Source organism: Nonomuraea sp. NPDC003201, assembly GCF_053590415.1.
The window spans coordinates 1-51,071 of the sequence record NZ_JBSFTC010000053.1; the positions used below are offsets into that span (position 1 = coordinate 1).

Consider the following 51,071-nt stretch of genomic DNA (forward strand, 5'->3'; position numbering starts at 1 on the left):
GGCCCGACGCCGCCGCCGCGGCCGGCCCCGACCTGCCCGCGGAGTTCGCCGCCTACGCGCGGTCCCGCAGCGAGCCGCCGCCCAACTACCGCACCGACGCGGACGACTTCGCCGCCTGGCTGCGCGAGCGCGGCCGCATGGCCGATCCGCCGCCCAAACCCCGCTGGTGGTCGCGATTCCTGCCCTGAGCGTGGCCGCAACCGGCCAGGGTTGGATCAGGGATAGCCGGTTTAGCAGGCATTCGTCCGGAAACCGTCAGAGAATGGGGGGATTGCGTTGTGTCGACGGCTCTTATCTGACCGTCACGCCAGTGGCATGCAAGGACAGCATCGGCACGCCGTACGAGGTCACCCTCGAGCTGCGTCGCGACGGCACGCCGTACGGGAGCGTCGGGGAGCGGTGCGGCTGGCTGCTCGCGCGCCTGGCGCGCGGCGTGGACGAGGCCCGGCAGGGACGCGGAGCGGCCAAGCGGTGGACCGACCCTGACGACAGGTTCCCTGACGAGGACCCGGACAGCGAGCTGTTCTCCTTCCGCTACCGCACCAGAGCGGGCCTGGTGGGCGGCGGGGAGCTGCGCTGCCAGCTCAGGACCATCCCGGTGTGGCAGGCTGCCAAGGGCGAGTGGCGGCTGACCAGAAGGGCGTACGTGGAGGCGTGGGGCTCGACGGGCGTGGGCATGCGGGCGGTGCTGACGTCGTCGGAGCTGTCGGTGTTCGTCCGGAGCCTTGTGGATGAGGCGGAAGGATGTCTGGAAGGTAGAGATCTGGCGAGGAATCCGCTAGACGGAGCAGGCACGGGCGATTCGCGGTGATAATTGCCTGTTGGGTCATGCGACCGAAGGCAACCGCTGGGGAGGCACTCCGTGGGCCTGCGCGATCTGGTCTACCGGCTGTATGAGCACAGGCTGGAGTCCAAGCTGTCGAAGGACATCATCCCCCGGCACGTCGGGGTGATCATCGACGGCAACCGCCGCTGGGCACGCGCGATGGGCATGCGTGACGTCGCCAGCGGCCACCGCAAGGGCGCGGACAAGATCTCGGAGCTGCTCGGCTGGTGCCGTGAGACGGGCGTCGAGGTCGTCACCGTCTGGATGCTGTCCAACGACAACCTCAACCGGCCGAAGGAGGAGCTGGAGCCGCTGCTGCGCATCATCGAGGACGTGACGCAGGAGCTGGTGGACGAGGGCTGGCGGATCAGCCCGGTCGGCGCGCTGGATCTGCTGCCGGACCGCACGGCGAATGTCCTGAAAAACGCAAAGGAAGCATCATCACACCGTCCAGGCCTGATTGTGAACGTTGCAGTTGGGTATGGAGGAAGGCGTGAGATTGCCGATGCGGTGCGCTCACTGCTCCAGGAGCAAGCGAGCAAAGGGGCGAGCATCGAGGACCTCGTCGAGGTGCTCGATGTGGAGCACATCGCGGAGCATCTCTACACTCGCGGCCAACCCGACCCGGACCTTCTCATCCGGACCTCGGGCGAGCAGCGCCTGTCCGGCTTCATGCTCTGGCAGAGCGCTCACTCTGAGTTCTACTTCCACGAGGCCTACTGGCCTGACTTCCGCAGGGTGGATTTCCTGCGGGCGCTGCGCGACTACGCTGCGAGACATCGACGTTACGGTTCATGACGCGACAACGGGGCATTCAGAACGTAACGTAGTAAATGTCCGACCGCAGGCCGGACATTTCGGAGAGGGCCCGCCTTTGCACCAAGATCTGCCGAGGGGGCCGGTACCCGGCGCCGACGGCAGCTCACGGTCGGGGATGTGGGTCCGGTCCGATTCCCGCCTCGTCTGCAGGGCGCTCGCGCTTATGGGCGCCCGGGGGAGAACGTGTGGCAGTGTCCTCGAGCAACCCTACTCACCTGTCGGCCAAGCGCACGTATGTGCTGGACACGTCGGTCCTGCTGGCCGACCCGGCGGCAATGACACGCTTCGCCGAGCACGACGTGGTTCTTCCGATCGTGGTCATCACCGAGCTGGAGGGGAAGCGCCATCATCCCGAGCTCGGCTACTTCGCCAGGAAGGCCCTGCGCTACCTCGACGACCTGCGCATCCAGTACGGCAGGCTCGATGAGGCGATGCCCACGGGGGACGGCACGATCAGGGTTGAGCTCAATCACAGCGATCCGTCGATTCTGCCCGTCGGGTTCCGCCTGGGCGACAACGACACCCGCATCCTGACCGTGGCCCGCTCGCTGGCCGCCGAAGGCTGCGACGTGGTCCTGGTGTCCAAGGACCTGCCGCTGCGGGTCAAGGCGGCCTCGATCGGCCTGGCGGCCGAGGAATACCGCGCCGAGCTCGTACACGAGTCGGGCTGGACGGGGATGGCCGAGGTCCAGGTGACCGCGGAGGACGTCGAGGTGCTCTTCGACCAGGGCAGCGCCGACCTCGAGGAGGCCAGGGACCTGCCGGCGCACACCGGCCTGCGGCTGCTGTCGGCCAAGGGCTCGGCGCTCGGCAGGGTGCAGCCGGACAAGTCGGTGAAGCTCGTACGCGGCGACCGCGAGGTGTTCGGCCTGCACGGCCGCTCCGCCGAGCAGCGCATCGCGCTCGACCTGCTGATGGACCCGGAGATCGGCATCGTCTCGCTGGGCGGCCGGGCCGGCACCGGCAAGTCGGCGCTCGCGCTCTGCGCGGGCCTGGAGGCGGTCCTGGAGCGCCGCCAGCACCGCAAGGTGGTCGTCTTCCGCCCCCTGTACGCCGTGGGCGGCCAGGAGCTCGGCTACCTGCCGGGCACCGAGGGCGAGAAGATGGGCCCGTGGGCGCAGGCGGTCTACGACACGCTCGGCGCGATCACCTCGCCCGAGGTGATCGAGGAGGTGCTCGACAGGGGCATGCTGGAGGTGCTCCCGCTGACGCACATCCGGGGCCGGTCGCTGCACGACGCGTTCGTGATCGTGGACGAGGCTCAGTCGCTGGAGCGCGGGGTGCTGCTGACCGTGCTGAGCCGGATCGGCGCCAACTCCCGGGTCGTGCTCACCCACGACGTGGCCCAGCGTGACAACCTCCGCGTCGGCCGGCACGACGGCGTGGTCGCGGTGGTGGAGAAGCTGAAGGGCCACCCGCTCTTCGCGCACGTCACGCTGACCAGGTCGGAGCGCTCTCCGATCGCGGCGCTGGTGACGGAGATGCTCGAGGACATCACGATGTGATCACTTGAGCTCGCCGCAGGTGTGCTGCCCCTCCGACCGGGAGGGGCGGTTCACGTTCTCCCGGACGATCTTCACCATCTCGTACGCCGCGTCCTGCTGGGCCGTGCAGACGATCTGCGCCATGCCGAGCCTGGTGAGCGTGCCGTCGCCCCTGACGTAGACGGTCAGCGTCGAGGTGCGGGGCAGCTGGACCTCGTCGCGCTGCACGGGGTTCAGCGAGTCCTTGATCCCCAGGTACGTGAACCCGCGCAGCGCGGTGTCCCGGCCGCCGTCCAGAGGTTGCGAGGAGGCCGCGAAGAGCGCGCCGAGCAGGCTGGCGACGGTGTCGTTCTCGACGTCGGCCGCCTCCAGCGCGAGCTTGCCGTTCCTGATCAGGAAGATCGTCTTGGACGGCGGCGGGATCTTGATGGTGGGCGCGTTCCCCCGGTCCTGGACGTCCGTGGGCGAGATGCCGCAGGCGGTCAGGGCGAGCAGGAGGGCGAACGCGAGAGCGCGGAGAGCGGTCATGAGTGTGGGAGCCAGACCGTGAAGAGCGTGCCGGGATTCTGCAGGCGTACGGAGATCGTGCCGCCGTGGAGGTGGACGTTCGCCCTGGCGATCGCGAGGCCGAGGCCGCTGCCCTGGCTGCGGGCCCGGCCCGCGCCGGCCTTGAAGAAGCGGTCGAAGACGTGCGCCAGCGCCTCGCGCGGGATGCCCTTGCCGTGGTCGCGCACCTTCACCTCCAGGCCGTTCTCCGTGCCTCTGGCGCTCACCATGACGGGTCGCTGCCCGTGCTTGAGCGCGTTGCCGACCAGGTTGGCGACGATGACGTCGAACCTCCTCGGGTCGAGGTTCACCGTCAAGCCCTGGGACGCCTTCACCTCCACCTGATCGGTCCAGCCGCGCACCTCCAGGCAGTCCGCGATGGCGTCGGCCACGTTCACCGGCTCGACGTTGAGCGTGGCCGTGCCCGCGTCGAAGCGGCTGATCTCGATGAGGTGCTCGACCAGCTCGCGCAGGCGCTCGATCTCCCTGAGGACCAGCCGGACGGCCTCCGCCGGCGCATCCGGCAGCCGGCCCGCCTCCTCGGAGAGCATGTCGGCCACGGCGGTCATGGCGGTCAGGGGCGTGCGCAGCTCGTGCGAGACGTCCGCCACGAACCTGCGCGACATGGCCTCCAGCGAGCGCAGCTCGGACACGCTCAGCTCCAGCGCCGCGGCCGCGTCGTTGAACCTGGAGGTCAGCTCGGCCAGCTCGTCCTGCCCGTGGACGGGCAGGCGCGTGTCCAGCCTGCCCTGGCCGAGCGCCTGCGCGGCGGCGCTCAGCCGCCTGACCGGCAGCAGCACCTGCCTGGCCGACAGCAGCGCCACGACCAGCGCGATCAGCACGATGGCGGCACCGGCCTGGGCGAGCGTGGCCCTGAGCGTGTTGAGCTGGTTCTCGTCGCCCCGCATCGGGAAGAACGCGAACGCGCGCAGCCCGGTGGCCTGGGGAGCGCCGTCGACGTCGCGGTAGACCTCGGCGCCGACGATCAGCCAGAGCTGGTTGCGGATGACCTTGCGCTGGGTGACCACGCTCTGCTTGGCCCGGCCGTAGAGCTCGTTGGGCACGTCGCTCAGGGTCATGGGCCCCTCGGCGGAGACCAACGTGCCGTACTCGACGATCACGCTGCGGCCCGGCCCGCTCAGCGCGGCGGCGACCCGGTCCAGCTCCTTGATGGTCGGCGCGGCCTCGCCGGGCGCGAGCTTGCCGATGGGGAACGTGATGCTGCCCAGCTCTCTGATCACGAGGTCGAGAGAGGTGTTCTCCTCGCGGGTCACCAGGGCCGTCTTGGCCAGCTCGAAGCCGATGGTGGCGACCAGCAGCGAGGCGGTGACGGCGACGAGCGTGAACGTGATGACGAGTCGGGCGCGCAGTCCCGTGGGCAGGGGGATCACGGAGGGCTGAAGCGGTAGCCGAACCCGCGCACCGTGTGGATGAACACGGGCTCGGCCGGCCTCGGCTCGATCTTGGCCCGGATCCGCTGCACGCAGGCGTCCACCAGCCGCGAGTCGGCGATGTGCGTGTGGTCCCAGACCTCGCGCAGCAGGTAGCGGCGATTGAGCACCTGGCCCGGGTGCCGTACGAGCTCCAGCAGCAGCCGCAGCTCGGTCGGCGTCAGGTGGATCTCCTTGTTGGCCAGCATGACCTTGAGCGCGCCCCGGTCGATCACGAGGTCGCCGAAGGTGATGCGATCGGAGGCGGCGGACTCGGCCCTGCGCAGGATGGCGCGGATGCGCGCGTCCAGGACCCGGGGCTCGACCGGCTTGACCACGTAGTCGTCCGCGCCGGCCTCCAGCCCGACCACCACGTCCAGGTCGTCGCCGCGGGCCGTGAGCAGGATGACGGGGAGCTGGTCGAGCTTGCGTACGCGGCGGCACACCTCGATCCCGTCGATCCCGGGGAGCATCACGTCGAGGATCGCGATCTCCGGGCGGCGGGCCCTGATGTGGTCGAGTGCCTCCTCGCCGGTCGCGTACGAGGTGACGGAATGCCCCTGACGGGTCAGCGCCAGCTCGAGAGCCGTGCGCACCGAGGGGTCGTCTTCAACCAGGAGGATGCCTGCCACGCACAAATTATTATTCCATGTCCCGAATGCCCGAACTAAGTCACCAAACTGTGACGTGTCACAGATGGGACACGGAAGTGGCCGAGGCACCCTGGGAGCGGGCCCCCTTCGGTTTGCGGGCCTCCGAGAGCGAGCTGTCCTTTGTGTGAGCAATATCACACTATTTTGGAAACGCCACGGTTACCAGCAAGTTAGCCAACGGGGTCCCAAGCGATTCCCGCGTTTCGGTTGCGAACCACCCCCCAGTACAGGGCAAGCTCATGGTTCGTGAGCCCTGGTCCGCAGTTGAGTGAGCGCCCGCCGAAGGAAGACCTTCCCCCGGCGCGCCGGCCCAAGAAGCGCCTGAGCGTGAAAGCGGTGCTGATCACCACCGTCTCGCTGGTGGTCGTGGTCGGTGGTGGCGGTTTCGTCGCCTACCGCGCCATGGAGAACGCCAAGAGGCCGGCCGTCACGCCCTTCACGCCCGAGCAGCTGGGCGCCATCGCGAGCGGCAGCTTCTACACGCCCGACCCCCAGAACGACGCGCTCAAGAACGCCGCCGAGCAGGCGTACAAGGCGGACAAGCTCAAGGACGGCCGGGCCTCCGCGGGCAAGAACCCCGACATCGACTGGGTGGTGCCGAAGAAGGCGCCGGCCGGTGACGGGTTCCCCGCGATGAACTTCCCGCCGGGCAGCGACCCCTCGCCGGGCAGCAACAAGGCCACCGCCAAGACCATGCTCGCCTCCATGGGCTGGGGCGACGACCAGTGGGGCTGCCTGGAGCGGCTCTGGCAGAAGGAGAGCGGCTGGAACGAGCGGGCGATGAACCGCTACTCCGGCGCGTACGGCATCCCGCAGTCCCTGCCCGGCAGCAAGATGGCCAGCGCGGGCGCCGACTGGCAGACCAACGCCGCGACCCAGATCAAGTGGGGCCTCGGCTACATCAAGGGCCGCTACGGCACGCCCTGTGGCGCCTGGGGACACTCACAGTCGGTGGGTTGGTATTAGAGGGTCAACTTTCCCTCTTTAATCGGCAAGCCGCCGCGCCCGAACGTGCATGCGGGCCCACTCTGGCCGCATGGGTGTCAAGGTCAGCGTGATCGTCAATGTCCACAATCCGGGGGCCACCGCCGACGCGTGCATCCGCTCCGCCCTGGAGCAGACGATGCCCCCGGACGCGTACGAAGTGATCTTCGTGGACGACGGCTCCACGGACGGGATCGGCGAGCGCCTCGACACCATCGCCACGACCCGTGACAACGTGAGCGTCCTGCACCTGCCGCACACCGGGACGCCCATGCGCGGCCGCAACGTGGGCCTCGCGGCCGCCGCCGGCGACTACGTCTACTTCCTCGACCAGGGCGACCGCCTGGAGAAGGACGCGGTCGCCCGCATGCACGAGCGCGCCGTGGAGACCGACGCCGACGTGCTGGTCGGCCGCCTGATCCGCGACTTCGGGCCGCCGATGGCCGCCTTCGAGCGCGGCACGGCCCGCGCCGACATCCTGCGCGACCGCCTGCTCCAGCTGCTCGTGCCGCAGCAGCTCTACCGCCGCGCCTTCCTGGAGGAGCACGAGCTGGGGTTCACCGTGCCCGGCGGCAGGATGGCCGAGCAGGCGTTCGTGATGCGGGCCTACCTGCACGCCAAGGTCATCGCCGTGCTGGCCGAGCACGTCTGCTGCCACCTCGGCGACCGGCTCGGGGCCGAGGACGAGCCGCGGGCCATGGTCAAGGAGCTCGACGCGCTGCTCACCGACATCGAGACCTGCGTGGGGGAGGGCCGCCAGCGCGACCGCATGCAGGCCCACTGGTTCCGGTACGCCGTCCTGCGCCCGCTGCTGACCGCCCGCTTCGCCGACTCGTCGGTGGACCGGGGCCTGCACTTCCGGGTGGTGCAGGAGCTGGTCGAGGAGCGGTTCCCGGAGCGGCTCGACCGCTACCTGCCCGTCCAGCTGCGCGTGGTGGCCGCGTACGTGCGCATGGGGCGCCTGGACCAGATCGTGCTCCTGTCGAACTCCTCCAAGCGCGCCGGGCTCCGCGCCGACCTGACCGAGATGCGCTGGGACGCCCACGTGCTGGTGCTCGCGCTGACCGTGGAGGTCCTGGCGGGCGACGGCACGCCCGACAGGTACCGGGAGGACGGCGAGCGCCTGCACTGGATCCCGCCGCGCTCGCTGGAGACCAAGGCCCTGGACGAGAGCGTCACCGACGTCACCGAGGCGGTCGAGCGGGCCCGCGTCGAGCTGTACGTGCGCCACGCCGAGACGGGAGTGATCCACTTCCTGCCCCTGACCCAGCACGTGGAGCGCGTCCAGGACGGCCGCCGCCGGATGCGCGTGCAGATCAGGGGCGAGGCCCGGCTGGACGTGACCGCCGCCGCGGTCGGCGAGCCGCTCAGGCCGGGCCAGTGGGAGGTGCACGTACGCATGTTCGGCGGCGCCAACCAGGCCAGGAGCCGGGTCGGCAGCTCGGCGGGCCCGCTCAACTGCCTGGGCGTGCTGGCCCAGCGGCCCAGGACGCGCCTGGTGGTGCCGTGCTGGACCGACCACGGCGACCTGGGCCTGGCCGTCGAGCCGCGCTCGTTCTCCGAGTCGATCGCCCTGGTGTCGCGCGGGGTGGAGGTCAAACGGCTCGACGGGCACGCGTACGTCGTGCTGCCGGTGCCGTACGTGCCGCCGAGCGGGGGACCCCCGCTGGAGCTGGTGCTGCGCAGCACCGGGCGGCGCGGCCGCGAGGTGTGCGCGCCCGCCCTGGTCGAGGCCGGGGTGCCGGGCCGGCTCGCGGGACAGCTCGTGGCCAAGGTGCCGGTCAAGCGGATGATGCCGCCACCCGACCAGCTCGGCCCCGGCGCCTGGCTGACGTCGCTGCGCACGGCGGAGGAGGAGATCGGGCTCAGGTTCGCGCTGGAGGTGCGCGGGGGCAAGATCCTGGTACGGCCCGCCGCCGCGGTCGATCCGGGGCGGCGCTCGCCCATGGGCAGGGACACCGTCCTGCACCGCATCGGCAGGCGGCTGCCCGGCGCGCGTCACATGGTGCGCCTGGCGCGCGCGGGCAGGCATCGCTACCTCAAGGACTGACCCAGCCCTCCAGCTCCTCGAAGGCGCTCCTGAAGACCGGGAGCATGGGCTTCAGCTTGTCGGGATAGACGTCCACCAGGCTGTCCAGGTGGTTGCCGCCTTCGACGCGGTGGTAGCGGAACGGCCGGTGCGGGCCGACCATCTTCGCGTAGACGTCGGAGTCGCGGGAGATCGGCAGCAGCGTGTCGAGCGTCCCGTGGATCGTGATCAGCGGCTTGGTGATCCGGCCGGTCAGCGCGATCTTCGCCACGGCCGCGTACGGCTTGCGCCGGTCGTAGTCGTAGTCCGCCGCCGCGCCCTGGTAGGACGGGTCCAGCTCCTTCTGGTAGAGCTGCTGGGTGAGCTCCCAGTAGTACTGCCGGTGGAACGGCCACAGGAACTCCGAGCCCGCCGCGAACCCGGCCGCCCGCACCCCGGCCTCGTCCGGGTACGCCTTCAGCGCGGGCGGCAGGAAGTTCAGCAGGTTGTCGCCCTTGACCCGCCAGAGCGTGCCCTCCCAGTCCACGCCGCCGTCGTAGAGCCAGCCGCGGTTCTCCAGCTGCCATCTGACCAGGTAGCCGCCGTTGGAGATGCCCGCCACGAACGTGCGCTGGGGCTTCCTGCCGTACCGCTGCCTGACGACGGCCTTGGCGGCCACCGTGAGCTGGGTGACCCGGTGGTTCCACTCGGCGATGGCGTCGCCGGGATCGCGGCCGTCCTCGTGGAAGTTCACGCCGACGTTGCCCTTGTCGGTGGCGGCGAACGCGTAGCCCTTGGCCAGCACCCAGTCGGAGATCGTGTAGTCGTTGGCGTACTGCTCCCTGTTGCCAGGGGTGCCGCTGACGACCAGCCCGCCGTTCCAGTGCTCGGGGAGCCTGATCACGAACTGGGAGTCGTGGTTCCAGCCGTGCGTGGCGTTGGTGGTTGAGGTGTCAGGGAAGTAGCCGTCGATCTGGATGCCGGGCACGCCCGTCGGGTTGACCGTGGCGGCCGAGTGCAGCCCGGCCCAGTCGGCCGGGTCGGTGTGGCCGGTCTTCGCGGTGCCCGCCGTGGTCAGGTCGTCCAGCGTGGCCACCACGGCCTGCTCCGCGCCCGGCACCGTGAGCTGCGGGGCCGGGGTGAGCAGGCTCGCGACCAAGGTGAGCGCGACGAACATCACGCCTCCCCGAGGTGGGCGGTCAGCAGGCGCCGGAACTCTTCGGGGTGCTCCAGGTGCGGGCTGTGGCCGCAGTCGTCGATGACGGCCTCCCGGTACGGGCCGTAGCGCTCCAGCACGGCCCTGGTCTGGGCCACCATGGGCTGGGCCGGAGTGCCGGGGGAGCCGGGCACGACGCCGAGCGCGCCCAGGTGGGCCAGGTCGAAGAACGACGTGTCGGAGACGATCACGTCGTCGGCGCCCCTGATCCACAGGACGGGCGGCTTGGGGTCGATCTCGTGGAGGTCGTCCAGGCGGAAGTGGGTGGGGGCGATGGCGTTGAGGATGCCGAGCTTGCCGGGGGCCACGCCGGGCCACTGCTCCGAGGCGGCGGCGTCGCCCGGGTAGTTGGCCTCGCCCACGCGGGTGGTGAGCATCGAGCGTACGTAGAAGTCCTCGTCGGCGACCTCGGGGTGCTTGACGTACGAGGAGCGGAGGACGCTGCGCGGCGACGTGGGGGACTCGTCCGACATGTCGCCCGCCTTGAGCCGGGCCACGAAGTCGGGGTTGGCGGCGCCGGCGCCCGCTCCCGTGCCGTCGGGGTGCGTGAGGCGGCCGTCCGGGCCCTCCGTGCCGCCGAAGCCGTACGGGGAGATCGGGTTGACCAGGGTGACGCTCCTGACGGCGGCCGGCCGGTCGCGCAGGACCTGCAGCACGATGCCGCCGCCCAGGCTCCAGCCGACCAGGTGCACCCCGTCCAGGTCCAGCGCCTCGACCAGCTCGATCAGGTCGTCGGACCAGTCGCGCAGGCCCCTCGTGGCATCCACGGGCGCGGGGTCGCTGTCACCGAACCCGCGCAGGTCGACCGCGAGCGGCCGGTAGCCGCCGGGCAGCGCCGCCATGCTGTCGCGCCAGAAGGCGGCCGAGGAGACGTTCCCGTGCACGAACAGCACCGGCTCGCCGGTGTCCCTGCCCTCGACGGTCAGGACGTTCTGGGTGAGTCGGGGCGTGGTGACCTTCATCGCGCGTGGATCCTTTCGGCCAGGTCGCTGCCCTGGGTCTCGCGGGCGGCGTAGACCGCGCCCAGCGTGAGCAGCGCCGCCAGACCAAGGTAGACCGAGATGGGCAGGCTGCTCGAGTACGACTTCAGCAGCGCGACCGCGATGATCGGGGCCAGCGCGCCGGCCACGATCGCCGACAGCTGCGCGCCGATGGAGACGCCGGTGTAGCGCATCCTCGTGCCGAAGAGCTCGGAGAAGAAGGCCGCCTGCGGGCCGTACATCATGCCGTGGAAGAGCAGGCCGACGGTGATGGCGAGGGTGATCACCAGGAAGTTGCCGGTGTCCACGAGCGGGAAGAACGCGAAGATCCACACTCCGATGCCGGCGGCGCCCGCCAGGTAGATCGGGCGGCGGCCGATCCGGTCCGACAGCGCGCCCCACATCGGGATCGTGATGAAGTGGATGGCCGAGGCGATCAGCACCGCGTTCAGCACGGTGGAGTTCTCGATCTTGACTGACTTGGCGTACGTGATGACGAAGACGGTGAGCAGGTAGAAGGAGATGTTCTCCGCGAGGCGCGCGCCGATCGCGGTGAGCACGTCCTTCCAGTGGTGCCGCAGCACGCCCACGATGGGCGGCGCCTTCTCCGGCGGCGCCTCCTGGAACACCGGCGACTCGGTGATCGTCAGGCGGATCCAGAGGCCGATCAGCACCAGCACGCCCGACAGCAGGAACGGCACCCGCCAGCCCCACGCCAGGAACGCCTCATCCGACTGCCACGCGGCCAGGGCCGCCAGCACGCCGGTGGCCAGCAGGTTGCCGCCGGGGGCGCCGGCCTGCGGCCAGGAGGCCCAGAAGCCGCGGCGGGCCGTGTCGCCGTGCTCGGAGACGATCAGCACCGCGCCGCCCCACTCGCCGCCGAGCGCGAAGCCCTGCACGAGCCGGAGCGAGGTCAGCAGCAGCGCCGCGGACGGGCCCAGGGTCTCGTACGTCGGCAGGCAGCCGATCAGGAACGTGGCCGCGCCCATCGTCAGCAGGCTGACGACCAGCAGCGTCTTGCGGCCGATCCGGTCGCCGAAGTGGCCGAAGACCAGGCCGCCGAGCGGACGGGCGACGAATCCGACGGCGTAGGTGAGGAACGCCAGCAGCGTGCCGGTGAGCGGGTCGGACTCGGGGAAGAAGAGCTTGTTGAAGACGAGGGCGGCTGCCGAGCCGTACAGGAAGAAGTCGTACCACTCGATGGTGGTGCCGATCAGGCTCGCGGCGACGATCTTCTTGATGGAAGTGGCCATGCCGGTCACGGTAAGGAGTGACCGGCGTCACTTATATGGGGCCAGGGCCCACAGTCTATGGGGTGGATGTGTGGCCGAGCCGGTGCAGGCGGAGCGCGAGCTGGATCTCGAGCGCGCGTTCCGGCTCCAGCCAGCCGTCGCCGAGCAGCTTGCCGATCCGGTCGAGCCGCTGCGTGACGGTGTTGACGTGGATGTGCATGACCTCGGCCGTACGGGAGGGCGAGCCGCCCGAGCCGAAGTAGGCGGCCAGCGTGTCGGCCAGCGCGGTGCCCCTGCGGGCGTCGTAGTCGATCACGGCGCCGAGCACCCGCCCGACGAAGCCGTGCACGTCACGGCCGTCGCCCACGAGCAGCCCGACGAACCCCAGCTCGGCCGCGCTCGCGCCGTCACCCGCCCGTCCGAGCGCGATCAGCGCCTCGGCGCACCTGCGCGCCTCCTGGTAGGCCACCGCCACGTCACCCGCCACGTCGCCCGCCACGTCACCCGCCCCTGGCTCGCCGCCGCCCGGCGGCCGGGCCGGCGCGCCGGGGAGGCAGACTTTCGACGCGCCCGCCGTGGCGGGCACCTGCAGCGACGCGCTCAGCTCGGCGGCGACGCGCTGCGCGACGCCGCCCGCGTTGGCCCCCGGCAGCAGCAGCACCACCTCGCCCGCCCGGCCGGCCGCGAGCCCGTGCCGCAGCGTGGCCTGCGACGAGGCCCAGAACGCGGCCCGTTCCCGCTGGCCCTCATGCCGCACCACGACCACGACGTGCGGCGCCGAGAGATCGACGCCCAGCCGCCGGGCCCGGTCGGCCAGGCCGGGGGAGCCGGGCCGCGAGATCAGGTCGTCGAGCAGCTCGCCCCTGACCCGGCCCTCGGCCTCGGCCACGCTCCGGCGGAACAGCAGCAGCAGCGCGCACACCAGCGCCGCCCGCTCCAGGATGCGCCCGTCGGCGTCGTCGCTGCGCAGGATCAGCGTGCACAGCGGCTCCCCGCCGACGTCCACCGACGCGATCAGCAGGTCTCCCCGCCGCACGGTACGCCCCAGCGCCCTGGACGCCTGCGCCGACTCGAACACCCCGGCGTCCAGCTCGCCCACGTCACCCGTGAGCGGCCGCCCCAGATCGTCCAGCACGGCCAGCGAGCCGCCGAGCACGTCGGTCACCACGGCCGCCACGTCCTCGATCCCGCCGCCGCGCAGCACCAGCGAGGTCATCCGGTCGTGGGCCAGCGCGGCCCGCTCCACGGCCTCCCCGTGCGCCCTGGCGGTCCTGTGGGCCTGGGAGAGCTCCTCCAGCGCGTTCCTGGTCTCCTGCAGCAGCCTGGCGTTGTCGATCGCGACGGCGGCGTGCGCGGCCAGGCTGGCCAGTAGCGACACCTCCTCCTGGTGGAACGGCCGCGCGCTGCGGTTGGCCGCCATCAGCACGCCGATCACCCGCTGCCCCAGCCGCAGCGGCACGCCCAGGATCGCGACCAGGCCCTCCTCCGTGACGGCCTCGTCGATGTGGTGCTTGTGCCGGAACCTGGCGTCGGCGAAGTAGTCGGCCGTCGAGTACGGGGTGGCCGTCTGCGCGACCAGGCCGCCCAGCCCCGCCCCCATGGCCAGCCGCAACGCCCTGAACTTGGCCGAGATCGACCCGTCGGTGACCCGCATGTACGTGTCGCCCTGCTCGGGGTCGTGCAGCGTCATGTACGCGACGTCGGTGGCCAGCAGCTGCCTGGCCCGGTGCACGATGGCCTCCAGCACGGCGTCGAGGTCGCGCAGCGCGGCCAGGTCGCCGGCCGTGTCGTAGAGGGCCGACAGCTCGGCCTCACGCCTGGCGCGCCGCTTGAGCAGGTCACGCACCTTGAGCGCCTCGACCTTGGCCTGCTCCAGCGCCTCGATCGTGGCCGGGTCCGCGCCGCGAGCCCTGGCCTCGATGATCGGCCCCTCGAACTCGACCGCCGACGCCTCCCGCGCGAGCAACTCCAGGAACTGCGTGCTCATGGCCTCACTCCGCTCGGCGGCTCGGCCGCTGGGATCCGTAGCACTAGTGCGCCGTCCAGCCGCCGTCCATCGGGAGGGAGACGCCGGTGATGAACGACCCGGCGGGGCCGCAGAGGTAGGCGACCAGCTCGGCCACCTCCTCGGGCTCGATCAGCCGCTTGATCGCGGCGGGCTGCAGCATGATGTTCTCGACGACCTCGTCCGGCTCGATGCCGTGCACTTTAGCCTGGTCGGCGATCTGCGCCTCGACCAGCCCCGTCCGTACGTAGGCGGGGCAGACGCAGGTGGAGGTGACCCCGTGCGGCGCCCCTTCGAGCGCGACGACCTTGGAGAAGCCCTCCAGCCCGTGCTTGGCCGTCGTGTACGCCGACTTGAACGGCGAGGCACGCAGCCCGTGCACGGACGAGATGTTCACGAACCGCCCCCAGCCCCTGGCGTACATGCCGGGCAGCACCTGCCGGGCGATCAGGAACGGGGCCTCGACCATCACCTGCAGGATCGCCGAGAACACCTCGGGCGGGAAGTCCTCGATCGGCGCGACGTGCTGGAAGCCGGCGTTGTTCACCACGATGTCGACCGGCTCGTCGGGCAGCGCCGCCACGAACCCGGGATCGCTCAGATCGGCCACCACCGCCACCCCGCCGATCTCGGCGGCGACCTTCTCGGCGGGCTCGGCCCGCAGGTCGACGACCAGTACTTTCGCCCCCTCGGCGGCCAGGCGCCGGGCGCAGGCCGCCCCGATGCCGCCCCCCGCCCCCGTCACAAGCGCGGTCCGCCCCGTCAGCTCCTTCGCCATACCCGAACCCTAGGCGGTGCCCGCGCCCCGACGCATAGGTGCCGACGACATAGATCCGCGCCACCCTATGTGGATCACGGCGTCTGCTATCTTGAACGCATGACCGCGTATTCGTCCCAGTGGTGGCCCGCCTCCTAGGCGGACCTCCCAGCGCATACGCACCGGCCGCCTCGACGAGGCGGCCGATCGCATGTCGTACGCGCCCCCGTCGAGCACTGACGAAAGGGGCGCTCACCATGACCACCACCTGGCCAGCACTGCTCACCACGCTGCTCGACGGCAGGTCACTCACCTCGCTCCAGGCCAAATGGGCCATGGAGCAGATCATCGGCGAGACGGCCACGGACGCCCAGATCGCCGCGTTCGCGATCGCGCTCCGGGCCAAGGGCGAGAGCGTGGCCGAGGTGTCCGGGCTGGCCGACGGCATGCTCCTGAAATCGGCCGCGATCAGGGTCTCCGGCGACCCCGTGGACCTGGTCGGCACCGGCGGCGACCGCGCCCACACCGTGAACATCTCCACCATGGCCGCCATCGTCGCCGCCGCCGCGGGCGTCAAGGTCGTCAAGCACGGCGGCCGGGCCGCCTCCTCGCTGGCGGGCGCGGCGGACGTGCTGGAGGAGCTGGGCGTGGTCATCGACCTGCCGCCGGCCGCGGTCGTCAGGGTCGCGGACGAGGTCGGCATCACGTTCTGCTTCGCGCCCGCGTTCAACTCCGGGCTGAGACGCACCGCCGGGCCGCGCCGCGAGCTGGGCGTGCCCACGGTCTTCAACTTCCTGGGCCCGCTCACCAACCCGGCCCTGCCGGCCGCCCAGGCGGTCGGCGTCTTCCACCAGGGGATGGCGCCGGTCATCGCGGGCGTGCTGGCCCAGCGCGGCTGCTCCTCGCTGGTCTTCAGGGGCGACGACGGGCTCGACGAGCTCACCACCACGGGCCCCTCCACGATCTGGGTCGTACGCCGGGGCACGGTCACGCCGACCGCCTTCGACCCGGCCGACCTGTCGATCCCGCGGTCGCGCCAGGACGACCTGCGCGGCGGCGATGCCCGGCACAACGCGGCCGTGGCGCGGGCCGTGCTCGCGGGCGAGCGGGGCCCGGTGCGGGACGTCGTCCTGCTCAACGCGGCCGCCGCCGTGGTGGCCGCCGAGGGCACGCCGCCCGCACCCGACCTCACGCCCGCCCTGGGCATGGCCTACAAGCGGGCCGCGGAGGCGGTCGACTCCGGCGCCGCGCTGTCCCTGCTCACCCTGTGGGCGCACGCCACGCAGGCCCAGGCGTCAGCGGGTCACTGAGGCCGGGTCACTGAGGCCGGGTCACTGAGGCCGGGTCACTGAGGCCGGGTCACTGAGGCCGGGTCATCGACAACACATCGAGCGCGGCGTCGAGCTGCTCCTCAGTGAGGGTGCCGTCGGCCACGTGGCCGCGCTCGATGACCACCTCGCGGATGGTCTTGCGCTCGGCCAGGGCCTGCTTGGCGATCTTCGCGGCCTCCTCGTAGCCGACGTACCTGTTCAGCGGGGTGACGATCGACGGGGACGACTCGGCGTACTCGCGCAGGCGCTCGACGTTCGCCGTGATGCCGGCGACGCAGCGGTCGGCGAGCAGCCGCGACACGTTCGCCAGCAGCCTGATCGACTCCAGGATGTTGCGCGCGATGATCGGCAGCTGCACGTTCAGCTCGAAGTTGCCGGACGCGCCGGCGAACGTGATCGCCGTGTCGTTGCCGATGACCTGGGCCGCGACCATGGCCGTGGCCTCGGGGAGCACCGGGTTGACCTTGCCGGGCATGATGGACGAGCCGGGCTGCAGGTCGGGCAGGTTGATCTCGGCCAGCCCGGCACGCGGGCCCGAGCCCATCCAGCGGAGGTCGTTGGCGATCTTGGTGAGCGAGACGGCCACCACCTTGAGCTGGCCCGACAGCTCGACGATCGAGTCCTGCGCGCCCTGGGCCTCGAAGTGGTCACCGGCCTCGACGAACGGGATGCCGGTGGCCTCGGCCAGCTTGGCGATGGCCGCCTGAGCGAAGCCCGGCGGGGTGTTGATGCCCGTGCCCACGGCCGTGCCGCCCAGCGGCAGTTCGAGCACGCGCTCAAGGGCCGTCGCGACCCGCAGGACGCCGTTCTCGACCTGGGTGGCGTACCCGCCGAACTCCTGGCCGAGCCGCACCGGGGTCGCGTCCATCAGATGGGTGCGCCCCGACTTCACCACCCCGTCGAACTCGATCGCCTTCTCCCGCAGCACCGCCGCCAGATGCCTGAGCGAGGGCAGCAGGTGGAAGGTCACCTCCGTCGCCGCCGCCACATGGATCGAGGTGGGGAAGACGTCGTTGGACGACTGGGAGGCGTTCACGTGGTCGTTCGGGTGCACGGGACGGCCGAGGCGCTCCTCGGCCAGCGTCGCGATCACCTCGTTGGCGTTCATGTTGGACGAGGTGCCGGAGCCGGTCTGGAAGACGTCGATCGGGAAGTGGGCGTCGTGCTCGTTCTCGGCGACGTCGGCCGCCGCCTGGGCGACGGCCTCGGCCAGGTCCTTGTCGATCACGCCCAGCTCGCCGTTCACCTCGGCGGCCACCGCCTTGATCAGGCCGAGCGCGGCTATGTGGGACGGCTCGAGAGGGCGTCCGGAAACCGGGAAATTCTCCACTGCCCGCTGGGTCTGCGCGCGCCACCTGGCGCCCGAGGGCACGCGCACCTCGCCCATCGAGTCATGCTCGATTCTGAACTCGCTCATGACTTCCAGTCTGACCCACGACCGCCTTACGGCCGCGGCGCGGGTCAGCTGGAGAAGAGCGCGACGATGAGTACGGCGATCACCACGGCGGCCGCGGCGGCCACCGCCATGAGCACCAGCATGCCGTTGCGGTTGCCCGAGGGCTGCTCCGGCTGCCCGGCGATGGCGAACAGGTCGGTCCCCAGACCCTTGCCCTGCTGCGGGACCTGCTGGCCTCCAGGCGGGGGCGGCGGCTGCTGGGGCCCCGGTTGCCGGGGGGCGGGCTGCCGACCAGCGGGCGGCGTGGTGGGCGGATAGACCTGCTGGCCGGGCGCGGGCGGGAGCTGGATGCGCGTGGTGACGACCGCGCCCTCGTCGCCGGGCCCCTGTGGCGGCCTGCTCTGCTCCGGAGCCGGCGGGAACGGGCCCTTGGGGCGCTGGACGCTGACGGTCCGCTCGGGGTCGAAGCCCGCTTCAGGAGAGGCTGCGGCTCCTTGAGGGCCGGATTGCGGCTGGCGCTGAGGCGCGGGGTTGCGCGGGACTGTGGGTGTGCCCGGGCTCGTCATCGGCCCGTGTGGCCCCGACGCCGGCCCCCGGCCCGGACCACCGGGCACCTGGCCGCCTGGCGCGCCGACAGGCCCTCTGGGCGCCTGCGCGCCCGGACCCTGGCCTGGACCTGGACCTGGACCTGGACCTGGACCCTGGCCTGGACCCGGACCCTGGCCTCGGCCGGCGGGACCCGGGCCCCAGGGCGGCTGGCCGCCGGGAGCGCCCGCGCCTCCGGGCCCGTACGGCGCAGGGCCGGCCTGGGGGATCGGGGGCTTCTGCACGGGGTTCGTCTGGGCCTGGGCCGGATTCTGCTGGGCCGGATTCTTTTGGGCTGGGTTCTTGCCGGCGAACGGGTCGGGCAAAGCGGCCTCCTGCGCCATGAGAGCCTCAGCCGTGATCGCCGGCATGTCGCTCGTGGGGGTGTCGGCGACCATGCGCAGCAGGGTCTCCGCCTTGGCAGCGTTGAGGCGCTGCCGGTAATCCTTGTTCAGCAGCCCGTTCAGCACGGGCCGCAGCTGACCAGCCTGGGTGGGCGGGTCGGCGCTCTCGGTGAGCAGCGCCGCCAGCGTCTCCGCGATCGTGGCCCGCTCGTACGCCGGGCGCCCCTCGACGGCGAAGTAGAGCGTCGCCCCGAGCGACCAGATGTCCGACTCGGGGCCGGTGTACTCGCCCCTGGCACGTTCCGGGGCCGTGTAGCCGGGTGAACCGATCACCATGCCCGTTTTCGTCAGCCGCGAGTCGCCCTCGGCCTTGGCGATGCCGAAGTCGGTGAGCACCACCCGCCCGCTCTCCGTGATGAGCACGTTGCCCGGCTTGACGTCGCGGTGGGTGATCCCCTGGGCGTGCGCGGCGCGCAGCGCCCCGAGCAGGTCCACGCCGATCTCCGCCACGAGCCGTGGCGGCAGCGGCCCCTCCTCGTCGATCACCTGCTCCAGCGATCGGGCCTCGATGAGCTCCATGATGATCCACGGGCTGTCGTCCTGGATCAGGACGTCGTGGATGGACGCCACCGAGGGATGGTTGATCCGCGCGGCGATGCGGCCCTCGCGGACCATGCGTTCGCGCAGCTCGGCCCGCTGGTCGTCAGTGAGTCCCGGGTCCTGGCGGATTTCCTTGACCGCCACCTCGCGCCCGAGCGCGCGGTCGCGGGCGCGCCACACGGTGCCCATCGTGCCCCGGCCGAGCGGGGCTATGAGCTCGTAGCGCTCCGCGAGCAGGCGTGTCTGCTGTTCCGGCATGAGAAGAAGATATCGATTCTCGCTTGGGAAGTGCTTTACCCTCGCTTGCGAAGTTCTCTTGGCCAGAACCGCCGAGGAAGGCACAACTTTATCACCGTCGCTTTGAAACGGGCATAAGCGGACGGCGTCGGCCGCGCTTCGACGCGCTTCCTGTGCACGCCCTCACCGGGCTTGCGCTCCTGCCTGGGCACCGGGACAGACAGCGCTGTCGTGGAGACGTCCGCCCTGTGCAGCCCACGATGCGTGGGCCTGCGTGTGAAAGACGGCGGGTTGATGGTCGGCCCGGAACGTACGGGCTTGCGCGGGGCCAGCGGCTCCTCGGCCGAACCTCCGGCGGCCACCCTGGCCAGCATGAGCGAGGCCCGTACGGAGTCGAGCCTGGTCGCGGGGTCGATCCTGAGCAGCGCGTCAAGCACGGGGGCCAGCGGCCCGGCCTTGGTCATCGGGATCGGCTCGCCACTGGTCAGCGCCGCGAGCGCGGCGGCGGCCGTACGGCGCCCGTGCAGGCCCCTGCCCTCGACGGCGGTGTAGAGGGTCGCGCCGAGCGACCACAGATCGCCCGCCGGGCTGGCCTTCGAACCCAGCACCCGCTCTGGAGCGATGTATCCCGCGGACCCCAGGACGATGCCCGCCTGGGTGATGGAAACGTCACCTTCCAGTGCGGCCAGCCCGAAGTCGGTGAGCACCGCGCGGTCCTCGGTCACCAGCACGTTGCTCGGCTTGACGTCGCGGTGGAGGATCCCCTTGGCGTGCACGGCGCGCAGCGCCCCGAGGATCTGCCGGCCGATCTCGGCGGCCCTGCGCGGGTGGAGCGGTCCCTGCTCCTGGATGAGCTGCTCCAGGGACTTGGCCCGCAGGAGCTCCATCACGATCCACGGCCGGTCGTCCTCGGTGACCACGTCGAAGACGGTGATGACCGAGGGGTGCGCGACCATCGCGGTCGCCCGGCCCTCGCGCTCGGTGCGCGCGCACAGCTCGGCACGCAGCTCCTCGTCGAGCACGTTGGGCAGGCGTACTTCCTTGACTGCCACGTCGCGGTCGAGCAACTCGTCATGTGCCCGCCAAACGGTGCCCATGCCGCCGCGTCCGACCGGCTCCACAAGCCGGTAGCGCGCGGCGAGTAGGTAACCGGAGGGCGCACGCATGCCTGGCAGCTTACCTATTTGTGTAAACCGACCAGTAGAGGCGCGGCCGATAAATTGTTGCGAACTTAAGTCAACCCGCCTGACTCGTGACGTCAGCAAACCTCCTGGCCAGATCGGCCCAGTTGAAGAGGCCCCGCAGATTCTCGGCGCAGTCCGGGCGGGGAGGCTCCCGAGCCGGCACCGGCGAGACATGGCCGCGGGGTCCTGCCGTCTCTTGGCAATGTCGAGGGAGTCAGATTGGTCCCGCCTCGCCGACGGCCTTACCCACGGCCCGCACGGGCCTGCCGTCCCGGCTTTCCTGAACGCGTTTGCGCAGCTCGGCGGTGATGTGTGTCGTGCGGCACACTCGCGGGCCCGTTAAATGTGCATGATGCAAGGCAGGGGACTTTCAGGTGTACGGCAGGCTGACGGACAGGAACTGAGGGGCCCCGTCAGCGAGTTGTAAGGGTCCCGTAAGGGGGCGGGGGCATGGTACAGCCATGAGAGAGGGAGTTCTCCCACAGGCCCGCAAAGTGTCGGTGCCCGGCGTCAGAATGAGGGCGAACAGCAAGGTCCCACCACTAACGACAGGTCGTTGAAGGACGTGATGAAGATGCGCCAGACCCAGGTTCGCACCCGGCCGAAGAAACCGAGCGGGATCGCTCTGGACCTTCGCACGCCGTCGGGGCGCAAGCTGCCCTTTTGAAAGCCATGAATCAGGAGCGCAATCTGAGAGGTGCGCGATGTGCTGTCACTACCCCGCTTGCCCGAGTGCCGACTCACCCGACCGTGAGGCCTCGCACGTGATCGCGGCCCACCCCGACCAGGGCTGGAGCCTGCTCTGCAACGGCGTCGTGCTGTTCGACGACACCGGTCTGCTGCTGCCCGACGGCACCGTCGTGGCGCCGCACCGGGCCCCGGTGGCCGCCTGAGCCGGCAGGCTCCGAGGAGAAGCTTCGCGCCGCTCTCCCCGTCTACCGGCGCCGGGGCGCAGCCGTCCCTGAGCCGCGCCTCGCCCGCGCCAGGGCCATATCCGGCGCACTCGCCGCTACCTCCGGCTCGCCGCCACCCTCAGCTCGCCGTCACCCTCAGCTCGCCGTCACCCTCAGCTCGCCGCCACCGTCAGCTCGCCGCCTCCGAGGCGACCCGGCCTCCCGCAGCGCGACCCGGCCTTCCGGGGGTGACACCGCCCCCCCGGGCCGGCGACTCCCGCGCCTGGCTCGCCCGCCCGCCCCCATGCCCCGCCCCACCGGCGGTCGGCCGTGCCGGTGGGTGGAGCCTCAAGGGATCAGGCGGTCAGCGGCGGCCGATCGTCAGCACGGGGCCGGTGCGGTCGGTGAAGAAGTCGTCGCCCTTGTCGTCCACCACGATGAACGCCGGGAAGTCCACGACCTCGATCTTCCACACCGCCTCCATCCCCAGCTCGGGATACTCCAGCACCTCGACCTTCTTGATGCAGTCCTGCGCCAGCCGCGCCGCGGGCCCGCCGATGGAGCCCAGGTAGAACCCGCCGTGCTGCTGGCAGGCCTCCGTGACCTGCTTCGACCGGTTGCCCTTGGCCAGCATGACCATGGAGCCGCCGGCCGCCTGGAAGCGCCCCACGTACGAGTCCATCCGCCCGGCGGTCGTCGGCCCGAACGAGCCTGACGCGTACCCCGAAGGGGTCTTGGCCGGCCCGGCGTAGTAGACGGCGTGGTCCTTCAGGTATTGAGGCATCTCGCCGCCGTTGTCGAGCAGCTCGGCAATCTTGGCGTGGGCGATGTCGCGGGCGACCACGAGGGGGCCGGTGAGGGAGAGGCGGGTCTTGACGGGATATTTCGTGAGCTCGGCGAGGATCTCGGGCATGGGGCGGTTGAGGTTGATCTGGACGACGTCGTCCGAGAGGTGCTCGTCCGTCGTCTCCGGGAGGAACCGCGCCGGGTCCGTCTCCAGCTTCTCGAGGAAGACGCCCTCAGGGGTGATCTTGGCCAGCGCCTGGCGGTCGGCCGAGCAGGAGACCGCGATGGCCACCGGGCAGGAGGCCCCGTGCCGGGGCAGGCGGATGACGCGTACGTCGTGGCAGAAGTACTTGCCGCCGAACTGCGCCCCGATCCCCAGCTTCTGCGTCAGCTCGAAGACCTTGGCCTCCATCTCCAGGTCGCGGAACCCGTGCCCGGACGCCGACCCCTCCGTGGGGATCGAGTCGAGGTAGCGGGCGCTGGCGTACTTGGCGGTCTTCAGCGCGTACTCGGCGGAGGTGCCGCCCACCACGACGGCCAGGTGGTACGGCGGGCAGGCCGCGGTGCCGAGCGAGCGGATCTTCTCCTCCAGGAAGGCCATCATGCGCTTCTCGTTGAGCACGGCCTTGGTCTCCTGGTACAGGAACGACTTGTTGGCCGAGCCGCCGCCCTTGGCCATGAACAGCAGTTTGTACTCGTCGGGGTGGCCGTGCGGGTCCTCGGCGTACAGCTCGATCTGGGCGGGCAGGTTGTTGCCGGTGTTCTTCTCGTCCCACATGTTCAGGGGCGCCATCTGCGAGTAACGCAGGTTGAGCTTGGTGTACGCGTCGTACACGCCCCGGGAGATGTGCTCGGAGTCGAGCCCGTCGGTGAGCACATGACGCCCGCGCTTGCCCATGACGATCGCGGTGCCGGTGTCCTGGCACATGGGCAGGACGCCACCGGCGGAAATGGAGGCGTTCTTGAGCAGGTCGAGCGCCACGAAGCGGTCGTTGCCGCTCGACTCGGGGTCGTCGACGATCTTCCGGAGCTGGGCGAGGTGCGAGGCCCGCAGGAAGTGGGAGATGTCGTGGATGGCCGTCTCGGTCAGCAGCCGCAGCGCCTCCGGCTCGACCTCGAGGAACGTACGCCCGGCCGCCTCGACCTTCCGCACCCCCTCCGACGTGATCAGCCGATACTCGGTCTCATCGGCTCCCAGCGGCAGCAGGTCGGTGTAGTCGAACTCGCCCATGTCCATCCTTTCGGTCCCCCAAGAGATTACGCGCCTCCGGGAGATCCCACTTCGCTGACCGCCTGCGACCGTCCGGCGGTCAGGCCGACCAGGATGCCGGCGATCACCAGCCCCGCCCCCAGCAGGTCGTACGCGGTCGGCATCGCCACCCCGAGCACCGCCCCCGTCACGATCGCGCCCACCGGGATGATCCCCGCGAAGAGCCCGGCCCGGCCGGGGCCCAGCTTGGGCAGCGAGCTGTACCAGAGGAAGAACGCCACCACGGTGACCACGGTCGCCAGGTACGCGAACCCGAGCGCCTCCGCCCAGGTCGGCGGCCGGAACATCCCGGCGCCCTCGTGCGCCAGCCCGATCACGGCCAGCAGCGGCACGGCCAGCGCCGTCGAGTAGGCCGACACCCTGATCGCCCCCAGCCTCGGCAGCAGCGGAATGGCCAGCATGGAGAAGCACACCTCGCCCACGAGCGCCCCCAGCGCCCACAGCAGGCCGGTCAGGTTGCCGCTGCCGAGCCCCGTGGCCAGCGTCGCCCCGGCCACCACCACGCAGGCCCCGGCCAGCAGCCGCGGCGCGGGCCGCCCGCCGGCCAGCGCGAGGGCCAGCGGCACGGTGCCGAGCACGGTCCCGACCAGGGCCGGCCCGGCGGCGCTGGTCGACTCGATCACGCAGACGTTGAAGATGACCAGGCCGAACAGGGTGAGCCCGGCGAGGCAGAGCAGCTCGCGCGGCGTGAGGCGGACGAACCGCAGGCCGAGCGCTCGCGTTATGACAAGCAGGATGACCGACGCCACGAGATACCGAACGGCCTGTCCGCCGTATATGGGATAGCCGTCCACCAGTCCCGACACCCCGGCCAGCGTCCCGACGAGGAACATGGCCGAGGCCGCACCCACGATGCCGTTTCTCATGCGAAGGATGCTAGGGAGACAATGGTTCGCGTAAACAGTCCAATGTCCCGCCAGAAGACAGGACCAATATGGCTGACCTCCATATCCAGATAAATCGCGATAAGGGGGGAATCGCCGGGCAGATCGCCTCCGAGCTGCGCGACTCCATCAGGGGCGGCCGGCTGACGCCGGGCACCCGCCTGCCCGCGACCCGCGACCTCGCCACCGACCTCCAGGTCTCCAGAGGCGTGGTGGTGGAGGCGTACGAGCAGCTCGTCGCCGAGGGCTTCCTGGTCTCCCGGGTGGGCGTCGGCACCCAGGTCACCCCCAAGACAGCACCCCGGGCCGCCCCGCGGCAGAAGACGCCTCCCCGGCCCAAGCCGGTGCGCCGCGCGTCGAGCGCCCCCGTGTGCGCGCCGTACTACGGTCATCGCCCCACCTCTCCCGACCTCAGCCACTTCCCCCGCGAGCGCTGGCTCGCCGCCGTCAGGCACGTCCTGACCACCGTACCCTCGGAAGCCTTCGATTACGGGGACCCTGGCGGGGTGCCTGAGCTGCGAGAAGAGCTGGCCGGCTATCTCCGGCGGGTCAGGGCGGCGGACGTGCGCCCCCAGAATCTCGTCATCGTCGGCGGCGTGGCGCAGGGCCTGAGCCTGGTGCTGCACGTGCTGAGCCGGCAGCGGCCGATCCGGCTCGCCGTCGAGGACCCGACGAGCCACCGCCAGGCCCCGCTGCTGCGGCGCGCGGGCGCGCACCTGGTGCCGGTGCCCGTGGACGAGGAGGGCCTGGACGTGCGGAAGCTGAGCGGCGACGCGGTCCTGGTCACCCCGGCGCACCAATATCCGACCGGCGTGGTGCTCTCGCCGCCGCGCCGGGCCGCCCTCATGGAGTGGGCGTACGCGGGCAACCGGGTGATCCTGGAGGACGACTACGACGCCGAGTTCCGCTTCGACCGCGACCCCGTCGGCTGCCTCCAGGGCCTGGCCCCCGACCGGGTGGTCCTCTCGGGCAGCGTCAGCAAGGCCCTGGCGCCGGGGCTGCGGCTCGGCTGGGTGGCCGCGCCTCCCGACCTGGCCGAGGCCGTCCGCCGGGCGCGGGGCGAGCTGGACCTGGGCTCGCCGGTTGTCGAGCAGTACGCGCTGGCGCACTTCCTGCGTACCGGCGGCTACGACAAGCACCTGCGCAGGATGCGCCGCGAATACCGCCGCCGCAGGGACGCCCTGGTCAGGGCGCTGGCCGAGGAGCTGCCGGAGGTGCGGGTCAAGGGCATCGACGCGGGCCTGCACGTCTACCTGGAGCTGCCGGCCGGCTGGGACGAGCTGAGGGCCGCGCGCGTCGGGCAGGAGCTCGGCCTGTCCGCCGAGCCCGTGGGGCCGATGCGCGAGTCGGCGGGGGCCGAGGCCGTGGTGGTGGGGTTCGCGCGGCTGCCGGCGCACAAGGCGCTGGACGCCGTACGAAGCTTGAAGGTCAGAATGTCAGGACAAAATGTTGACTGAGGCAGAAAGGCTCGCTTAGAAAGAAAGCCTGGTCCTGATTGGAGGCGTCATGCGTGTGGGACTGCTGGGTCTGGGCAGAATCGGAGCCTTTCACGCCGCGACCCTGGCCGCGCATCCGCTGGTGGACGAGCTGATCGTGGCCGATCCCGTGCGTACGTCGCCGTACGGCAGGCCGGGGGACCCGTTCGAGTCGGACGCCGTGGTCATCGCGACCCCGACCGGCACCCACGCCGAGCTCATCATCAAGGCGTGCGAGAAGGGCATCCCGGTCTTCTGCGAGAAGCCGGTCGCGGGCACCGTGGACGAGACCGTCAAGGTGCTGGAGGCGAGCGCGGGCAGCCGGGTGCAGATCGGGTTCCAGCGCAGGTTCGACCCCGGTTACGCGGCGGCGGCGGTCGCGCTGCGCGCCGGTGAGCTGGGAGAGCTGCACCGCGTTCACCTGATCACCGCCGATCCCGCGCCGCCGCCCGCCGCGTACATCGCGACCTCCGGCGGCATCTTCCGCGACTGCCACATCCACGACTTCGACATCCTGCGCTGGGTGACCGGCCGCGAGGTGACCTCCGTGTACGCGACCGGGGCCAACCGCGGCGCCGCGTTCTTCGCGGAGGCGGGCGACGTGGACAACAGCGCCGCGCTGCTCACCCTGGACGACGGCACGCTGGCCACCCTGCAGGGCTCCCGCTACAACGGGGGCGGATACGACGTGCGCATGGAGCTGGCCGGCACCAGGCGCACCCAGGCCGTCGGCCTGAGCCCGCGCGCGCCGCTGCACTCGGCCGAGGGCACGCCGGACCCGCAAGCTCCCTGGCCCGACTTCGTCACCCGCTTCGAGACCGCCTACCGCAACGAGATCGACGGCTTCCTGACCAGCGAGCAGAGCCTCTGCACGATTGAGGACGCCCTGGAGGCGCTGTACGTGGCCGAGGCCGCCGACCTGTCGCTCCGCGAGCGCCGTACCGTCGAGGTCGCCGAAGTGCGGCGCTGAAGCCCTCAGGCGGCGGAGGGGTTGGGGGTCTGGCGCCTGGGCTCGAAGCCCGGGGCGAGGGCGATGATGACGCCGGCCAGCACGAGCGGCGCGGCGAACGCCCACCGCATGCCCGCCGCGTCCGCGATGCCGCCCACCAGGGCCGCGCCCACGATGAAGCCGATGTAGTTGAAGAGGTTCACCCGGGCGATGGCCACCCCGGTCCCGGCCGGGTCGAGCTTGCCCGCCGCCGAGAACGACTGCGGCGCCACCACCGACAGCCCCACCCCGGTCAGGCCGAACGCGACGATGGCCAGCGGCTGGGTCGGGGCCAGGACGACGCCGAGGAACCCCAGGGTGGCGATCACGCCGCCGATCCTGACGATGGCGGCGGGCCCGTACCGCCGGACCGCGAGGTCGCCGCCGAGCCGGACGGCCAGCGTGGTCGCCTGGTAGGCGACGTAGGCCAGCGGGATCACCTGCGGGCTCGCCAGGAGCTCGTTCTTCATGAACACGGTGTTGAAGTTCGACACGGCGGCGTCGCCGATGTACAGGAAACCCATGGCCAGGCAGAGCGGGATGATCGGCCGCCACGGGAAGCCGCCCTCGGCGGCGCTCGCGGGGGCGTCCTCGACCTTCTCCTCCTCCGGCGCGCACAGGTCGCGTGCGAACACGAGCGAGCCCATCAGCGCGAACACCATCGGGACCGACATGATCACCGGCAGCGGCAGGGCCGCGGCCCCCGACGCCCACACCGCCCCGATCATGCTGAACGCGCTCCACACGCAGTGGAAGCCGTTGAGGATCTGCACGCCGTACCTGCGCTCGACCGCTACGCCCTGCATGTTCATGCCGGCGTCCACGGCGCCCACCGCCACGCCGAACAGCAGCAGGACCGGCACCAGCAGCGGCACGCTGGGCGCGAGCCCGACGAGCACCACGGCGAGCGCGACCACGGGCTGGGCGACGCGCAGGAGCAGCCTGCTGCCGAACCGGGCGGCGAACGTGCCCGCCGCCACGCTGCCGACCCCCGCGAACACGGGCACGATCAGCAGCAGGAGCGTCAGCGTGCCCTCGTCGAGGCCGTGCTTGGCCTGCAGGTTCGCGACCTGGATGAGCAGCGAGGCGAAGGACAGGCCCTGTACGGCATAGACGACGTACGTGGCGAGACGGGCCTGACGATCACGCGAGGACGGCACGACGGCCTCCTGATGGGGGGAATCAAACGTGAGGCTGGGTCAGGTTAGCGGCCCGCCACTCCGTTCCGCCAGCCCACAGACCCTGGCATTGGGCAGGCGTCCGGTTTGCTCCGTCGTGTCCAGTCGCTTGGCGGCGGCCCAGACGCCGAGCGCGAGCAGGGCGGCCACCTCCGTGACGGCCATCCCCCGCTCCACCAGGCCGAGCGGCATGACGCGCCACCACGCCAGCCCGTTGCGCGCCCCGATGAACATGGCCGCCGCGATGCCCGCCACCCACAGCACCGAGCAGATCCCGAGCCCGAAGGCCACCAGCGTGGCCCGCGACCGCTCGCGGTGCCGCCAGGGCCTGGCGATGATCACCGCGGCCAGCGGCAGGCTGAGGAAGGCGATGAAGCTGCCCACCCGGTGGATGCTCCCGCTCAGACTCGGGCCGACCGACCAGTCGTGCTTCTCGAACCACGCCGTCATGAACAGCCCCACGCTCCACCCCATGAGCGCGATGGTGCCGAAGACCCCCGCCAGCCGCTGGCGGGCCAGCGACACCCCGATGGCCGCCGATCCGACCGCGAGCAGCCCCACCGCCAGCCCGAAGATCCAGCCGTCGGGGCCGAGGCCGTGCTCGCTGATGGTCCGCCTGATCGGGTTCATCTCGTCGAGGCTGGTCAGCTCCAGGCCCAGGATGACCACTATGCCCGCGCCCGCCACACCGAGACCCCATCGCGCCGGTTGATGCACGCACACACCTCCCTTTTGCCGGGATCAACGGCGTGGAAGGGCTTGGGATTCCTCAGGCCTTGAGCCGCGCCCCTCCGTCGACGGTCAGGACGATGCCGGTCGTATACGCGTTGCGCACCACGTACTCGATCGTGGCCGCCACGTCCTCGGGCCGGCCCACGCGCCGGACCGGCAGGCTCTCGGCGGCGCCTTCCATGAACGCGGCCCGCGCCTCGTCGCCGATCTCCGACCACCAGTCGGTGTCGATCACGCCGGGGGAGACCGCGTTCACCCTGATGGGGGCCAGTTCGACGGCCAGGCCGGGCACCGCGGCCTCGATCGCGCCGTTCACCGCCGCCAGCGTGGCGATGCCGGGCAGGGCCGCGCCGGCCGAGGCCGCGGTCACGAAGGTGATCGAGCCCTCCGGGTGCAGCACGCCCAGCGCGGCCTGCGCGGTCAGCAGGTGGGGGACCAGCTTGTTCCGCACCGCGTCGGTCAGCCCCTCGCCGGTCAGCGAGCTCAGCGGGCCCGCGCCGCCGCGGCCCGTCACGGTGACGATCACATGGTCGACGGTGCCCAGGCTCTCGAACAGCGCCCGCATCGCCCCGGTGTCGCGCGCGTCCACGACCTGCCCACTCACCGGGCCCCGTGCCTGGTCTCCGAGCTGCTTCAACGCCGAACGCAGGCGCTCCTCCGAGCGGCCCGTGACGACCACCTCGGCGCCGCCCGCGGCCAGCCGGGCCGCCGCCGCAAGGCCGATGCCGGACGTGCCGCCGACGATCACTACTCGCATCTTCGTCGTCCTCTCATTACGAGACATCTTGCCTCGAATATAAAACGAGGCACCGTGTCTTGTAAAGTGGGCGCCATGGTTGGCAGACCACGCAGCGAAGCTGCCAGGAAGGCGATCCTCCGGGCGGCGCTCGACCTGTGCGCCCGCGACGGATACCAGAACGTGACCATGAAGGGCATCGCCCAGATCGCGGGCAGCGGCAGGCAGACCGTCTACCGCTGGTGGCAGACGAGGGCGCAGGTCCTGCTGGAGGCCCTGACCGACGTCCTGGCCGAGGAGGTGCGGGGGCTGCCGGACACGGGGGACGCGCGGGCCGACCTGGTGACGTTCCTGGAGCAGACGTTCGCGCTGGCTCGGGGGGTCGCGGGGCAGGTCGTCGTGGGGCTGATGGCCGACGCCCAGTCCGACGCGGAGCTGGCCGCCGAGCTGCGGGAGAAGCTCATCGATCCCCGCCGCGCCGCCCTGCGCGCGGTCCTGGCGCGCGGCGCCGTGCCGGATGACGTGGACCTGGAACTGGCCGTCGATCTCGTCTTCGGCGCGATGTGGTACCGGCTGCTCAACCGCCACGCCGAAGTGAATCAGGAACTGGCCGAGGAAATCGCCGGACTTCTGGCGCGCATCAACTGATTCCCGCGACTTACGGAGCGCATCTGCTGATTTGGCACGAGCGATTATCGCGAGCGCCGGTTATCGTCGGATGTGTGAACGAACGCGCGCAATCGTGGCTGCCGAAGCTGCAGGAAGTCGGAGAGCGGCTGGCCGAGGAGTGGGTGTCGGCCCGGCGGCCGCACGCGGCGAGCGACGCGCCGCAGCCCCACGAGCTCCGCGCGTCCGACGCCGATCGCGAACGCATCGCCCAGGTGCTGCAGGACGCGCACGCCGACGGCCGGATCACCCTCGACGAGCTCGAGGAACGGCTCGGCGTGCTCTACTCCGCGCGCACGCTGGGCGAGCTGGCCGCGCTCACCGAGGACCTGCTGCCCGCCGACCAGCAGCCGCTCAACCTGGACGGCCGCCCCGTGTCGGCCATCTTCAAGCAGGAGCAGCGCGGCGGGCGCTGGGTCGTGCCCGCCGAGCTGGACGTGACGGCCATGTTCGGCACCACCAAGCTGGACTTCCGCGACGCGATCCTGCAGAACCGGCAGATCATCATCAACGCCACCCTCGTCTTCGGCGGGCTGGAGATCCACGTGCCGGAGGGGCTCGAGGTGATCAGGGTCGCCAAGGGCAAGTCCGTACGGCTGACCAAGCAGCCGACCGAGCCCGGGGCGCCCGTCGTCGAGGTGCGCACCACGAACTTCGCGGGAGACGTGAAGATCAAGGAGCCACCCCGCCGCAAGCGCCGCCGCTGAGTCCTCAGCCGGCCGTGTAGAAGTTGATCGCGCTGTAGGCGCGCAGCTTCCAGAGCTGGTGCTCGCTCTCGATCTTGCGGATGGTGCCCGACCGGCCGCGCATCACCAGCGACTCCGTCACCGCCGCGCCGGCGCGGAACCGTACGCCCTGCATGAGCTCACCGTGCGTGATGCCGGTCGCCGCGAAGAACACGTCGTCGGACTTGACCAGGTCGTTAGTCGTGAGCACCTGGTCGAGGTCGTGCCCGGCGTTCACGGCCTTGGAGCGCTCGGCGTCGTCGCGCGGCCAGAGCTTGCCCTGGATCACGCCGCCCAGGCACTTGAGCGCGCACGCGGCCACGATGCCCTCGGGCGTGCCGCCGATGCCCAGCAGCAGGTCGATGCCGGTGCCCCCGCGGGCCGCCATGATCGCGCCGGCCACGTCGCCGTCCGTGATGAACTTGATCCGCGCGCCCGCCTCGCGGATCTCCTTGACCAGCCCCTCGTGCCTGGGCCGGTCCAGCACCACCACGGTCACGTCGGAGGGCGAGCAGTGCTTGGCCCTGGCGACCGCGTTGATGTTCGCGGACACGGGGGCCTCGATGTCGACCACGTCGGCCGCCTCGGGGCCCGTGACCAGCTTCTCCATGTAGAACACGGCCGACGGGTCGTACATCGAGCCGCGCTCGCTCACCGCGATCACCGACACCGCGTCCGGCATGCCCAACGCCGTCAGCCGGGTGCCGTCGATGGGGTCCACGGCCACGTCGCAGTCGGGGCCGCTGCCGTCGCCCACCTGCTCGCCGTTGAACAGCATCGGGGCATGATCCTTCTCACCCTCGCCGATGACCACCACGCCGTTCATCGAAACCGTGTTGATCAGCTGGCGCATGGCGTTCACCGCCGCGCCGTCGGCGCCGTTCTTGTCGCCCCGGCCGACCCACCGGGCCGCCGCCATCGCGGCCGCCTCCGTGACGCGCACCAGTTCCAACGCCAGGTTGCGATCGGGGGCGTGCTCGCCCGTGGCGAGCGCGGGCGGTACGGATGTCTGATCGGACATGATGGGCAGCCTCCTAAGGGGAATCTAGGTCGATCGTAGTTGTCCCCCTCTTCCCGCCCAGAGGCGGATAATCTGCCCATCTCCTGCCCGAGATGACCGCTTCCTCGCAGCAGGGGCGGGTCGGGGGTGACATCGGTAAGCTTCGACAGGGTTGCCCTGCCATCACGGAGAACGGATTTTGCGCCATACGCTGTGCGCGCCAAAGATCTTGCCTCCACCATGGAGCCTGGAGGAGATCGCATGAGCGAAGTGGAAAACGTGGCCGCCCAGCCGCGGACGTCCGAGCGCGGCGCCGCCACCCGCAGCTCGCTGCTCGCCGCCGCGAGGGAGGTCTTCGTCTCCAACGGGTTCGCCGAGGCGGGCGTGACCGACGTGGTGGCCAGGGCCGACGCCAGCGTGGGCAGCCTCTACCACCACTTCTCCGGCAAGGCCGACCTCTACCTGACGCTGTTCGAGGAGTTCCAGGCCAGGCAGACCCAGCGGACGAAGCAGGCCGCCCGCTCGGCCCGCGCCGCCGGCGAGAGCGACCCGATGCGCGTGTTCATCAGCGCCGCCCGCGCCTACCTCGACGGGTGCCTGGAGGAGCGGGAGCTGGCCGACCTGTTCCTGCGCGGTGACGGGCCGCCCGGCTTCGACGTGGTCATGCGCGACCGGCTGCGCAAGTGGGCGCAGCTCAACGCGGCGCTGTTCGAGGACGAGAGCGCGCTGGTCGTCGTCGTCACGGGCGCGCTGGCCGCGGCCGTGTCCGAGGTCGTCCGCACGGGTGATCGCGGCCTGGCCGAGGAGGTGCTGGCGATCATCGGCCAGATCCACCCGGCCACGTCGGCGACCGCCTCCTCCAACGGGTAACCTCGCCAAGTGTGCGGTTCACCCAGGGTTTCTACGGTTACGTGGTAGCGCTGTTCGTCTGCCTCGCGGCGGTCGGGCTGTTCCTGCTGGTCGCCCCGCAGAGCCGGGAGCAGCACATACCGCGGCTCGAATACTCGATCACCGTCGCCAACTTCGGCCACTCGGTGCCGTACGGCGTGTGGGCGCCGCAGAAGGACCCGGCGGGCTGGATCCCCAACAGCAACAAGATCGCCAAGGGTGAGAACGGCGCCCAGGTCCTCTTCCTCGGCTACGCCACCGCCAAGCGCGAGCACGCGATGTTCACGCAGAGCAACGAGCAGCCGGCGGCCGGGTTCGCCAGCCGCATGGCCAACTCCGACAAGGCCGTCGGCACGCAGCAGGTGGACGGGGTGCAGTGGGAGCAGCGCTTCCGCGAGGACAAGAAGCAGCGCTCGCTCGTCCGCGTGCTGCCGGAGGTGACGCTCGTGATCTCCGGCACCGCCGACTGGCCGGAGCTCGCCGAACTCGCCTCCGTCCTGCAGCAGCGCCCCAAGGGCTGACAGGGCCGCCTGGTCTTCGGATGTCGGTCGCCCCGTCTAGGGTGGTGGTCGTGGCAGGAGACGAGAAGGCACCCTCATACGAGCAGGCCCGCGAGGAGCTGACCGAGGTGGTGCGCCGACTGGAGACCGGCGGGCTCACCCTGGAGCAATCCATCGAGCTGTGGGAGCGCGGCGAGAAGCTGGCGGCGGTCTGCGAGGAGTGGCTCCAGGGGGCCAGGGTCAAGCTCGCCGCCGCCATGGCGCGCCGCTCCGAGCCCTCGGGGGGCAACTCCGACGACGCCCCCTTCTGACGCCCCTGGAGGGGTCAGGCGGTCTCGCGGGGGGCCAGCCAGCGGTAGCCGTGGTCGGTCGTCCTCGCCAGCCAGGCGTTCGTGGTGCTCAGCCCGCGATCGTTGAGCTGCGCGTCGTGGATCCCGTACGCCCGCCGTGGCCGCACCGTCCGTACGAAGTCGATCGCCTCGACGGTCTTCAGCCACGACCCCTGCAGCGGCACCAGCAGCGTCTCCACCGGCTCGTCCGGCACGTGCACCGAGTCGCCCGGGTGGTAGAGGGCGCCGTCGACCAGATAGCCGAGGTTCGGGCAGTCCGGCTGGCCGCCGTAGATCAGCGCGTGCCGGCCGCCGTACGCCCGCACCCGGAAGCCCGCGGCCGAGAACTCGTCGCCCGCGCTCACCGGCGTGTACGGCAGCCCGTCCAGCTCCGCCCCCGCCGGCGCGAACACCGGGACCCCGGCCCCGAGCAGCCGCAGCACGTCCACGTGATCGCTGTGTTCGTGGGTGACGAGCACCGCGTCGGCCCCGTCCAGCGCGGACGGCTCGCTCCAGATCCCCGGGTCGATGACCAGCACGCGGCCGTCGAGTTCCACCCTTACGCAGGCATGCGTGAACTTTGTTAGCTTCACATTCCCCACGCTAGGTCATCAGGCAGAGCAGGTTCCCCTCGGAGTCCCTGAACGCGGCCATGCGGATCTCCCGGCCCCGCGCGCCGAACGTGCCGTCGTCGGTGAAGATCAGATGCGGCTCCTCGACCATCGCGACGCCGTGCGAACGCAGCCGGGCCACGTCCGCCTCCAGGTCCTCGGAGGCCAGGTAGAGCACCGTGGAGGGCGCGCCCCGCTCGATCAGCAGGCGGACGCCGTCGAGGTCGAAGAAGGCCAGCCCGGGCGGCCGATAGGTGGCGATGTGCCGCAGGCCCAGCACGTCGCGGTAGAAGGCGGTGGCCCTGTCGAGGTCATCGGCGTGCTGGGCGACCTGCACGAGTCCTCTCATGTGCCGAACGTAGACCCCGGATCGCTCACGTGTCCGCGGTTTCGTCCGGCTCCTCCGCGCGTACGGTCAGGCGGTCGTCGCTCAGGCGGATCGTCAGCAGCGAGCCGGGGGAGACGTCCTTGGCCAGGCGTACGACCTCGCCCGACGGGTGCTGGACGATGGCGTACCCGCGCTCCAGCGTGGCCGCGGGGGACAGCGTGATCAGGCGGGCCCGCAGGTGGGTCAGGTCGTCGGAGGCCCGGTCGAGCGAGCCGGACAGCGAGCGCCTGGTCCGGTCGCGCAGCGACTCGACCTGCTCGGCCCGGCGCTCCAGCTCGCGCACCGGGTCGGCCAGCGAGGGGCGCGAGCGCACCGACGTCAGCCAGGACATCTCGCGGTCGAGCCAGCCGCTCACCACCCTGCGGCCCCGGTCGCGGAGCTGGCGCACCATCGAGAGCTGCTCGCCGACGTCGGGCACGACCTTCTTGGCCGCGTCGGTCGGGGTGGACGCGCGTACGTCGGCCACCAGGTCGAGCAGCGGGCTGTCCTGCTCGTGGCCGATCGCGCTCACCACGGGGGTGCGGCAGGCGGCCACCGAGCGTACGAGCGTCTCGTCGGAGAACGGCAGGAGGTCCTCCAGAGAGCCGCCGCCGCGGGCGATGACGATCACGTCGACCGAGGAGTCGGCGTCGAGCTTGCGCAGCGCCTCGGTCACCTCGCCCACCGCGTAGGGCCCCTGGACGGCCACCTCCTCGACCTTGAACCGCACGGCCGGCCAGCGCCTGCGGGAGTTTTCCAGCACGTCGCGCTCGGCCGCGGAGTCGCGGCCGCAGATGAGCCCGATCGTGCCGGGCAGGAACGGCAGCCGCCGCTTCCTGTCAGCGTTGAACAGCCCCTCGGTGGCCAGCAGCTGCCTGAGCCGCTCCAGCCGGGCCAGCAGCTCGCCCACGCCGACCGGCCGGATCTCCAGCGCGGTGAAGGCGAACGAGCCCCTGTTGACCCAGAAGTCGGGCTTGACCTGCATCACGACCCTGGCGCCGTCGGCCGGCCTCGGCACGGCGGCCTCGTAGACCCCGCGCGGGGTGGTGACCTTGGCCGACACGTTGGCGACCGGGTCGCGCAGGGTCATGAACACCGTGCCGCCACGAGCGCTCAGGTCGGTGATCTGGCCCTCGACCCAGACCGTGCCGAGTCTGCCGATCCAACCGCCCACCATCTGCAGGACCGTGCGGATCGGAAGGGGAGACTCGGGTGAGGTCTTCTCGCTCATGCCGGAAGACTACGGGGTCGGTACGACCTACTCTCCGGCCTGCAGCTTCGCCAGGCGGTTCTCGAACATCTTGATCACCTCGGGCCGGGACTTCGTGGCCTTCTCGAAGGTGAGGAAGTCGCTGATCTGCTCGGCGGACTTGCCGCGCATCCTGGCACGCAGGGACGCGACGGTGAGCTCGGAGTAGCCGGGCAACGGCTCGGCCAGGTCCACGGGTGCGGCGGCGACCGGCTCGGGCGCGGCGACGGGCTCGGGGGCGCGGGCGGGCTCCGGCGCGGCCGCGGGCTCCGGGGCCACGGTCGCCTCGGGGGCCGCGGCGGGCTTCTTGGTGGTCCTGCGGGTGCGCTTCGGCTTGGCCTCGACGGCCTCCTCCGCGACGGCATCCACCTTGACGGCCTCGTCCTTGGCGACCTCTTCCTTGACGGCTTCCGCCGCGACGGCGGCCTTCGGCTCGGCGACCGCGGCGGGCTCCTCCACGACGGCGGCCTTGGGCTCGATCTCCTCCGCGACGGCCGCCTTCGGCTCGGCCTCCACGGCGGGCTCGTCCGTGACGGTGGCCTTGGGCTCGGGCTCGGCGGGCTTCTCCGCGACCGCGGGCTCCGCGACGGCGGGCTCGGCGGCCTTCGGGGTCGCGGCGGGCTCCTCCGTGACGACGGGCTTGGGCTCCTCCGCCGCGGCGGGCTTGGGCTCGGCGGCCGGGGCGGCGGTCTCGGGGTTGGCGGTGGCCGCCGACTCCGACTTGCCCGCCGGAGCGAAGATGACGGGGTCGGGCTTGGTCTTGGCGACACCGTTGGGCTCGGCGGCGCTGGGCCGCGGCGCGAAGATCACCGGCTCCTTGCGGGCCGGCTTCTCCTCCTCCGCGGCCGGAGCCGCGGCCACCTGCTCGGCGGCGGAGGGGCGCGAGTCCTTCGACTCCTCTTCCTCCTTGTTGCCAAGGCCCTTGATGGAGTTCTTCACCCGGTCGACGACCAGCAGGGCCTGCCCGGCCGCGCTGAGTGTGGTCTGGATGAACAGGAGCGGAAGGTCCTTGGCCTTCTCCTTCAGCTCGTCCTTGTTGGTGACGGTCTTGGCGATGTTGCGTATCACGTCGCTGAGGGACATGACGTCTCCCTGGGAGGTCAGTAATGGACGGCCAGTTTGGCAAACCGCGGGCAACCACGCACGCGCAGGCCTGATGGCCGCTCCACGTAGCATAGAAAGTATGGAGCCGCAGACCCCCACTTCCCGCCGAGTACTCGTAGCCAAGCCACGTGGCTACTGTGCCGGAGTCGATCGAGCCGTGGTAGCGGTCGAGAAGGCTTTGGAGCAGTACGGTGCGCCGATCTACGTACGCAAGCAGATCGTTCACAACACCCACGTCGTCAAGACCCTGGAGGCCAGGGGCGCCATCTTCGTCGACGAGACCGAGGAGGTGCCCGAGGGCGAGATCGTGGTGTTCTCGGCCCACGGGGTGTCCCCGGCGGTGCACGACGAGGCGCGCCGGCGCAGCCTGCGCACCATCGACGCCACCTGCCCGCTGGTCACCAAGGTGCACAACGAGGCCAGGAGGTTCGCGAGCCAGGACTACGACATCCTCCTGATCGGGCACGAGGGTCACGAGGAGGTCGAGGGCACCTCCGGTGAGGCCCCCGACCACATCCAGCTCGTGGACGGGCTCGACGCGGTCGACAAAGTGCAGGTCAAGGATCCGAGCAAGCTGGTCTGGCTGTCGCAGACCACGCTGTCGGTCGACGAGACCACCGAGACGGTCACCCGGCTCAAGGAGCGCTTCCCGACGCTGATCGACCCGCCGAGCGACGACATCTGCTACGCCACGCAAAACCGGCAGGTCGCGGTCAAGGAGATCGCCGCCGAGGCGCAGCTGGTCATCGTGGTCGGCTCGGAAAACTCCTCCAACTCCAAGCGCCTGGTCGAAGTGGCCAAGGACTACGGGGCCGAGGCTTCTTACCTCGTCGACAACGCCAACTTCATCCGCGACGAGTGGCTCGAGGGCGTCACCACGGTCGGCGTGACCAGCGGCGCGTCCGTTCCGGAGGAGCTGGTCGACGAGGTGCTGGCGCGGCTGGCCAAGCATGGGTTCGACGACGTGACCCAGGTCGAGTCGGTGCAGGAGAGCATGCGCTTCGCCCTGCCCCACGAGCTGCGCAAGGACCTGCGGGTCTCCTAGTCGTCCCCGCGCGGCGTCCCGTAGACCTTGGGCTCGAAGTAGCCCTCCGGCTCGGGCACGAACGGCTGACGCGGGCGCGGCATCTCCGCGCCCGCCTTCAGCTCCTCCCGCAGCTCGCGTACGTTGTCGCGGAGCCCGCGCCGCCACGCGACGCCCAGCACGACGGCCGAGCCCGCGAACAGCCACGGCGCGCCCTGCGTCAGCGACGTGTAGAGCCCCAGCGCCAGCGACTGCACGATGGACACCGAGCCGAACGCGCGCCCCAGCTCGACGAAGAGCGTGGCGCAGAAGAACACCAGCGGGGGCGTCACGACCAGCGACAGCAGCTCGCGCCGGTTGACCAGGAGCACGCCCAGCAGGCTCGACAGCACGAAGGCCGCGCCCACGACGTACTGGATGTCGAGCAGGGCCGCCAGCACGTAGCCCGCCAAGGTGGCGACCAGGGCGAGCGCGATGGCGCCGCGAGCGGTCAGCCTGACCGCGGAACGCCTCTTCTCACCCAATGCCCCACCCCCGATTTATTGCGACCCGTTGGCCAACTTACCGTTCGAGTGGGAAAGCAGAGGCGAGGTTTCCAGCAGTTCGGGGGATGCCAGGGGTCTGGGCAGGCCTTCGAGCATCTCAGGGGAGTCGAGATCGCCGTCCACGACGCCCAGATCGTGCAGCTTGCGCGCGGTGACCAGGACGCGGCTTTCGAGCGATCCGACCGACTTGTTGTACGCCTCCACGGCCCGCGTCAGCGCCCTGCCGAGCGAGTCGACGTTCCTGCCGAGGGACGAGAGCCGTTCGTACAGCTCCTTGCCCAGCTCGAACACCGCCCGCGCGTTCTCGCTCAGCGCGGCCTGCTGCCAGGCGTAGTGCGCGGTGCGCAGCATCGTGATCAGCGTCGTCGGCGTGGCGATGTGGACCCGCCGCGTCATCGCGTATTCGAGCAGCCCGGGATCGCGCTCCAGCGCCGGGGCCAGGAACGCCTCGCCCGGGATGAACAGCACCACGAACTCCGGCGACGGGTTGAACCCCTGCCAGTAGGACTTGGCCGCCAGCCGGTCGATGTGCTCGCGGACGTGCCGGGCGTGGGCGTCGAGCCGGACCGTGGCGAGGCTCTCGTCGGACGCCTCGGCGGCCTCCAGATAGGCCGCCAGCGAGACTTTGGAGTCGACCACGATGTTCTTGCCGCCGGCGAGCCTGACGACCATGTCGGGGCGCATGGGGCCCTGGGTGACCTGCTCGTCGAAGTCGCAGTGGTGCTGCATGCCGGCGATCTCGGCGACCCTGCGCAGCTGGAGCTCGCCCCACCTGCCCCGCGCCTCGGGCCGCTGCAGGGCCCTGACCAGGGCCGTGGTCTGGGAGCGCAGCTGGTCGTGGCTCTGCCGTACGAACTCCATCTGCTTGGCCAGCTCGGCGCGGGCCGCGCGCTGGCCGGACTCGGTGTCGCGCAGCTGTGACTCGACCCGGGCGAGCGCGTCCTTCAGCGGCTCCACCAGGTGCTCGACGGCCTGCTTGCGCTGGTCCAGATCGCCCGTGGCCTCGGCGCGGCTGGCGGCCAGCCTGGTCTCGGCCAGCTCGAGGAAGCGGATGTTGTTGACGTCGAGGGCGCGCGTGGAAAGGGCCTGGAAGCGCTCGGCGAGCTGCTCCTCGACGTAGACCAGCTTGTCGGCGGCCGACTTGGCCCGCGCGTCCGCCTCGGCCACCCGCACCGCTGCCCGCGTCCTGGCCACCAGGAAACCGATGACGAGCCCGGCGGCCAGACCTACGAGAAGCGAGACGGCATCCACTTGATCGATGATGCAGGACTCCGGCGCGCCGATCCGCCCCGACACGCTCGTTACGCTCAGCACGTAAACTTAGGCTCCGTGAGCGAGCGCAGCGAGAGAACCATCAAACACAGCAGTCAAAGACTCATGGTGACGACGGAGTCGGCAGCATGAGTCTCTCAATCGGTATCGTCGGTCTGCCCAACGTCGGCAAGTCCACGCTCTTCAACGCGCTGACGAAGTCCGGCAACGCGCTCGCCGCGAACTACCCGTTCGCCACCATCGAGCCCAACGTGGGCATCGTGGGCGTGCCCGACGACCGGCTGCCCAAGCTGGCCGAGATCTTCAGCTCGGCCCGCATCCTGCCCGCCAAGGTCGAGTTCGTCGACGTCGCGGGCCTGGTCAAGGGGGCCTCGGAGGGGCAGGGCAGGGGCAACCAGTTCCTCGCCAACATCCGCGACACCGACGCGATCTGCCAGGTGGTCCGCGTCTTCAGCGACCCCGACGTCACGCACGTGGACGGCGACATCTCGCCCAAGCGCGACATCGAGACCATCAACACCGAGCTGATCATGGCCGACCTGCAGACGGTCGAGAAGGCCATCCCGCGCCTGCAGAAGGAGGCGCGCAACAACAAGGACAAGAAGTCCGCGCTGGAGGCCGCCGAGGCCGCGCTGAGCGTGCTGGAGACCGGCAAGACCATCTTCGAGAGCGGCCTCGACCGCGAGGAGCTGCGCGAGCTCCACCTGCTGACGGCCAAGCCGTTCCTGTACGTGTTCAACCTCGACGCCGACGAGCTGGGCGACTCCGCGCTCCGGGAGCAGCTGGCGACGCTGGTCGCGCCCGCCGAGGCGGTCTTCATGGACGCCAAGATCGAGTCGGAGCTGGTCGAGCTCGACGAGGAGGAGGCGCTGGAGCTCCTCCAGTCGGTCGGCCAGGAGGAGTCGGGGCTGCGGCAGCTCGCCAGGGTCGGCTTCGACACGCTCGGCCTGCAGACGTACCTCACGGCCGGGCCGAAGGAGACCAGGGCCTGGACGATCCCCAAGGGCGCCACCGCGCCCGAGGCGGCCGGCGTGATCCACACCGACTTCCAGCGCGGCTTCATCAAGGCCGAGGTCGTCTCCTTCGACGACCTGGTCGAGGTCGGTTCCATCGCCAACGCCCGCGCGGCGGGCAAGGCCCGCGTCGAGGGCAAGGAATACATCATGCGCGACGGCGACGTGGTGGAGTTCCGCTTCAACGTCTGAGCACGGCCCGGGCCGGGGTGTCCCGTGGGAAATCACGGAAAGCCGCCGTTCGTTACGGTACGTTACCGATGGTGACGGCGGCGATGCCCCCTCAGACGTCTCATCCCGGGAATCGGTAGGACGTCTGATGCCGGGACAACTGATGCGTCAACCACTTTGGGCCCCCGCGCGTCGAATCGTCACGGCGTTCACGCTGACTCGGGAGGCCCTCAATGATCCGCCGCATCATCCGGAAACGACGTCCCACGCCCACTCTGGCCGGCATCAGCCTCGAGGAAGAGCTCGCCCTGATCAGGGTCGAGCTCATGTACGGCCTGCGCGTCAACCGCGAGGCGTACCTCCGCAGGAAGGTCGACGAGCGCAACGAGATGGCGACGCGGATGCGCGAGCGGGACGCCGCCGAGATGCTGGCGGACCTGCGCGGCTCCCTGGAGCGGGCGGTGCAGCCGACGGTCGTGTCCCTGGACCGGTCGGCCCAGCAGACGGTCGTGGACCTGCACAGCAGGCGTCAGCCGCGCCCGACCCAGGATCCGGAGCCCGCCTGACGGCCCTGACTCCGCTCCGCGATCCATACCGAATCCGCCTGGCGAGAGTCCATGCCCGGTAGGACAGGAATCCGTGGCTGTCGCGCTATGCCAATTTAGGTATCTGGGCTGGTCAAAAGCTGTTTCCACCGGGAAGTCTCAGGAATCGGCAATGAGGCCTGCCCACCGACCCGGTTTGCCGTCAGGACGGTCATGCCGCAGCATGGGCGTGGCTTTCCTGGAACAATGGCGGAGACCGGATAGGGTGACTACTTCACCGCGGATGATGGGGATCGGCAACGGACGACACCGCGCCAGCCGGGGGGATCGGCGCGAGCGGAGGCGTGATGGCTCGTAGGTCTACCGTCCAGCACGATCCTCGGATCGCTGGCGACCCCGAGCTTTCCGCGCGCCTTGACACGGCTGACTTCGACGCGCCGCCGCCTCGCAGGCCGCGGCGCGGCGGCTGGTCGGGCGGAGGCGGGCGGTGGCTCGTATGGACCGGCCGTGTCATTCTCTGGGCAGTTATCGTGGTTGTCGTCGTGAATGGGGTTCGTGCCCCATTTGAGCGATTTACCCAACAAACGAGCGCGACGCCCAATAGCGTCGCGCCTGCTCACCATGGTTTTCCGGCCGACCGGGGCATGGCTTTCGCCGCCCAGTTCGCCGGGGTCTATCTCAATTTCAGCCCGGACGACGCCGCGAGCAGGTCGCGCAAGCTGGGCGCTTTCCTGGCCGAGGGCATGGATCCGCAAATGGGCTGGGACGGCTACGGCAAGTTCGCGGCCGTCGCCATCCAGCCGTACGACATCGAGGCGAGCGACGCCCACAACGCCCTGGTCAGCGTGGCCTTCCAGTCAGGCCCGCGCAGGTTGATGCTGTCGGTCCCGCTCTACTACTCGGGCGACGAGGGGGGCGGCAGGTTCGCCGTGGTCGGCCGTCCCGCGGTGCTGCCCGCCCCGGGCCCGGCCGACGTGCCGCAGGTCGCCGCGCCGGAGACCGACGAGGCCACCGCGAGCGAGCTCAAAGAGCAACTGAAGGGTTTCTTCACCGACTACGCCTCCGGCGACGCGGCCGGGCTGCAGCGTTACGTCGCCGCGGGCCGGACCCTGCCGAGCTTCGGCGGCACGTTCACGTTCAGGGAGCTGAAGAAGGTCGTGGTGCCTGTGGGGGGTGCCACCCGAGAGATCCAGGCGGTCGTGGTGTGGGTCGTGCCGAACAGCGAGACACCCGCCACCCCCGACGCCACCGATCCCGCGGCTGTGGGCGGCACGCTGGAGATGGCCTACCGGTTGACCGTCGAGAAGCAGGGCGACAAGTGGTTCGTCGCCGACATTCGCGGCGCCGGCCGGGTCGTTGGATAGAGGCACGGCCACGCCGCTCATCGGTACCCCCCGGGAGGACAAGAAGTGACCCTGAAGACCGTTCTGCTCCACCTGATCGAACTGACGCCGACGCCACCGGCGACCGGCCCGGACACCGGAGGCCTCGCCAACTTCCTGCGCGGCTTCTTCGCCCCGCTGTTTCTCGTCGTCGTCTCGGTGGTCGCGCTCTTCTTCCTCTTCACCCGCGAGATCACACGTTTCGTGCAGTTCCTGATACTGGCTGTGGCCATCGGCGTGATCTTCTACGTTCCCAACATCATCGAGGTGACGGCGAAGGCGATCGCGGGCGCTCTGGGCATCAAGTAAAGGGTTGAGACCGCTCCGCGGCGGTCATGTACGAGCGGGTGGAGAGGAGGACCGGCGTGGACCTGCCCACGTATACGAACATCTGGCGGATCGAGAAGCGGCTCTACAAGCTGTACGACCTACGGCTGCCGATGCCGCTGCCGATCGTCTGGATCGGCGTTTTCGTCGGGGTGTTCGTTCCGTGGTCGCTCCTGCTGGTCCTGGTGGGCGTGCCGGTGGAGATGCCGTGGCACGTGCTGTACCTCGTGCCGCCCGGGATCGTGACGTGGCTGTCCACGCGTCCCGTCATCGAGGGCAAGCGGCTCACCGAGCTCCTCGAGTCCCAGCTCCGCTACCTGGGCCAGCCGAAGGCGTGGTACCGCCTCGCGCCCATGTCGGAGGCCGAGACGATCACGTTCTCCGGCCGCGTCTGGCGCACCACCCCAGCGCGGGCCAAGTCGAAGGCGCCCCGCAAGGCCCGCCAGCCGCAGCGGCGGCGCGAGGGCCAGCGGATCGCCGGTCCGCGCCAGGTCCGCCCGGCCGTCGCGGCCGCTGCCGCCGCCGCTGCCCAGGCTCCCGTGGCGGAGCCGACCACCGGCCGCTGGGGCACCCGCCGCGGCACCGCGCCCGCCCTCAAGGCCCGGGTACGCGAGACGGCCCCGCCTTCGGCACCGAGGTCCGGGGTCGGTGCGTTGCGGCGCGAGGAGGCCCTTCCAGGCGGCCCTGGACGCCGCCAGGACGGTCTGCCGCCCGGCGGCCACGAGAGTCCCGAGCCTCCCACCCGGGAGTTCGTGGACGCGCGGGATCACGAGGACGCCAGGGATATTGCGGCTTGGGATCGTGAGGACGCCCGGGATGTTGCGACTCGGGATCGCGGGAACGCCCGGGAGGCTGTGGCTTGGGATCGTGGGGACGCGAGGGATGCCGCCGCCCGTGAACGCGCGGGGCGGGGGGAGGCCACCGCCGCTCTGGCCGACGTCGGGGTCCAGGAGCCCGCTGTCGAGACGCGGGGCCGCCAAGCCGCGGCCGGGGTCCGGGGCCAGGAGGCCGCGGGCCGGAACGGGGACGTACAGGGGCTCGCCTCCGGATCGCCCGACGAGTCGCGGACCGACCGCGAGGCGGCCGGGGCGGTCAGCGAGACGGAGACCCACAAGCCCGCCGCGGGGAAGCCCATCGACACCGAGGCGCTGCGGCGGTTGCGCCGGCTCGCGGCGAGCGCCGACGCCCCCGCCGAACCTTCGGGCCCCGCGGAGGGCGAGCGGCGGGACCGGGAGCGGGACGAGGAACGACGCGAGGAACGACGCGAGGAACGACACGGGGAAGGTCGCGAGGAACGACGCGGGGAGGGCCGCGAGGAAGGACGTGGGGAAGGCCGCGAGGAAAGGCGCGGGGAACAGCGTGAGGACGAGGTCGCGCGGGACCAGCACCGGAAGGGGCAGCCGCCGCGGCTGGGCCCGTCGCTGGTGCTGTCCGGCCCGCAGCGCGTCTGGCCGCCGCTCAACCCCGACGCCAAGCCGTTGCCCCGGCCCGCCGCCACCAGGCCCGGCACAGAGTCCCCCGACACCACATCCACCGCCCCGCCCCAGCAGGACACGGCGCCCATCACAAGGGCCGACACGCCGGGTGCACCGAGCGATGAGCCCAGCACGACGGCCGACGCGCCGGATGCGCTGAGCACGACGTTCGACTCGCCGAGCACGACGGCCGGAGCTTCGGGTCCGAGCACGACAGCCGACGCGCCGGGCGCGCCAAGCATGACGGTCGACTCGCCGAGCACGACGGCCGGAACTTCGGGTCCGAGCAAGACGGCTGGAACGCCAGGCGCGTCGGGCAGGACGGTCGACGCGCCCGACGCATCGGGCGACATCCCGGGCGCGGTCGGTGACGGCCAGGACGTCCGCGTGCCGCAGTCGGTGGCCGAGGTCACGGATGCGCACGGTGGCGTGGACGCGCCGGGTACGGCGGACGACGGGCCGAAGGGCGACGCGCCGAAGAAGGCCGACGCACGGGAGAAGGCCGGCGACGTCACGGCTGGCGATGCTGCCGAGATGCGCGACAGCGTAAGTGCGCCAAGTGCGCGGATTGCCACGCCGAAGAGCGATGCGCCGGGTGCGGTCGTGCCTGAGGAGTCGGAGCGGGGCGTCGCACAGCGGGCCACCGAAGTGCCCGGCGGTGCCGATACGCAGGAGCCCGATGCACAGGAGCCCGATGCGCAGGAGCCGGGTGCGGCCGATGACCGGCCCGAGCGGCCCACGGCTGAGCGGCCCACCGCTGAGCGGCCCGAGCGGTCGACGGCTGAGCGGCCCGAGCGGTCGACGGTGCGGCGGCTCGCGGCGAAGGGCGATGCGCCCGGCGCGGGCGTGCCCGGCACGCGTGGCGACCGAGGTGCGGCGATCCCTGGCACACGTGGCGACCGGAGCGGGTCCTTCCCCGGCACGCGCAGCGACCGGGGTGTGGGCGTGCCCGACGCACGCGGTCCGGCGGCCGGTGATCGGCGGGTGGCGGCGAGCGCCGAGGACGGTCGGGTTACGGCGGCGAATGCCGGTGACTCCCGGAGCGCGGCGAAGGCCGGCGATGGCCGGGGTGCGGCGGCAAGCGTCGAGGACGACCGGGGTATGGCGGCGAGCGTCCGCGATGGCCGGGGTACGTCGAGTGCCGGTGATGGCCGGGGCGCGGCGAGTGCCGGTGACGGTCGGGGTGTGGGGGTGTCGCAGGAGCGTGGGGGCGAGTTCGTCGCTCCCGTGCCCGTCCCCCGCCCAGGTGAAGGCCGGGTGCGGCGGGTCGAGTCCGTGGTGGGGCGGGACTCCGGCGGGTGGCGGAGGATCGCGCAGGTGGTCGTCGGCGGAGGCGGCGTCAGGACCGACGGGTCCGAGATCGACGAGGCCAGGGCCAGGGGCGTGTTCGGCGGCAGCCGCAGGATCGTGGTCCTGGGCTGCACCGGTGGCGCAGGTCAGAGCACGACGGCGCTCATGCTGGGCCACACCTTCGCCAGATACCGCGACGACAGGGTCGTGGCCGTCGACGCCAACACCGGCGGCGGCACCCTGACGAGCAAGATCCAGCCGGAGACGCCCGAAACTCTCACCTCGCTGCTGTCCGGGCTCGACCGCGTCAGCGGGTATCTCACCATGCGTGGGTACACCACGAGGACCGCCTCGGGGCTCGAGGTGATCAGCGCGGACAGCGACGCGGGCGCCGAGCAGCGGCTGGCGGACCGGTCGTTCTTCTCCGACCATCGGTTGGGCGAGTCCATGCGCCTGCTGGACCGCCACTACAAGCTCGCCGTCATCGACCCGGCCGCCGCGCTGGCGGCCAGGCTCCTGCCGTACGCGGACCAGCTCGTCCTGGTGGTCCCCGCGAGCGAGGAGGCGTCGGAGGCGGTGGCGATGACGTACGAGTGGCTCGACGGGCACGGCTGCGCGGAGCTGCGCAGGCGTGCGGTCATGGTGGTCAACGGCGTGAGCAGGCGTTCGATGGCCGACGTCGAGCAGGCGGAGTCGGTGGCCAGAGGCAGGTGCCGGGCCATCGTCAGGGTCCCCTGGGAGGACGGTCTGGCGCCCGAGGGCGCGGAGGTCGTCGACCCGGGGCAGTTGCGCACGGCCGGCAAACGGGCCTATCTCGCCCTCGCCGGCGTTGTGATCGCGGGCTTCGCGGCACAGGCACAGACCGTCCGACCGAGCGAAGAGGAGTTGGCGAGTGACCCCCCGGGCACGAGAATCGGTGAGCGATAAGTGAACAAGCGAGCAGGTCTGGCCCGTTCATGCGCCGAGGGGGCGGCATGAGCAGGGCGGCACGAGCGCACCAGCGCCTGGCGGTCCGGTATTTCGACGACCGCATCCTGCTCACGGACACCTCCGCATGGGCGTACTTCCGCCTTCCGACGGTCAGCTACGAGTTCGTCACACCCGACGAACGCGAGGCCCTGGCCACCAACATCACGATCGCGCTGGCCGCGATCAGGATGCCCGACGCCGAGGTCCACCTGAGGGTCGCGCACCGCACGTACCCCGCCGCCGAGTGGGCCATGGCGCTCAACGCCACCTCCGACGAGGGGCCCGGCTGGCGCGACTACCTGGAGGAGATGTACCGGCACGTCTGGGCGAAGGACTTCTGGTCCAAGGAGGTCTTCCTCGGCGTGCGGCTCGGCCCGCGCGGCAAGCAGCTCGGCGCCGGCGTGCTGTCCCAGCTCTTCGGCTTCTACCAGAAGACCGAGAAGGCGCTCGGCATGGAGGACGACCACGTCCCGGACAGCGAGATCGGGCGCTGGACCGAGCAGGCCGAACGCCTCGGCAGGGCGCTCACGTCGAGCGCCCTGTACGCCAGGCACGCCACCTCCGTCGAGGTGGCGTGGCTGTTCCAGCACGCGGCCTCCGGCGCGCTCGGCGACCCGCCGCCGTCGGCCAGCCCGAAGCGGCGCTGGGGCAAGGGCGAGATCGAGTCGCTGGTCGAGGGGGAGATCCACAACGGCAGGTCGCTGCTGCGCATCGTGCAGCCGCAGGGCGACTCGTACGTGGCCTACCTGTCGTTCGCGAGGTTCCCCGACCTCATGCCGTTCCCGGACGGCGAGCCGTGGATGCACTTCGCGGACCAGCTCGCCTTCCCCGTGGAGATCTCGTCGCGCATGCGGCTGATCCCGCCGGTCAAGGCGTCCAAGGACGTCGCGCGCAAGCTCGCGCACGCCCGCGACATGGACCACCACATCCGCGAGGCCGGCGCGGAGGCGCCGCTGGCGCTGGCCGAGCAGATCGACGCGGCCCGCATGCTGGAGCACGGCATCACGAAGGAACGGCTGCCCTTCGTGTACGGCTGGCACCGCCTGATCGTGTCGGCCCCCACCGAGGACATGTGCGTGCAGCGCGTCGAGGCGGTCGTCGAGCACTACCGCGACATGGGCATCGACGTGGTCAACTCGACCGGCGACCAGTTCTCGCTGTTCTGCGAGACGCTGCCGGGCGAGAAGGTACGCGTCAACGCCTACGCGCAGCGGCAGCCCCTGCGCACCATCGCGGGCGGCATGGCCACCGCGACCGTCGACCTCGGCGACCGGCTGGGCGACGGCACCGAGGGCTGGCTCGGCCCGTACATCGGCGAGACCGTCGGCAGGGCCCGCAGCATCGTGCACTTCGACCCGCTGCTGGCGGCCACCCGCAACCGGCCGACCGCCATCGCGATCACCGGCGAGCCCGGCGGCGGCAAGACCACGCTCGCGCTGCTGATGATCTACCAGATGGCGCTCAGGGGCGTGACGGTCGCGGTGATCGACCCGAAGGGCGACGCCGAGTCGCTGGTGCGGCTGCTGGAGAAGCGGGGCCGCAAGGCCCGCATCATCCCGCTGGGGTCGGCGGCGCCGGGGCTGCTCGACCCGTTCTCGTTCGGCGACGACATCGCGGCGAAGAAGACCATGGCCACCGAGACGCTGAGGCTGTTGCTGCCCCGCATGTCGGAGGAGCGCGAGTCGGCCATGATCCAGGCGGTGGCCGCGGTCTCCAACGCGCCCGACCCGTCGCTGGGCAAGGTCGTCGACTTCCTGGAGCAGGCCGACGACCCCGCCTCGAAGAACCTGGGCGCGGTGCTGCGCTCCATGTCGGAGATGCACCTGGCCAGGCTCTGTTTCGACCCCTCGGGCGGTGACCAGATCGACAGCGAGGGCTGGACGACCGTGTTCACGCTGGGCGGGCTGACGCTGCCCGACGTGGCCACGACCAGGGACGACTACTCCTACGAGCAGCGGCTGTCGGTGGCGCTGCTCTACCTGGTCTCCCAGTTCGCGCGCAGGCTGATGAACGGCCTCGACCGGCGCGCCCCCAAGGCGATCTTCCTGGACGAGGCGTGGGCGATCACCTCCACGCCAGAGGGCGCCAAGCTGGTGCCCGAGGTCAGCCGGATGGGTCGCTCCCGCAACACCGCCCTCGTGCTGGTCTCGCAGAACGCGGGCGACCTGCTCAACGAGCAGGTGACCAACTGCCTGTCGTCCGTCTTCGCGTTCAGGTCCACCGAACGGGTGGAGGTGGACCACGTCATGTCCCTGCTCGGGGTGGAGCCGTCGGAGGAGCACAAGGCCGTGCTGCGCTCGCTCGGCAACGGCGAATGCGTATTCCGCGATCTGGATGGCAGGGCGGGGCGCATCGGAGTAGACCTGATCTCCGAGGATCTTCTCCGTTGGCTCGACACGAACCCGACGCACGACAAACCCGACGGCAACGGGCATGATGATCTTCAGGGGGGCGTGGGCAGGGCGCAGGAGGTACGGTCATGAAGATCCGGCTGTCTCGACGGCTCGCACTGGCACTGGCGCTCATCACGAGCATTCTCGTGATGCCGATCGTGGTGGGCGGGCTGTCGGCCCCGGCCGCCGCGGCGCCCTGTGACCTGTCGGGCCCGCTCAACCCGGAGATGGTCGGCGGCGGCACCGACGGCCTGATCCAGGCGCCGGCCGTCGAAGGCCAGCCGCAGACGCCGACCACCAACTACTCCCAGTTCGGCATGAGCGGCCAGTTCTGGCACACCCACGACCTGGGCTGCTCCGACTACGTGGCCGTGCTCGGCAACATGTGGGCCAACGGCATCTTCACCGCGGCCAAGGCCATCGACCGGCTGACGATCACCACGTACCAGGCGGCGGCGACGGAGGGACCGCTCCAGGCGATCAAGGACGTGGTCGACGACATCATCACGAACCTCTCCAAGGCCATGTACTGGCCCTTCCTCCAGCCGATCGTCATCCTCGGCGCCATCTGGCTGGCCTGGTACGGGCTGATCCGCAAGCGCGCCACCACGACCGCCGAGGGCGTGATCTGGATGGTGCTCGCGGTCACCGTGGCGGTCTGGTTCCTCAGCCGTCCCGGCGACTTCACGGGCCTGGGCAAGGTCGTGACCGACAAGACCGGCGAGGTCGTCAACTCGGCCTTCGCCGGCCTGCCGGGCGCGGGCGGCGCCTCCTGCCTGCCGCCGCCCGGCGGCGCCGACGCGAAGGTCCAGGCCGGCGGCTACGCCCAGACCGGCACGCCGGGCGTCGACCAGAACGCCGACGCGCTGTGGTCCACGCTGGTCTGCAAGCCGTGGCTGGTGGGCCTGTTCGGCACCGCCGACCCGCAGCAGCCGATCGTGCGCGACTGGGGCCGCAAGGTGCTGGAGATGCAGTCGGTCCCGCGGGCCGTGGCCGGTCAACCGGCGCCCGACGTGGGCGCCCGCCAGTCGGAGTACGCCTCGCTGGCCGACAAGCTCAAGAACGACCCCGTCTACACCGTCTTCTCCGGCCGCGACTGGTCCAACCGGCTCGGCGTGGCGGTCGGCGCGTTCATCGCGGCGATCGTGGCCGGCCTGCTCATCTTCCTGGTGGCGGTCTCGCTGCTGGTGCTGAAGGTGGGCTTCCTGCTGCTGCTGATCCTCGGGCCCGTGTTCCTGCTGATCGGCGTCCATCCGGGCAGCGGCCGGATCGTCGCCATGCGCTGGGTGGAGATGCTCGTCGGCACGCTGCTCAGGCAGGCCGTGCTCACGCTCGTGCTGAGCGTCCTCGTCTACGGGTACGCGCTGATCATCTCCACGGCCATGCCATGGGGTCTGCAGGTGCTGTTCATGGCCCTGCTGACGATCGCGGTGTTCTTCTACCGCAGGCCGTTCCAGCACCTGTTCGCCTCGATGAACGGCCACACGGTCACCACCCGCATGCTGGGCGAGGCGGCGAGCTCGTCGGTCCTCGAGCGGTCCGCGGGCGCGCTGCCGCCGGTCGCCTCGGCCAGGATCGGCCGCTGGGGGCTGCGCAAGGCCGAGCCGATCATCAGGGCGGCCGGCGTCGCCAACGCGGCGGGCGCCGCGGCCACGGCGGCGGCCGGC

The 51,071-nt window shown here is 70.9% G+C and carries 46 protein-coding genes; 23 read left to right on the forward strand and 23 right to left on the reverse strand.

Annotation, left to right across the window (positions count from 1 at the left end; genetic code table 11):
* From ACWDX9_RS20725 to ACWDX9_RS20740, 4 genes are all read left to right on the forward strand, one after another.
* A partial coding sequence (locus ACWDX9_RS20725) for a hypothetical protein (protein ID WP_449956229.1) occupies positions 1-188 on the forward strand: 188 nt, incomplete at its 5' end.
* 122 nt (positions 189-310) lie between these two features.
* Complete coding sequence (locus ACWDX9_RS20730; protein WP_449956231.1) at positions 311-811, forward strand: hypothetical protein; 501 nt, start codon at positions 311-313, stop codon at positions 809-811.
* 51 nt (positions 812-862) lie between these two features.
* The gene (locus tag ACWDX9_RS20735) at positions 863-1,624 is read left to right on the forward strand and encodes an isoprenyl transferase (protein ID WP_449956233.1); all 762 of its coding nucleotides are present in this window, start codon (positions 863-865) and stop codon (positions 1,622-1,624) included.
* Between the two features lie 257 nt (positions 1,625-1,881).
* Positions 1,882-3,150, forward strand: a complete 1,269-nt coding sequence (locus tag ACWDX9_RS20740; RefSeq protein WP_394496445.1) for a PhoH family protein — start codon at positions 1,882-1,884, stop codon at positions 3,148-3,150.
* Here the strand turns inward: ACWDX9_RS20740 and ACWDX9_RS20745 are convergent, their stop codons facing one another.
* Genes ACWDX9_RS20745 through ACWDX9_RS20755 form a run of 3 tightly spaced genes read right to left on the reverse strand, consistent with a single transcriptional unit; the run spans position 3,151 to position 5,737 of the window.
* The gene (locus tag ACWDX9_RS20745; RefSeq protein WP_449956235.1) at positions 3,151-3,657 is read right to left on the reverse strand and encodes a hypothetical protein; all 507 of its coding nucleotides are present in this window, start codon (positions 3,655-3,657) and stop codon (positions 3,151-3,153) included. It lies immediately after the preceding gene.
* Entirely contained in the window at positions 3,654-5,066 is a 1,413-nt protein-coding gene (locus ACWDX9_RS20750; protein ID WP_449956238.1) for an ATP-binding protein, read from the reverse strand. The genes ACWDX9_RS20745 and ACWDX9_RS20750 overlap by 4 nt, the downstream gene beginning before the upstream one ends.
* The gene (locus ACWDX9_RS20755; protein ID WP_355197335.1) at positions 5,063-5,737 is read right to left on the reverse strand and encodes a response regulator transcription factor; all 675 of its coding nucleotides are present in this window, start codon (positions 5,735-5,737) and stop codon (positions 5,063-5,065) included. The genes ACWDX9_RS20750 and ACWDX9_RS20755 overlap by 4 nt, the downstream gene beginning before the upstream one ends.
* 348 nt (positions 5,738-6,085) lie before the next feature.
* Between ACWDX9_RS20755 and ACWDX9_RS20760 the strand changes: the two genes are divergently transcribed.
* Positions 6,086-6,724, forward strand: a complete 639-nt coding sequence (locus ACWDX9_RS20760) for an aggregation-promoting factor C-terminal-like domain-containing protein (protein WP_449956241.1) — start codon at positions 6,086-6,088, stop codon at positions 6,722-6,724.
* Between the two features lie 70 nt (positions 6,725-6,794).
* Complete coding sequence (locus tag ACWDX9_RS20765; protein ID WP_449956243.1) at positions 6,795-8,792, forward strand: glycosyltransferase family 2 protein; 1,998 nt, start codon at positions 6,795-6,797, stop codon at positions 8,790-8,792.
* On the opposite strand, the gene ACWDX9_RS20770 is transcribed toward ACWDX9_RS20765, so the two are convergent.
* The 5 genes from ACWDX9_RS20770 to ACWDX9_RS20790 are packed head-to-tail and all read right to left on the reverse strand — an operon-like array spanning position 8,782 to position 14,961.
* Positions 8,782-9,927 carry an alpha/beta hydrolase family protein gene (locus ACWDX9_RS20770; protein ID WP_449956246.1) on the reverse strand — a complete coding sequence of 382 codons (1,146 nt, stop codon included), beginning with the start codon at positions 9,925-9,927 and terminating at the stop codon, positions 8,782-8,784. The two genes, ACWDX9_RS20765 and ACWDX9_RS20770, sit on opposite strands and share 11 nt — an antisense overlap.
* Positions 9,927-10,928 (reverse strand): alpha/beta fold hydrolase, encoded by a 1,002-nt coding sequence (locus ACWDX9_RS20775; RefSeq protein ID WP_449956249.1) that lies wholly within the window; start codon positions 10,926-10,928, stop codon positions 9,927-9,929. Before ACWDX9_RS20775 ends, ACWDX9_RS20770 begins: the two co-directional genes overlap by 1 nt.
* Positions 10,925-12,199 carry an MFS transporter gene (locus tag ACWDX9_RS20780; protein ID WP_449956251.1) on the reverse strand — a complete coding sequence of 425 codons (1,275 nt, stop codon included), beginning with the start codon at positions 12,197-12,199 and terminating at the stop codon, positions 10,925-10,927. Before ACWDX9_RS20780 ends, ACWDX9_RS20775 begins: the two co-directional genes overlap by 4 nt.
* Before the next feature lie 55 nt (positions 12,200-12,254).
* Positions 12,255-14,165, reverse strand: coding sequence for a helix-turn-helix domain-containing protein (locus ACWDX9_RS20785; protein WP_449956254.1), 1,911 nt, complete (start codon positions 14,163-14,165; stop codon positions 12,255-12,257).
* A gap of 43 nt (positions 14,166-14,208) precedes the next feature.
* Positions 14,209-14,961: a 3-hydroxybutyrate dehydrogenase gene (locus ACWDX9_RS20790; protein ID WP_449956257.1), complete on the reverse strand. Its 753-nt coding sequence runs from the start codon at positions 14,959-14,961 to the stop codon at positions 14,209-14,211.
* Between the two features lie 236 nt (positions 14,962-15,197).
* Between ACWDX9_RS20790 and trpD the strand changes: the two genes are divergently transcribed.
* Complete coding sequence (gene trpD, locus ACWDX9_RS20795) at positions 15,198-16,250, forward strand: anthranilate phosphoribosyltransferase (RefSeq protein WP_363970795.1); 1,053 nt, start codon at positions 15,198-15,200, stop codon at positions 16,248-16,250.
* 49 nt (positions 16,251-16,299) lie between these two features.
* On the opposite strand, the gene ACWDX9_RS20800 is transcribed toward trpD, so the two are convergent.
* From ACWDX9_RS20800 to ACWDX9_RS20810, 3 genes are read right to left on the reverse strand one after another with little or no spacing between them, the layout of a single operon-like run.
* The gene (locus ACWDX9_RS20800) at positions 16,300-17,688 is read right to left on the reverse strand and encodes a class II fumarate hydratase (protein WP_449956260.1); all 1,389 of its coding nucleotides are present in this window, start codon (positions 17,686-17,688) and stop codon (positions 16,300-16,302) included.
* A 44-nt stretch (positions 17,689-17,732) separates the two neighbouring features.
* Positions 17,733-19,454 carry a protein kinase domain-containing protein gene (locus ACWDX9_RS20805; protein WP_449956262.1) on the reverse strand — a complete coding sequence of 574 codons (1,722 nt, stop codon included), beginning with the start codon at positions 19,452-19,454 and terminating at the stop codon, positions 17,733-17,735.
* A 35-nt stretch (positions 19,455-19,489) separates the two neighbouring features.
* A complete protein-coding gene (locus ACWDX9_RS20810; RefSeq protein WP_364242232.1) occupies positions 19,490-20,599 on the reverse strand; it encodes a serine/threonine-protein kinase in 1,110 nt (369 codons plus the stop codon).
* A 722-nt stretch (positions 20,600-21,321) separates the two neighbouring features.
* Here ACWDX9_RS20810 and ACWDX9_RS20815 point away from each other — a divergent pair.
* Entirely contained in the window at positions 21,322-21,510 is a 189-nt protein-coding gene (locus ACWDX9_RS20815; RefSeq protein WP_350725658.1) for a DUF5999 family protein, read from the forward strand.
* A 364-nt stretch (positions 21,511-21,874) separates the two neighbouring features.
* Here ACWDX9_RS20815 and ACWDX9_RS20820 read toward each other — a convergent pair whose 3' ends face one another.
* Positions 21,875-23,527: a fumarate hydratase gene (locus tag ACWDX9_RS20820; protein ID WP_350725656.1), complete on the reverse strand. Its 1,653-nt coding sequence runs from the start codon at positions 23,525-23,527 to the stop codon at positions 21,875-21,877.
* A gap of 26 nt (positions 23,528-23,553) precedes the next feature.
* Complete coding sequence (locus ACWDX9_RS20825) at positions 23,554-24,432, reverse strand: DMT family transporter (RefSeq protein WP_350725654.1); 879 nt, start codon at positions 24,430-24,432, stop codon at positions 23,554-23,556.
* Positions 24,433-24,500: 68 nt separating this feature from the next.
* Here ACWDX9_RS20825 and pdxR point away from each other — a divergent pair, with 68 nt between their 5' ends.
* Together pdxR and ACWDX9_RS20835 are read left to right on the forward strand one after the other, a co-directional pair.
* On the forward strand, positions 24,501-25,907 hold the full coding sequence (gene pdxR / locus ACWDX9_RS20830; protein WP_449956266.1) for a MocR-like pyridoxine biosynthesis transcription factor PdxR: 1,407 nt from the start codon (positions 24,501-24,503) through the stop codon (positions 25,905-25,907).
* 49 nt (positions 25,908-25,956) lie between these two features.
* A complete protein-coding gene (locus ACWDX9_RS20835) occupies positions 25,957-26,895 on the forward strand; it encodes a Gfo/Idh/MocA family protein (protein ID WP_449956268.1) in 939 nt (312 codons plus the stop codon).
* 5 nt (positions 26,896-26,900) lie between these two features.
* Here ACWDX9_RS20835 and ACWDX9_RS20840 read toward each other — a convergent pair whose 3' ends face one another.
* From ACWDX9_RS20840 to ACWDX9_RS20850, 3 genes are read right to left on the reverse strand one after another with little or no spacing between them, the layout of a single operon-like run.
* Positions 26,901-28,073 carry an MFS transporter gene (locus ACWDX9_RS20840; RefSeq protein WP_449956271.1) on the reverse strand — a complete coding sequence of 391 codons (1,173 nt, stop codon included), beginning with the start codon at positions 28,071-28,073 and terminating at the stop codon, positions 26,901-26,903.
* A 39-nt stretch (positions 28,074-28,112) separates the two neighbouring features.
* Positions 28,113-28,808 carry a DUF998 domain-containing protein gene (locus ACWDX9_RS20845; RefSeq protein WP_449956274.1) on the reverse strand — a complete coding sequence of 232 codons (696 nt, stop codon included), beginning with the start codon at positions 28,806-28,808 and terminating at the stop codon, positions 28,113-28,115.
* A gap of 52 nt (positions 28,809-28,860) precedes the next feature.
* Positions 28,861-29,580, reverse strand: coding sequence for an SDR family oxidoreductase (locus ACWDX9_RS20850; protein ID WP_449956277.1), 720 nt, complete (start codon positions 29,578-29,580; stop codon positions 28,861-28,863).
* A 75-nt stretch (positions 29,581-29,655) separates the two neighbouring features.
* Here ACWDX9_RS20850 and ACWDX9_RS20855 point away from each other — a divergent pair, with 75 nt between their 5' ends.
* Both ACWDX9_RS20855 and ACWDX9_RS20860 read left to right on the forward strand, forming a co-directional pair.
* Positions 29,656-30,207 (forward strand): TetR/AcrR family transcriptional regulator, encoded by a 552-nt coding sequence (locus ACWDX9_RS20855; RefSeq protein ID WP_449956280.1) that lies wholly within the window; start codon positions 29,656-29,658, stop codon positions 30,205-30,207.
* 74 nt (positions 30,208-30,281) lie between these two features.
* Positions 30,282-30,932 (forward strand): DUF1707 SHOCT-like domain-containing protein, encoded by a 651-nt coding sequence (locus ACWDX9_RS20860; protein ID WP_449893438.1) that lies wholly within the window; start codon positions 30,282-30,284, stop codon positions 30,930-30,932.
* Between the two features lie 4 nt (positions 30,933-30,936).
* Here ACWDX9_RS20860 and glpX read toward each other — a convergent pair whose 3' ends face one another.
* Positions 30,937-31,971: a class II fructose-bisphosphatase gene (gene glpX / locus ACWDX9_RS20865; protein WP_355197306.1), complete on the reverse strand. Its 1,035-nt coding sequence runs from the start codon at positions 31,969-31,971 to the stop codon at positions 30,937-30,939.
* 240 nt (positions 31,972-32,211) lie between these two features.
* Here glpX and ACWDX9_RS20870 point away from each other — a divergent pair, with 240 nt between their 5' ends.
* Genes ACWDX9_RS20870 through ACWDX9_RS20880 form a run of 3 tightly spaced genes read left to right on the forward strand, consistent with a single transcriptional unit; the run spans position 32,212 to position 33,649 of the window.
* Complete coding sequence (locus tag ACWDX9_RS20870; protein ID WP_350725637.1) at positions 32,212-32,820, forward strand: TetR/AcrR family transcriptional regulator; 609 nt, start codon at positions 32,212-32,214, stop codon at positions 32,818-32,820.
* A gap of 11 nt (positions 32,821-32,831) precedes the next feature.
* Positions 32,832-33,359 (forward strand): DUF4245 domain-containing protein, encoded by a 528-nt coding sequence (locus ACWDX9_RS20875; RefSeq protein ID WP_449956283.1) that lies wholly within the window; start codon positions 32,832-32,834, stop codon positions 33,357-33,359.
* 20 nt (positions 33,360-33,379) lie between these two features.
* A complete protein-coding gene (locus ACWDX9_RS20880; protein WP_350725634.1) occupies positions 33,380-33,649 on the forward strand; it encodes an exodeoxyribonuclease VII small subunit in 270 nt (89 codons plus the stop codon).
* Between the two features lie 14 nt (positions 33,650-33,663).
* Here the strand turns inward: ACWDX9_RS20880 and ACWDX9_RS20885 are convergent, their stop codons facing one another.
* From ACWDX9_RS20885 to ACWDX9_RS20900, 4 genes are read right to left on the reverse strand one after another with little or no spacing between them, the layout of a single operon-like run.
* Positions 33,664-34,260 (reverse strand): MBL fold metallo-hydrolase, encoded by a 597-nt coding sequence (locus ACWDX9_RS20885; protein WP_449956286.1) that lies wholly within the window; start codon positions 34,258-34,260, stop codon positions 33,664-33,666.
* Positions 34,261-34,270: 10 nt separating this feature from the next.
* Positions 34,271-34,627, reverse strand: a complete 357-nt coding sequence (locus ACWDX9_RS20890) for a VOC family protein (RefSeq protein ID WP_449956288.1) — start codon at positions 34,625-34,627, stop codon at positions 34,271-34,273.
* Between the two features lie 25 nt (positions 34,628-34,652).
* Complete coding sequence (xseA, locus tag ACWDX9_RS20895) at positions 34,653-35,876, reverse strand: exodeoxyribonuclease VII large subunit (RefSeq protein ID WP_364242198.1); 1,224 nt, start codon at positions 35,874-35,876, stop codon at positions 34,653-34,655.
* A gap of 27 nt (positions 35,877-35,903) precedes the next feature.
* Positions 35,904-36,977, reverse strand: a complete 1,074-nt coding sequence (locus ACWDX9_RS20900; protein WP_449956292.1) for a hypothetical protein — start codon at positions 36,975-36,977, stop codon at positions 35,904-35,906.
* A gap of 100 nt (positions 36,978-37,077) precedes the next feature.
* Between ACWDX9_RS20900 and ACWDX9_RS20905 the strand changes: the two genes are divergently transcribed.
* Complete coding sequence (locus ACWDX9_RS20905) at positions 37,078-38,043, forward strand: 4-hydroxy-3-methylbut-2-enyl diphosphate reductase (RefSeq protein WP_449956295.1); 966 nt, start codon at positions 37,078-37,080, stop codon at positions 38,041-38,043.
* On the opposite strand, the gene ACWDX9_RS20910 is transcribed toward ACWDX9_RS20905, so the two are convergent.
* Positions 38,040-38,546, reverse strand: a complete 507-nt coding sequence (locus tag ACWDX9_RS20910; RefSeq protein ID WP_449956298.1) for a DUF6542 domain-containing protein — start codon at positions 38,544-38,546, stop codon at positions 38,040-38,042. The genes ACWDX9_RS20905 and ACWDX9_RS20910 overlap by 4 nt on opposite strands.
* Before the next feature lie 15 nt (positions 38,547-38,561).
* Positions 38,562-39,818 carry a DNA recombination protein RmuC gene (gene rmuC / locus ACWDX9_RS20915; protein ID WP_449956300.1) on the reverse strand — a complete coding sequence of 419 codons (1,257 nt, stop codon included), beginning with the start codon at positions 39,816-39,818 and terminating at the stop codon, positions 38,562-38,564.
* A 149-nt stretch (positions 39,819-39,967) separates the two neighbouring features.
* On the opposite strand from rmuC, the gene ychF reads away from it, so the two are divergent.
* From ychF to ACWDX9_RS20950, 7 genes are all read left to right on the forward strand, one after another.
* Positions 39,968-41,044: a redox-regulated ATPase YchF gene (ychF, locus tag ACWDX9_RS20920; RefSeq protein ID WP_350725621.1), complete on the forward strand. Its 1,077-nt coding sequence runs from the start codon at positions 39,968-39,970 to the stop codon at positions 41,042-41,044.
* Positions 41,045-41,256: 212 nt separating this feature from the next.
* A complete protein-coding gene (locus ACWDX9_RS20925; RefSeq protein ID WP_350725620.1) occupies positions 41,257-41,589 on the forward strand; it encodes a hypothetical protein in 333 nt (110 codons plus the stop codon).
* A 623-nt stretch (positions 41,590-42,212) separates the two neighbouring features.
* Complete coding sequence (locus tag ACWDX9_RS20930) at positions 42,213-42,932, forward strand: conjugal transfer protein (protein ID WP_449956303.1); 720 nt, start codon at positions 42,213-42,215, stop codon at positions 42,930-42,932.
* 45 nt (positions 42,933-42,977) lie between these two features.
* Positions 42,978-43,259 (forward strand): hypothetical protein, encoded by a 282-nt coding sequence (locus ACWDX9_RS20935; RefSeq protein WP_185068535.1) that lies wholly within the window; start codon positions 42,978-42,980, stop codon positions 43,257-43,259.
* Between the two features lie 56 nt (positions 43,260-43,315).
* The gene (locus ACWDX9_RS20940) at positions 43,316-46,969 is read left to right on the forward strand and encodes a TcpE family conjugal transfer membrane protein (RefSeq protein ID WP_449956306.1); all 3,654 of its coding nucleotides are present in this window, start codon (positions 43,316-43,318) and stop codon (positions 46,967-46,969) included.
* Positions 46,970-47,016: 47 nt separating this feature from the next.
* On the forward strand, positions 47,017-49,494 hold the full coding sequence (locus ACWDX9_RS20945; RefSeq protein WP_449956309.1) for an ATP-binding protein: 2,478 nt from the start codon (positions 47,017-47,019) through the stop codon (positions 49,492-49,494).
* On the forward strand, positions 49,491-51,071 hold a 1,581-nt coding region (locus tag ACWDX9_RS20950; protein ID WP_449956312.1), incomplete at its 3' end, for a type IV secretion system protein. The genes ACWDX9_RS20945 and ACWDX9_RS20950, both read left to right, overlap by 4 nt.

Excerpts from the sequence above, each read along its gene's own strand:
- ACWDX9_RS20745 (WP_449956235.1), bottom strand. The coding sequence starts at position 3,657 with ATGACCGCTCTCCGCGCTCTCGCGTTCGCCCTCCTGCTCGCCCTGACC.
- ACWDX9_RS20765 (WP_449956243.1), top strand. The coding sequence starts at position 6,795 with ATGGGTGTCAAGGTCAGCGTGATCGTCAATGTCCACAATCCGGGGGCC.
- ACWDX9_RS20770 (WP_449956246.1), bottom strand. The coding sequence starts at position 9,927 with ATGTTCGTCGCGCTCACCTTGGTCGCGAGCCTGCTCACCCCGGCCCCG.
- ACWDX9_RS20775 (WP_449956249.1), bottom strand. The coding sequence starts at position 10,928 with ATGAAGGTCACCACGCCCCGACTCACCCAGAACGTCCTGACCGTCGAG.
- ACWDX9_RS20780 (WP_449956251.1), bottom strand. The coding sequence starts at position 12,199 with ATGGCCACTTCCATCAAGAAGATCGTCGCCGCGAGCCTGATCGGCACC.
- ACWDX9_RS20785 (WP_449956254.1), bottom strand. The coding sequence starts at position 14,165 with ATGAGCACGCAGTTCCTGGAGTTGCTCGCGCGGGAGGCGTCGGCGGTC.
- ACWDX9_RS20790 (WP_449956257.1), bottom strand. The coding sequence starts at position 14,961 with ATGGCGAAGGAGCTGACGGGGCGGACCGCGCTTGTGACGGGGGCGGGG.
- trpD (WP_363970795.1), top strand. The coding sequence starts at position 15,198 with ATGACCACCACCTGGCCAGCACTGCTCACCACGCTGCTCGACGGCAGG.
- ACWDX9_RS20800 (WP_449956260.1), bottom strand. The coding sequence starts at position 17,688 with ATGAGCGAGTTCAGAATCGAGCATGACTCGATGGGCGAGGTGCGCGTG.
- ACWDX9_RS20805 (WP_449956262.1), bottom strand. The coding sequence starts at position 19,454 with ATGCCGGAACAGCAGACACGCCTGCTCGCGGAGCGCTACGAGCTCATA.
- ACWDX9_RS20810 (WP_364242232.1), bottom strand. The coding sequence starts at position 20,599 with ATGCGTGCGCCCTCCGGTTACCTACTCGCCGCGCGCTACCGGCTTGTG.
- ACWDX9_RS20815 (WP_350725658.1), top strand. The coding sequence starts at position 21,322 with ATGTGCTGTCACTACCCCGCTTGCCCGAGTGCCGACTCACCCGACCGT.
- ACWDX9_RS20820 (WP_350725656.1), bottom strand. The coding sequence starts at position 23,527 with ATGGGCGAGTTCGACTACACCGACCTGCTGCCGCTGGGAGCCGATGAG.
- ACWDX9_RS20825 (WP_350725654.1), bottom strand. The coding sequence starts at position 24,432 with ATGAGAAACGGCATCGTGGGTGCGGCCTCGGCCATGTTCCTCGTCGGG.
- pdxR (WP_449956266.1), top strand. The coding sequence starts at position 24,501 with ATGGCTGACCTCCATATCCAGATAAATCGCGATAAGGGGGGAATCGCC.
- ACWDX9_RS20835 (WP_449956268.1), top strand. The coding sequence starts at position 25,957 with ATGCGTGTGGGACTGCTGGGTCTGGGCAGAATCGGAGCCTTTCACGCC.
- ACWDX9_RS20850 (WP_449956277.1), bottom strand. The coding sequence starts at position 29,580 with ATGCGAGTAGTGATCGTCGGCGGCACGTCCGGCATCGGCCTTGCGGCG.
- ACWDX9_RS20855 (WP_449956280.1), top strand. The coding sequence starts at position 29,656 with ATGGTTGGCAGACCACGCAGCGAAGCTGCCAGGAAGGCGATCCTCCGG.
- glpX (WP_355197306.1), bottom strand. The coding sequence starts at position 31,971 with ATGTCCGATCAGACATCCGTACCGCCCGCGCTCGCCACGGGCGAGCAC.
- ACWDX9_RS20870 (WP_350725637.1), top strand. The coding sequence starts at position 32,212 with ATGAGCGAAGTGGAAAACGTGGCCGCCCAGCCGCGGACGTCCGAGCGC.
- ACWDX9_RS20880 (WP_350725634.1), top strand. The coding sequence starts at position 33,380 with ATGTCGGTCGCCCCGTCTAGGGTGGTGGTCGTGGCAGGAGACGAGAAG.
- ACWDX9_RS20890 (WP_449956288.1), bottom strand. The coding sequence starts at position 34,627 with ATGAGAGGACTCGTGCAGGTCGCCCAGCACGCCGATGACCTCGACAGG.
- xseA (WP_364242198.1), bottom strand. The coding sequence starts at position 35,876 with ATGAGCGAGAAGACCTCACCCGAGTCTCCCCTTCCGATCCGCACGGTC.
- ACWDX9_RS20900 (WP_449956292.1), bottom strand. The coding sequence starts at position 36,977 with ATGTCCCTCAGCGACGTGATACGCAACATCGCCAAGACCGTCACCAAC.
- ACWDX9_RS20905 (WP_449956295.1), top strand. The coding sequence starts at position 37,078 with ATGGAGCCGCAGACCCCCACTTCCCGCCGAGTACTCGTAGCCAAGCCA.
- ychF (WP_350725621.1), top strand. The coding sequence starts at position 39,968 with ATGAGTCTCTCAATCGGTATCGTCGGTCTGCCCAACGTCGGCAAGTCC.
- ACWDX9_RS20925 (WP_350725620.1), top strand. The coding sequence starts at position 41,257 with ATGATCCGCCGCATCATCCGGAAACGACGTCCCACGCCCACTCTGGCC.
- ACWDX9_RS20930 (WP_449956303.1), top strand. The coding sequence starts at position 42,213 with ATGGCTTTCGCCGCCCAGTTCGCCGGGGTCTATCTCAATTTCAGCCCG.
- ACWDX9_RS20945 (WP_449956309.1), top strand. The coding sequence starts at position 47,017 with ATGAGCAGGGCGGCACGAGCGCACCAGCGCCTGGCGGTCCGGTATTTC.